This is a genomic window from Pantoea sp. MT58 (assembly GCF_014495885.1).
Lineage (GTDB): Bacteria > Pseudomonadota > Gammaproteobacteria > Enterobacterales > Enterobacteriaceae > Pantoea > Pantoea eucalypti.
The window spans coordinates 2,460,539-2,517,619 of sequence record NZ_CP061083.1 but is presented as its reverse complement, the minus strand read 5'-3'; the positions used below and the strand labels follow the sequence as shown (position 1 = coordinate 2,517,619).

Here is a 57,081-nt window from a genome sequence, read left to right as displayed (position 1 = left end):
AGATCAGCGCCCGTAAGCCGAGCCAGCAGTGGGAAGCCACCCGATTTGCCGAACTGGCTGAAAAGATTGCAACGCGGCATGCCTGTCAGATTATGCTGCTGTGGTCACCCGGCAGTCGCGATAATCCGCGTCATCCAGGTGATGACGAAAAAGCGCATGAAATTATGGCGCTCTGCCCGCACCTGCCGATCAAGGCGGTGTCAACCACCAGCCTGCCGCAGCTGATTGCAGCCATGTCGTTGTGTCAGGGGCTGGTGAGCAGTGATGGTGGGGCAATGCACATTGGTGCCGCGCTGGGATTACCGGTGGTGGCGCTGTTTGGCGACAGCGATCCGGCGTGCTGGCATCCGTGGCAGGTTAACTATCAGGTTTTGCAACCAGCGTCACGTGAGGTCAACGCGCTGAGCAGTCGCGAAGTTTATGACGCCTTCGTCCAGACCATTATTCCCTAATCATTTTCAGGCCAGTGTCCCTGTCTGGCTGCTTCACACAGCATGGCAACGGTTAATGGACAATATGTGCCTGCGCTGAACCACCGGTCAGGCAGGAAGCGCCGCGGGGCAGAGGCCGGAAAATAGCGCGCTTCATTGTAGTGCTCTGCGCTGACGCCAAAAGTGCTAAAGAAATCGCTCATCAGAAGGGCAAACTCTACCTCATTCAGCGGTAATTGCTGCAGATGAAAATTTCTCCGATCCACTTTCCGGAACCAGCCCAGCGTGGTTGGCTGATTGTGATACTCAATCAGCACAACAATGGCTTGAGAAAAATCGTTCATTAACCCACCAGCTTAGCCACGGCCTGCCCGACCTCTTCGACCCTGATATTTGCCATCGGATGCTGTGACGCCGTTTTATCCGGACGATGAATGATAATGTGGCGATCGCTGTCCTGGCATGGGCCGGTATAGCGAGGATTGGCGGTTGAGAACAGGCTAACCGTTGGCGTCTGCGCTGCTACGGCGATGTGCAGTGGACCGGTATCACCGGTGACCAGCAGGTCCAGTGTGCGAATCAGGTTAATCAACCCGCTGAGATTAGTTTTCCCTGCCATGGATGTAACATTCTTACGGTAGTCCAGCGGCAGGCTTTCGATAAATTTCCGCTCCAGCGGCTGTTCAGCGGCGGTACCCGTAATGATAATCTCAGTGTCGGGCCAGCGTTCCAGCAGGGTCATTGCCAGCTGCTGGAAAGAGGCCAGCGGCCAGCGGCGAATATCTTTCGATGCGCCCAACTGAAAACCAATACGGCGATGGTTAGCTTTAGGGGGCAGGCTGCTATTCGTCTCGGGCAGATGCATCCGGGTCTGCTCGGTCTCTGCACCCAGGGCTTCAATCAGTTTCAGCTTACGCTTGATGGTATGGTCGTCAAAATAGCCTGAATAGTGATTCAGATATTTATTTAACACAGGCGACTCGCTGCCATAATGGTCGCGCACAATGACCTTACTGCCCGTCAGTACTGAACTCATAATATCGTAGGGGAAATGGGCGTGTAATATGACTGAGAGGTCAGGTTTGTGGCGACGCAGTTTGAAAAACAGCGGCAGGAAATTCGCAATTTTGTTATCCCATATATAGATCCTGTCAAACCAATCATAACGGCTGACAAGGTCTTTATTTTTCTTGCTGGAGACCAGAACAAATTTGCTCTCAGGATAGTGCTTTTTCAGGCTACAGATAGCCGGGGTGTTCATCAGGAAATCCCCCAGCGCTGTCGTGGAGTAGATCACCACCGTATCGGGCGTCAGCGTCTTAAGGTCCTGAGGTTTTTTTCTGGTGGAAAATCGAGAATAAAGCGTTAAAAGTCGGTCTATCAGATAAATCTTTTTTTTCTTCACGTCAGAATTCTCTTGAACTTAATAATGTTATTAAAATGAAAATATTATGGAGTGTTAGAGATTGACGCTACAGATAAAGTTCATTAATACGGAATGTTTTTCTGAGCCGTTGAATTTTCGTTTGAACTTTGGCCGATTTTTTTACTTAAATAAAAATGCAATTTAATTATTTGTGATCAAATTGAAATTTTCTGGGAAGTTTTATTAATGAATTAGGCAGGTTTTAATTTCAGGCAGGACTACTAGCAGATTAATCATTAGCGAAGATATTTTATGTGACTGAGGAATAATACAACGCCATGAATGAACCCCGGCATAGGTGCCGGGGCTGGGAATTATGACTGAGGCTGCCCCACGGGTCCGGCGCCCAGCGTACCGCCCGGTGAAGACTGACCGCTTGGCGCATGAGGACGGCCATCCGCTTTAATCGCGTCGCTCCTCTGTGAGCAGCCTGCCAGAGAGGTAAACGTCGCTGCAACCAGCAGCAGAGCAGAAAGTGTTTTCATAAGGTCACCTTGATGTTGTCAGAAACAGAACGTAACTCAACGCTGAGTCTCCCGGCACGCTGACCTGAAAAGGCTTATCTTTCAGATATATCTCAGCTGGCGAGACGCGTCGGAGCAAAAAAAACGGAAGCGCGCGGCTTCCGTTCTGTTGGCGTTCAGCGGGTTTACTTGCGGCCCAGCAGGAAGCCGATAAATACGCCAACGCCTGCAGCAACGGCCAGACCGGCGACAGGATTAGACTGAACCTGATCGCGGATAGTTTCAGCAGCGTCGCGGGCAGCATAGGTTGCCTGGTTGGTGTAACGGCGTGCTGCGCCTTTAGCCTGATGCTCAGATGAACCGGTTGCTGCACCCCATTGTTCCTGAACTGCGCCAGCGGCTTCTTTTACTTTATCTTCGATTTTTCCTGACATTTATTGCTCCTTGGTTATGAGTGAGACCCTCAAAGCGTAGCAAAGATAGTGAATTCTGCTCTTCCAGCGGGAGATTTAGGGCTAAGAAATCATTTCTGGCTGTTAATGGCGTGGTGTTTGCGGGCCAGCCATTTCCTGTCTGGCCTTTGAAAAGGCGGCACAGGAAGCCACAGCCGGAGGAGAAGCGATGAAACGTGATACACTGAATGATGATGACTATGAAGAAGTCTGCCGGGTGATTGGTGATGCGGTGATTGTGCTGATGGAGCGCGGTCATGACACCCGCCGTGGCGAAATCTATGACCTGCTAAAACGTACGCGCCAGCAGCGCGCCCATAGTGAACGGGATGAACAGCGGAGGCTGGATCATGCCATCCGGCTGGTCAAACCCGACGTATAGTGGGGGAGCGCCGCGCTACTGCAGCAGCACGCCCTGAATCAGGCTGGCCTCAACAAGGGTGACCTGATCTATTTTCAGCGCCTGCATAAACCCTTCCACCAGTAACAGATTGCTGACGTCGGTGGCGCGGTAGTCACCCGACAGTTCACTGTCGCCTTTCCAGACCTGTTGCTGCGAAAGCTGCTGTAATTCCGTCAGCGTATAGCGATGGGGTTTTCCCGGTAACTGATTGCGGATCGAAAAACCGTGTACGCCTCCAATGCCAATGACCCGACGACCCGCCACATCCTGTTTAATCTGCGGGCTGACCTCATTCGTCGCGTAAAACTGCACAAAGCGCAGCACCGACGGCCGCCAGGAGCCAATTGGGTTAGGGGAGCTGACCTGCGGGCTATTCTTCAGCACCGTCAGAATAAAGTTCTTTAACGTTACCGAGGCCAGCTTACCCTGATAGATATCGGCTACCAGCTTGCCGGACTGCTGTCGCCAGGCGGTCATCTGCATCGACCCGCCGCCAATATCCCAGACCAGTAACTGCTCATCACGGATTGCCGGATAGTTAAGCGCGGCTTTAGCGGAAAGGAAACCGAGTTTCGCTTCCTGCTCTTGCGAGATGATGTTGATTTCCGCACCGGTCTGACGCTGCAACTGTTCAATGACTGCCTGACCGTTACTGGCGTTGCGGAACACCGCCGTGGCGACGCCGCTGATTCGCTGTGGATGAAAGCGCTTTGCGTGCGCAACAAGCTGCTGCAGTGCGGCTACGCCTTCCTGTGTTATCGCCGGATTGAGCTGGTTATCTGCTGAATGCGCTAATGCATCGTTCCAGGCCACGGCGCGCTGATCCTGATACAGCACTTTTTCAATGCGTAGCTGGCAGACGTTGACGCGTGCAACCGCAACTTTCGTGGTGCCAGAACCGATATCCAGGCCGGCGCGAATTTGCTGGCAACGATCGGCCTGGGCAGCGGCGGCAAAAAACAGCGAGCAGACGAATGTAAAAGCAGACAGCGCAGCAGAACGCATAGCGACTCCGGAAGCAAAGAGGATCAGCGTGAACGAGCGGCAACGCAGGCCGGATAGACGCTCACCAGAAAATGACGAAGATGATCAAAACACCATTCGGCGTCATCCGCCTGAGGACAATAGAACTGAATAGTGATTTTTTCGTAATCGCGCTGACGCTGGCGCAGCGGTGACCAGCTCCAGTCGAGTACAGAACGGGCATAATTGACCAGGCTCTCTGCGGGCATCTGATGCTGCTTCTCCTGCCCGGCCAGATAACGGTAGAAGCTCGCCTCCAGCTGCAATGCCTCCTCGTGCCCGTGTTGCGGAAGATCGGGTCGAAAGGCCACATCGATAAAACCGCAGATAGCATCAGCCTGCTGCTGCCAGTCACAAGCCAGCGTCATAAACAGCCCTTCCTGCAGATTGATCTCTTCGACCAGCCGCCGAAGATTTACTGAGCGGTTCAGCACCGCGATCTCCTCAAGCCGACCGGTTTCCAGCGTCAGATCAAAACCACACGGATTCACTGAGCCATCTGCATTGCGGGTGGCGGAGAAGGGGAAGTCAATATAACCGTTGTTATCCAGACGCTTTTCCATCGGAGGGACCTGCTGCTTGACGTTTCCTGACAATAAACGATCTGGCAGCAGGATTCATCCCTTATGGACAGGTCCAGGTGATTTGGGTGTCCTGATAAGGATTAATCAGGCGGAACTGCTTATCTGACAAGCGTTGCGCATAGTAACCTTCAGGCGTAACGGCGGAGGGAACATATTTAAATCGATCCAGCGACTGCAGCGGACCACTCTTCACGCTGACATTCTCACGGGTCACCGTGAAGCTGTTAACCAGGTCAAAAATCACGCCCTGAGTTTCCCCCATCGACTGACCATAAATTGTCGAGACCTCACCTGGGCACTCCACCCCTTTCGGGCCAGATGAACATCCAGTCATCATCGTGATGAGGATAAACATGCTTAGTCGCATCATGATTTTCTACCTGCTTCAATCCCTGGGCGTTTTATGACACCGCGTCTTTCCTGCGGCGCCACTAATGACTTAATCATAGCAGTTTCCACTACGCTTTCTGTTTGAGATTTGTTTAATCGTTAAGCAACAGGAATGTAAAAGGGTGACTTTGCTTATCAATAAACGTTATTCTTGGCTCCTTTGCGCACCACTTAGGCAAATCCAGGGATAAATGATGAAAGAAGAAGAAGCAAGTCTAATGATTATTCGCCATGCAGTTGACCAGCTTGAAGCCGATAAGAAGCAACAAGTGATCGCCTGCTCAGCGGATATTCGTGCAGCAATGCAGGCTTACGATAGCGAGAATGCGGGGCTGGCGCTGATGTTAGTGGCGGCCGAGGTGGCGGCTGAATAATCCTTATCCGGCCAGTATGGCTGCCTGTCTGACTGGCCGGATTACTTTATCTTTTCTCAACTTTCAGCTTTTTGCGCACACCGATTCCATTTTTTAATGGTCTTGGTGTCAATCCCTCATTACCCTCCTGCGATCGTTAATATGTTAAGCTAGAAATTCTTAGTAAAATCAGCGGAGACACAGCATGAAGGCAGCGTTAATTGCCCTGGGCCTGCTGGCCTGTCACATTGCACCCGCCTGGAGCGAAACCGAATTTCAGCTTAACTGCCCTGGCAGGGCGACCATGACCGTTTCACGTGCTGAATATGGTTTAACCACCCTCATGTGGCCAGAAAATCATTTCCAGATTGCGGCCGGTCAGCAGCGTACCCGTCTGGAAGCGGGCGATAAGGTGGCGATTACCCGATTTCGCAACGGCGATCAGCTGATTGTAAACCAGCGCACTCAAGCCAGTTTCTTTGTCTATCACGACAGCGATAAACTGCTGCCCTGTAGCCGCACCGAAAAACGCGATGTGGATGCGCTGAGCCTGGAGCGCTATGACGATCGTCAGCGTTCCGACAGTTAACCGCCCTGGAGCCACTATGCAACCTGAGATTACCGATAACGTCACCGCGCAGGACCTGGATGAAGTCAGACTGGGTCTGACTGCGTTCAACAGCAAATATATTAATACTGATGAGATCAGGTCGATCGGCGTGTTTATTCGTGATGACCAGGGCAGAAAGCTGGCCGGGCTGACCGGATCAACCGCCGGAAACTGGCTGCGGATTGATATGCTGTGGGTGAGTGAGGCGCTACGCGGGCAGGGGGCGGGCAGCAAGCTGATGCAGGCGGCAGAGCAGGAGGCGCGGGATCGCGGCTGTCGTTTTGCGCAGGTGGATACCGCCAGTTTTCAGGCGCGACCGTTTTATGAAAAGCTCGGCTATACGCTGCGCTTCAGTCTGGATAACTATCCACGGCATCACCAGCGCCACTATCTGACGAAAGCCCTGTAATCAAAACAAGGGTTGCTGACGCAAATCCAGCGGATTCTGTTCAGCCTCATCAATCGCCGCCAGCCAGCTCTGCAGCGTGACCTTTTTCCAGGAAAGATGTCCACGCGTAGTGCTCATCAGCACCACGTCAGGACGCAGCGATCGATAAAACTCCAGCGTTTGACTCAGCTCAGCCAGATTACTGTCCGGCACCAGCACCGTGACCCACTGATCATGAGAACGTGTCACGGTGTCGCCGACAAACAGATAGGTCAGCCCCAGCGGCGAGGTATAGAGATAACTGCAACTGCCTGGTGTGTGTCCTGGCGTTGACAGTAATTGAAAATCCCCGAAGTGCGTCTCGTGCTGTGAAAAGGTGTCGTCAGGTTCAGCAAAACGGCTTATCGCTCCCAGCGACCGGCTATGGCAGTAAAGCGCGCTACTAAAGCGTTGCTGAATCACCGCCGCGCCGGGCGCAGATTCGTGCCAGTGGGTCAGATAGTGGCGGATGACGCCGCCGCTATCGGCGATGACTTCATGATCAAGCGGGTTTTCTACACGGCCAATCAGCAGATTGCCGCGCGGGTGACGCAGCATAAAGCCATGCATCATCAGGTCGTTAACGGCATCTTCCACCGGAAATTCCGGGGTCGAGATCCACAAATCGTCATACAACGGCTTCAATGTCGATCTCCTGAAACGTACTTTATTCCCGCAGGACGGGGTGGCCGGTTGCCTGTAAATGGGCGTGGCCCTGACTGACCGCTAATCGTGCGCGGGTACCCAGCGGCAGTGTGACGGTGTCAGCAGCATGACCAAAATCTAATCCACTGATCACTGGCAAACCACTGATGTCACGCACGTGTTGCCAGACGGTCTCGAAATTAAACCCATTGTCATACTCTGACAGAGCCGTGCTGGTGAAGCTGCCTGTGACGATCGCCCGCTGGCGCGCCAGAATGCCGCTTTGCTGCAACTGAATGAGCATGCGCTCAATGCGGAACGGATGTTCATTCACATCTTCGATCACCAGAATGCCGTTCTCAATCTGTGGCATCCACGGCGTGCCAATCAGTGAGCAGATCATCGCCAGATTTCCGCCCCACAGCGTACCCTGCCATTCGCCCTGATCTGGCGTTTCACTCTGCCATTTCACCTCTACTGTAGGCGATGTTAGTGCCCGCCAGAAGTGGTGGAGGGTAAATTCAGATAAGGTCGCGGCGCCGAAATTACCCGCCAGCATGGGGGCGCTGAAGGTAATCAGGCCGACCTGCGCCAGTAACGCCAGCTGAATCACGGTGAAGTCGCTGTGGCCACACAGCGCTACTGGCTGATTCATCAGACGGCGCTGCAGGCCGATGTAGTCGATGGATTCCAGTAACCGGCTGGCCCCATAACCGCCTCGCACTGCCAGCACGATATCGGGCAGGGTGCTCAGGCTGGCAAGCTGATTGATATCCGCCAGGCGTTCTGCATCTGTTCCCGCAAAGCGCTGAAAACGGCGGGTGATCACCTGTTCGTTCTCTATCTGATGGCCCGCCGCACGCAGGCGCGCAATAGCCTGCTGCGCCGCAGGTTGGTTGTGACAGTAACCGGAGGGGGAGATAAGACGAACTGAACGTGAAATCATCATACTTTCCTGCTGTTGGCGGCTGACTAACGGCGATGATGGCGAAAAGCCTCGCTGAAGTCACGGTACGCGCCGCATTTTAGTGCATTTAGGATAAACGGTAATTTTGCTCTCAGGCTGCCTGGGTATGATAGCATTCGCCACAACAGCTAAGAGACGAAAAATTGCTGAAAATCCGACACCTTATACTCCCGGCGTTACTCCTGACCGGCTGTGCCAGCGAGCCACCGCATCAGGTCGTTAAGCAACGCAACACGCCATTAACTCAGGCACCCCCGTCCAGCGTCAATGGGACCTGGGCAATGTTTACCGAAGATGCCGCCAGTCATTATGGCGTTGATGAGAAGTTGATCAGCGCCATTATCAGTGTCGAGTCGGGAGGAAATCCGGGCGTGGTGAGCCGTTCTAATGCGGTGGGTCTCATGCAGATTAAAGCGTCAACTGCCGGGCGCGAGGTCTATCGCACACTGGGCCGTCGTGGTCAGCCATCGAATGCTGAGTTGCGCGATCCGGCCAAAAATATTGATATCGGCACCGCCTACATCCGTATTCTGCAGAATTCAGCACTGTCAGGCATTCGTGATCCGCTGACACTGCGTTATGCCACCATCGTCTCTTATGCCAACGGTGCAGGGGCGTTGCTGAGGACGTTTTCCAGCGATCGCGATCGGGCCATTGCGATGATTAATTCCATGTCCCCGGATGAGTTTTATCAGCACGTACAGAAAAAGCATCCGGCGGCGCAGGCACCGCGCTATCTCTGGAAAGTGACCACAGCCTACCGTACAATCTGATGGCGTGTGATTACTCCTGCGGCGTGAGCAGTAGTCGCGCCGTGGGATAATCGATAATCAGCACCTTAATGTAACCTCCCAGCAACGCGCCCCGAATCGCCTGCGCTTTTTCCCGTCCGCCTGCCAGCCCCACGACCTGCGGGCACTGTTTAACCTGCGCCAGTTCCATCCCAATCACCGGATCTTCCTCGGCTTTCAGCACCGGCTGACCACAGGCATCAAAGTAGTGCAGGCAGATATCGCCTACCGCGCCGCGCGCTGCCAGCGTCTGCAGCATGTTGCCATCGTAGTAGTTGCCGGAGTTGCGCAGCAGTGCTGACGGTTCCAGGTCGCCAATACCGACAATCGCCAGGTCTACCTGATCAAATTTACTCAGGACTTCGGCGACCTCTGCGTTGGCTGATAGTCGCTGACGATCGGTGACCGAATGCTCAATTGACTGCGACGGCAACAGCCAGGCGGGGCAGTTCAGCAGCGCCGCCAGATTCTGCGTCAGAATGGTGGCCTGTACGTTGCCGTTAGCCCCAACGCCGCCCAGCAGCTGAATCACCCCTTTACAGGCGCTGTTAAGCGGATGCAGCGCATCTACCATCGCCCGGATAGTGCCGCTCCATGACGAAATGCCAATCAGTTCATCATTACGCAGCCGGGTCTCCAGATAGTGAGCAGCCGCCGATCCAATCGCCTGTTTAATCTGTAGCGACGACGCCTGCTCGGGCACATCCACCACAATCGCCTGCGGCAGGTTATAGGTCTGTTCAATGGCCTTTTCCAGCTCCGGATAGACGTTGGCCGGTGGCACCACACTGATCTTGACCACACCTTCTTTCACGCTGCGATTAAGTATGCGTGAGACAAACGACTGCGATAAGGTCAGTGACTGCGCAATGTCGGACTGCTTCATCCCTTCGACATAGTAAAGCGTGGCAATCTTCACCATCAGTCGTTGTTCATCCTGTTTTGCCATCGGTTTTCCCTCTCTGAATCTGCCCGGTATTGTTAACCAGGATGATCAAAATCACAACGCAGGCTAATTTGTGATCGTTTTCGCTTTTTAAAGATCGCGCATTGGACGGCGTGTCCGCGCAGGCGCATAGTCATTATGCATATAAAATCGCATGTGAATATATATTCAAGCGGAGAATAATAATGACTCGTCCTCTGATTAAACTGACCCTGCTGGCTTCAATGATCGCTTTTTCTGCAACGGCGCTGGCGGCGGAGCAAGGCCTGCTGGCGATTATCACCCCATCCCATGACAACCCTTTCTTTAAAGCCGAGGCGGAAGGCGCTCTGGCCAAAGCCAAAGAGCTGGGTTACGCCACGCTGGTGGCGTCGCATGACGATGATGTTAATAAGCAAAACCAGCTGATTGAGACCGCAATTGCACGAAAAGCCAAAGCGATCATTCTGGACAACGCCGGTGCGGACGCCACCGTCGGACCGGTGCAGAAAGCCAAAGATGCCGGCATCCCGGTTTTCCTGATTGACCGTGAAATTAATAAAACCGGCATCGCCGTGGCGCAGATCGTCTCCAATAACTATCAGGGCGCGCAGCTGGGTGCAGAGAAATTTGCCAAATTGCTGGGCGGCAAAGGGGACTACATTGAACTGCTCGGCAAGGAGTCTGATACCAATGCGGGCGTGCGGTCGCAGGGTTATCACGATGTACTGGATGATTATACCGACATGAAAATGGTGGCGCAGCAGAGCGCCAACTGGAGTCAGACCGAAGCCTTCAGCCGCATGGAAACCCTGCTGCAAAAACACCCCAACATCGTGGGTGTGATCTCTGGCAACGACACCATGGCACTGGGCGCAGAAGCGGCGCTGAAAGCCGCGGGAAAAACATCGGTGATCGTGGTGGGCTTCGACGGCAGTGACTACACCCGCGATTCCATCCTCAACAAAGGCAATATCAAAGCGACGGTGCTGCAGCCGGGCTGGGATCAGGCGCAGATGGCGGTCTCGCAGGCGGATTACTACCTGAAGAACGGCAAAGCACAGAAGCAGGAGAAGCAGCTGATGGACTGCGTGCTGATTGACGAAAGCAACGCCGCGAAGCTGAAAAACTTCAACCTGGCGAAATAACCATGAAACGTATACTGGCGGTATTGATCGGGATGGCGCTGCTCAGCGCCTGTACCGTGGTGGATCTGGATGCGGACGGTAACCCGATCATGCCGAAAGATCCGCACGCGAAGCCCAGCTATACCACCCAGACGCCGCAGCAGATTGCGGAGGAAACCTGGCAGCCGCGTGTTATGGCCACTGCGAACAGCCACGCGCTGAGCTGGGCCGACATGGAAGCGAAAAGTCAGACGGTGAAATCTGGCGGCCGCGAAAGTGTCTTTGTGCGGGCCAGCGGGACGGCCAGCGCTTTTGATGAGAGTAACCCGCGTGAACGCACGCTGACGCTGATGATTAATGGTAAGCCGGTGGCGATCAGCGTTGGCCCGGTACTGCGCAGCAACGCTATCCGCGATGCCGCCGGTTTCCGTTTCGAAGAATTTACTAATCAGGTGCAGTACGCCCAGCTCACCCGGGCACTCAACCGTCATGCAGTGAAGCAGTTGCCGCCACTGGATGCCAGTTGGGTCAACCAGCCAGTGCAGGCGCTGCTGGCCGTAAGCATCGGGCAGAACAGCGTTGAAGAGGTGGTGGCGATTGAGCTGAAGCGGGGGACGCCCTGATGGAAGATGAAATTATTCTGCGGGCCGAACAGATCTCCATGCTGTTTCCCGGCACGCTGGCGCTGGATCGCGTCGATTACCGGGTCTGGCGCGGCAAAGTGAATGTGATTATCGGTGAAAACGGCGCGGGCAAATCGACGCTGATGAAGATTCTGGCGGGCGTGCAGCAGCCTACCGCCGGGTCGCTGTTTCTGAATGGTGAGCCGCTGACGCTGAGCAGCACCCGCGATGCCGCCCGGCACGGCATCGGCATGGTGCATCAGGAGCTGAATCTGTTTGAAAACCTTACCGTGGCGGAGAACCTGTTTCTGGGCCGGGAGATCCAGCGTGGCCTGGCGCCGATCAATGAGGCGGAGCAGGCACGACGCACCGCCGCACTGATGGCGCGTCTTGACCAGCCTATCCCGCCCGGTGAGCGGGTCGGCAATCTCAAAGTGGGTCAGCAGCAACTGGTGGAGATCGCTAAAGCGCTGGCGGAAGACGCGGACATTCTGATTCTTGACGAGCCCACCTCGGCGCTGAGTAAAACCGAAGTTGAGATCCTCTTCCGGGTCATCCGCGACCTGACGCAGCAGGGCGTTACCCTCATTTATATTTCTCATCGGCTGGAAGAGCTGATGGCAATTGGCGACGTGATTACGATTCTGCGCGACGGACGCTTTCAGGCAGAAGCGCCGGTCAGCACCATCGATGTGCCGTGGATCGTTCGCGAGATGCTCGGCAGTGAGCCGGTGACCACCTTCCTGCCGGACGAGCGTGAGTTTGGCGCGCCGGTTCTTGAGGCGCAGCACATCACCTGCGTCAGCCCCAACGGCAATACCCTGGTTGATGACGTCAGTTTTCAGGTGCGGGCCGGGGAGATTGTCGGGATCTACGGCCTGATGGGGGCGGGTCGCACGGAGCTGTTTGAGTGTCTGCTTGGCAGCCAGCGTCACTATCTGGGCAAGCTGTGGCTCGACAGTAAACCGCTGCCTACGCGCCTGCCCACTGCCGATCGCATCCGCATGGGGATGAGTCTGGTGCCGGAGGATCGCAAACGCGCCGGGATTTTCCCGGTCTCGTCAGTTGCCAGTAATCTCACCATCGCCAGCCTGTGGCGGCGATTGTCGCACCGCTTTGCCATTGCGCACTGGGCGGAGCAGCAGGCAGTGACTCAGACGGTCGGTAATCTGGCGATCAAAATCTCCTCGCCGGACGTTGCTATCAGCGCACTGAGTGGTGGCAACCAGCAGAAAGTGGTGATTGGCCGCGCGCTGCTGACGAATCCGCGTCTGCTGCTGCTGGATGAGCCGAGTCGCGGCATTGACGTCGGGGCTAAAGCGGAAGTGTTTCGCATGATGGTGGCGCTGTCGCAGCAGGGTATTGCGGTGCTGTTCTCCACTTCAGACCTGAAAGAGATTATGGCGGTAGCCGATCGCATCCTGGTGATGTCGGGCGGCAAACTTACGGCTGACCTTCCGCGAGACCAGGCGGAAGAGGCAGCGCTGGTGAAAGCAAGTGCGCAGGGGTTCTGAGCATGAAAAGCAATAACAGCGTCGCGCTGAACACACTTCCGGCGAAAGCGTTTAGTTCACGCGAAAGCATTCTGCTGCTGCTTCTGAAGCTGCGTACTTTTATTGCGCTGATTCTGATTGTCGGCTTCTTCGCCATCACCGTGCCGGACTTTCTCGCCACCGGCAGTCTGGTGATCATGGTGAAACACATCGCCATCAACGCCTTTCTGGCGCTGGGTATCACCTTTGTCATTATCACTGCCGGCATTGACCTGTCGATTGGGGCGACGCTGGGGCTGTGCGGCATGATCGCGGGCTGGCTGATCACCAAAGGGATTGTGCTGCCGATGTTTGGCATCGCCATCTTCCCCAGCGTCTGGGTAATCGTGCCGATCGTGCTGTTGATCGGTGCGCTTATTGGCGCCGGCAACGGCTGGATCATTACCCGCTACAATGTCGCACCTTTCATCTGCACCCTTGGCACCATGTACATCCTGCGCGGTGCGGCGATGCTGACCTCCGGTGGCGAAACCTTTCCCGGTTTGCAGGGTAATCCGCTATTGGGTAATACCGGCTTCGATCGAATCGGGGCCGGCACCTTTCTCGGACTGCCTTATGCCATCTGGATGATGGTGGTGCTGGCGCTGGTGATCGCCTATATCGCTCGTCGCCTGCCGTTTGGCCGTCAAGTTTATGCCATCGGTGACAACGAGCGCGCCGCTGAACTCTCAGGCGTGAAAACCCGACAGGTGAAGATTCTGGTTTATACCCTGTCGGGATTCTGCGCAGCGATTGCCGGCATTGTGGTCTCATCACAACTGGTCGCCAGCCATCCGGCAAACGGCACAGCGTTTGAGATGAACGCCATTGCGGCTGTGGTTCTGGGCGGCACCTCACTGGCAGGCGGACGCGGCACGATTGTCGGGACGCTGATCGGTGCGTTCGTCATCGGCTTTCTGGCGGATGGTCTGATCATGATGGGCGTCAGCGAATTCTGGCAGATGGTGATCAAAGGCATCGTCATCATCATCGCGGTCATCATCGACCAGACTCAGAGCCGGATGCAGCAGAAGGCGGCGGTCGTGGCGCAGAAAGCATTAATTGAGGAGGGGGAACCGGCTAAATCCTGACTGATTTATCGCCGTCCGGGCAGGATGCAGCGCTAAGCGATTCAGCATAAGCGGCAGCAGTCAGCCCGGAGTGACGGGCAGTGTGGTGAACAGAGGACAATACCTTTATCAGCCACACTTTTTTAAGCACAAAATTTTTTAACTGGCGTGAATATATATTCATAACCGATTTAAAATTCAGAGGTAGTGTATGAATCCTTTCAATCTTCCGGTCGAAGACCTTGAGCGCCGGGCGCGGGCTATCCGCCGCCGCATCATCCAGCTTAACGCAGGCAGCCCGGCAGGCGGTCATACCGGCGCTGACCTGTCGCAGGTGGAGATCCTCACTGCGCTCTACTTTCGCATTCTGAACTGCGCACCGGATCGCACAGATGACAATCAGCGTGACATCTACATCCAGTCGAAAGGGCACGCGGTGGGCGGCTACTACTGCGTGCTGGCGGAAGCGGGCTACTTCCCGACCGACTGGCTGGCGACCTATCAGCACGCGGACTCGCATCTGCCCGGCCATCCAGTCCGGCAGAAAACGCCGGGCGTCGAGCTCAATACCGGCGCGCTGGGCCATGGCCTGCCTGTGGCGGTCGGCATCGCTATCGCGGCGAAAAAAGACAACAGTTCGCGCCGCATCTTTGTGGTGACCGGCGATGGTGAGCTGGCGGAAGGCAGTAACTGGGAAGCGGCACTGGTGGCGGCGCATTACGGCCTTGATAACCTGATCATCATCAATGACAAGAACAAGCTGCAACTGGCGGGTGCGACCCGCGACATCATGAACACCGATCCGCTGCCGGAAAAATGGCGCGCCTTTGGGCTGGAGGTCACCGAATGCAACGGCAATGCGATGGCATCAGTGGTCGACACCATTGAAAACCTGCCGAAGAACGGCAAACCGCAGGTGATTGTGGCGCATACCGAAAAAGGCTTTGGCATCTCCTTTATCCAGAGCAAGGCGGAATGGCATCACCGGGTGCCGAAAGGCGAAGAGATCGCGCAGGCGCTGGAGGAACTGAAAGATGAGTAATGCACAACATTTAGCAAGCGTCATGGTGACGGCCTTTATCGACGCGGTGAATCGCGGCGTGGATCTGGTTCCTGTGGTGGCCGACTCAACCTCAACCGCCAAAATTGCCCCCTTTATTAAGGCATTTCCCGACCGGCTGATTAATGTGGGTATCGCCGAGCAGACGCTGGTGGGAACAGCGGCAGGTCTGGCACTGGGCGGCAAAGTCGCGGTGACCTGTAACGCCGCGCCGTTTCTGGTGTCACGTGCCAATGAGCAGGTGAAAGTCGACGTCTGCTACAACAACACCAACGTCAAACTGTTCGGGCTGAATGCCGGGGCCAGTTATGGCCCGTTAGCCAGTACCCATCACAGCATTGATGACATCGCGGTGATGCGCGGATTCGGCAACATCGAGATCTATGCGCCTTCCTGCCCACTGGAGTGCCGCCAGATCATCGACTATGCCCTTGAGCATGTCGGGCCGGTCTATATCCGTCTGGATGGCAAAGATCTGCCGCAGCTGCACGATGAAAATTATCAGTTCAGACCAGGCGCGATCGATGTGCTGCGTGAAGGCAGTGACATCGCGCTGGTGGCGATGGGCTCAACGGTTCACGAGGTGGTTCACGCCGCCGAGCAACTGGCTGAACAGGGCATTTCAGCCGGTGTGATCGCGGTTCCATCGATTCGACCCTGTGATACCCAACAGCTGCGCAACCTGTTAAATCACTATCCAGCGGTGATTACCGTGGAAGAGCACAACGTCAATGGCGGCGTCGGCAGCCTTGTGGCTGAGGTGCTGGCGGAAGGCGGTTGTGGCATCCCGCTGTTGCGGCTTGGCATTGCGGATGGGGAATATGCGATTGCAGGCGATCGCGCCTCCACCCGCGCCCGTCATGGCATTGATGCCCGCAGCGTGGTCAACAGTGCAGCGCGCATCTGCGCAGGAGCATAAACATGGTGGGACCTCTGATTCTGGCGATTGACGAAGGCACCACCAATGCCAAGGCGATTGCGGTTGATCGCGACGGCCGTGTGGTGGCACGCGGTAGCCAGAGTTTAACCCTGCAACACCCGCAGCCCGGTCTGGCTGAGCAGGATCCTGAGGCAATCTGGCAGGCGGTAAAACAGGCCATCGCCCATTGTCTGGCGTCGTGTGCAGGTGCGCCTGTCGCGGCGGTGGCGATCAGTAATCAGCGTGAGTCGGTGATGATCTGGCAGCGGCGTGATGGTCAGCCGCTGACACCGCTGGTGAGCTGGCAGGATCGACGCTCCGAGTCATTCTGTCGCGACCTTCGGCAGGCGGGTAAAGCGCCTCGCATCACCGGCCTGACCGGGCTGGCCGTTGATCCGATGTTTCCGGCCGCCAAGCTTACCGGGATGCTGGCCACCATTCCCGACGGCGCGGCGCGGGCGGCTGCCGGCGAACTTTGCATCGGCACGGTCGACAGCTGGCTCACCTGGCAGCTCAGCGCGGGCGAAGTCTTTATCACCGATCACGCTAACGCCTCCCGCACGCAGCTCTACAGTCTGCACCTCAACGACTGGGATGACGAGCTGCTGGCGCTGTTTCAGTTGCCGCGCGCCGCACTGCCGCGCATCACCTCTTCAGCCAGTGAACAGGGCGTGGTGGCGGTAGATGACATTCCCGGTCTGGCGCCAGGTACGCCGATTCTGGCGCGTATTGGCGATTCCCATGCCGCGCTGCAGGCGCAACGCCGCGGTGAGTCTGAAGTGGTGAAAGCCACCTATGGCACCGGCTCTTCATTGATGATGTCCATGGCGACGCCGCTGCTGACGGAAAACGGCCTCAGCACCACGTTGGCCTGGCATGACGGCACGCTGCGTTATGCGTTTGAAGGCAACATCACCCACACCGGTTCCGGTGCCGCCTGGCTGGGTAAACTGCTTGGCGTACAGGATCCACGTGAGCTGACCGCGATGGCGCAACGCTGCGATGACAATCAGGGCATCTATTTTGTCCCTGCGCTCTCGGGTCTGGGCGCACCCTGGTGGGATCTTCAGGCACGCGGCATGGTGTGCGGACTGACGGATGCCGCGACACCCGACGTGCTGGCGCGGGTGGCACTGGAGTCGATCGTCTGGCAAATGGCCGATGTCTTTTTCGCGATGGAGCAGGCCAGCGGACAGCAGCTTCCGGCGCTCTGTGTCGATGGCAGCGCCACTGAAAATAGCTGGCTGATGCAGTTACAGGCCGATGTGTTGCAGCGGCCGCTGCAGCGGGTCCCGACCGCTGAGGTCTCCGCGCTGGGCGCGGCACTGCTGGCAGGCAAAGTGCTGGGGTGGTGGCAGCAGGGCAGTGATATGCAGGCTTTACAGGGCGGCAGCGTCATCCTGCCGCGTGAAGAGAACGCGCAGCGTATGCAGGAAAATTATAAAGGCTGGATCGACGCCGTTGCACGCTGTCGTTATCAGCCACATTAATCCTTATCCGGAGCAGAGCCATGTCAACACTTCCTCAGCAGTTAACCTTCGGTGTCGTTATTGGCAACCGGGGTTTTTTTCCCAGCTATCTGGTGGGCGAGGCGCGCCAGCAGGCGGTCGCGCTGTTTGAAAAAATGAACATCAATACCGTCATGCTGGACGAAACCCAGACCAACCTGGGCGGCGTAGAGACGCGGCAGGAGGCAAAAATCTGCGCTGCACTGTTTCGCGAGCACCGCGAAAAAATTCACGGCATTGTGGTGCTGCTGCCTAACTTTGGTGATGAAAAAGCGATTGCAGAAGCACTGCGTCTGGCCGGCCTGAATGTGCCAGTGCTGGTGCAGGCGGAAGAGGATAATCTCGATAAAATGGGGCTGGCGACCCGTCGCGACAGCTTCTGCGGCAAAATTTCGCTCTGCAATAACCTGCGGCAATATGGTATTCCGTTTACCCTGACCCGCCAGCACGTCTGCGCCCTGAGCGGTGAGGTCTTCAGGCAGGATCTGCAGCGGTTTAGCCAGCTCTGTCGTGTCGTGAATGCCATGCGTCGGGTGCGCGTCGGGGCGATTGGTGCGCGGCCCGCCGGATTTAACACCGTGCGTTATAGCGAAAAGCTGCTGGAGAAGATGGGCATCGCGGTGGAAACCCTGGATTTATCGGAGATTTTTACGCGTACCAACCGGCTGCGCGATGATGATATCCGCGTAGCAGAGAAGCGTGAAATCCTGGAGGCTAACGCTGATGCGCGCGGCATTCCGGGTGACAAACTGGTGACCATGGCCAAACTATTTGTGGTGATCAGCGAATGGATCAGTGACAACGATATTGATACCACCGCTATTCAGTGCTGGACCTCACTGCAGGAGAATCTGGGGATTAACGTCTGCTCAATCATGAGCGTGATGTCGGGCCAGCTGATGCCCAGCGCCTGCGAAGTGGATGTGATGGGCGCGCTGTCGATGTACGCGCTCGCCAGCTGTTCGCTGAGTCCTGCCTCACTGGCGGACTGGAACAACAACTTTGGCGATGAACGGGACAAATGCGTGCTGTTTCACTGTGGTAACTTCGCCAGTGCCAGCCTGGAGTCACCGACGATGGGCACGGCCGATATCATCGGCACCACGGTGGGCAAAGAGAACACCTGCGGTGCAGTGCATGGCCGGATGAAGCAGGGTGATCTGACCTACTTCCGTCTTTCAACCGACGATTTTAGCGGCGAAATCAAAGCCTATGTCGGTGAGGGAATGTCGGTCACCGATCCGCTGGACACGGTGGGCTGTCGTGCGGTGATTCAGGTGCCGCAGCTGGAAACATTGCTGGCGTGGATCTGCCGTAATGGCTTTGAGCATCACGTGGCGATGAATCACTCAGCGACGGCAGATGTGCTGCAGGAAGCGTTTAGTGAGTATCTCGGTGTAAGTTGTTACCGGCATGAGTAAACGGTGAGACTGAATTGCAGAACGCCATAGGGGAAGGTGGGACAGCCGATGCGCTTACGGTTCTGGCCGCACCGGTATCCCTGCCCGCCATCCCAATACAGGAGGGCGGGCCTGGGTTTAGCGCGCCATCCTGCGCACCTCGCCATCTTCATTTTCCACCGCAACCAGATCCACCGGAGGCAGATTGCCGCCGCTGAACTCCACCTGACGAATCGGGAAGGCGAAGCGGATGTTACGCGCTTCAAGAGCCGCCATCAGCTGCAGGTTAATTTCCTGCTGAATATCCATGTATTTGTTGTAATCCGCATCCAGCACAAAATAGACCACTTCAAAGGTCAGCTTTGAGTCTTCAAAGGCCAGGAAGTGGGCGCGGTCAAAACGGGTCGTCTCAATGTCCTGGATGATCTCTTTAACCAGCGGGCTGATCGCCCGAACCTGATCAGAGGGCGTGGCATAGCTGATACCAAACTTAAAGACGATGCGGCGCTGCTGCATGCGTTTGTAGTTATGGATGGTCTGCTGCAACAGAATAGTGTTTGAGCAAACAATCTGCTCACCGCTCAGGCTGCGCAGACGCGTGGTTTTCAGGCCAATATGTTCAATAGTGCCCGCAATATCACCAAACACAATAAAGTCGCCGTGCTCAAACGGCTTGTCAAAGCCTATCGCCAGCGACGCAAACACATCACTCAGCACGGTCTGAATTGCCAGCGCAATCGCGATACCGCCAACGCCAAGGCTGGCAACCAGTGCTGTAATGTTGATGCCGATGTTCGACAGAATGGCAAGGAACATCATGATCCAGACCACCACCCGCAGCAGAATGCCCAGGATCACCGTCGTCACCGGATTACGCACATGAATCGGATCGCGCAGCAGGCTTTTCAGCCACAGCCGGATGCCGCAGTCTATCCATAGCGCGAGCTGCACAATCAGCGCCAGGAACCAGCCGTGCGCAATGGTCACGCTCCATGAAGCAGGCAGGTCGACAAACTTCAGGGCAATCAGCAGCGAAAAGATCAGCAGCAGTGTCTGGCTGGTGCTGCGCAATATCTCCACCAGAATCGCAGTGGCGCGGACGTGACGATGTTCGCTATAGAGGGCAATCCGGTTGGAGATAAAGCGAATCAGGGTACGTAATACCCAGTAAATCACCAGGGTAGAGACGATAACGATAGCGCTGTTGAGCCAGAGTTCCTGATTAAAAAAGAGGGCGTGAAAACGACGTGAAGAGAGCCAGTTTTCCATTGGGGAGGGTCTCCTTGCTGGGTTCCGGTTTAAAAGAAAACAAGCAAGAAGCATAGCCTGGATGCGGCCCACCTGCGTGGCGCATCCATAAAGCAGTTACTGGAATCGGGTCGATTTATCGCGCGCCAGGCGCTCAAGGGCAAAGATAATCTGCTGAAGCTGTCGCTCCTGTGCCGGATTCAGCGTGGCAAAACGAAAGCTCAGGCGGGGTGTAATCAGGGTTTCATTTTTGCGGTTCACGACACAGCGTTCGCCAATACTCAACAGCTTCACCGGCACTTCAAAAATGCCATATTCGCCCAGCTCAACCCGGAACTGATTGAAGCTGTCGCCATTCTGCAAGCCTTCCGGCAGCGGTTCATCCACCAGCACACCGATACCGCCCAGAGAGAGATCCTGTAATCGCAGACGCGTTTTACTGCCATCCGGCCACAGGGTGTGGCACCAGAACTGCGGCTCCATCGGTGCGCAGACCCGAAAAAATTCCCGTCGCTGAATCTGCCACAGCAGGTCCGGCAGCGGTGAGCTGAAAGCGGGTAAGCCTTCAAACTCAATTTTTTCCAGTGAGGTGAGGCTGAACTCCACTTTTGCACCAAAGGTTTCAGCGGTGATACTGAGATCATCGCTGGTTAGTGCGTACTCGTTATCCAGGTTATTACTGCCGAGGTCAAACACCACGCGATCTTTATCGGCAGTCAGCATCCGGCTGATAAACTGCCCGCGCGGGAAGCGCACCAGTAAGGGCGTCTGCAATCGCAGCAAATCTTTCATAACGCCCAGAACCGCCAGCGTGCCACGTTTTAAATATTGTTCCTGGTCGGCTTCTTTCACGTCCTGCTCCACAAGGGGTTACTGTATTTACACTCTTTTTTTGCCTCGTCACGGTTATCGGCGCGGCTGGAAAAAGCTTTAATTTGCTCGTCATCAATAATAACTGTGAGCGGACGAGCAATTTTCAAAATGCTGGCTATACTTATCGCGGTAAACCGCTTGATAAATCAGGCGTTCACGATTTAATCATAAAAAGGAAGGAGCAACAGATGGGTATTATTTCCTGGATCGTCTTTGGCTTGATCGCGGGTATTCTGGCGAAGTGGATTATGCCAGGTAAAGACGGTGGCGGTTTCATTCTGACTGTTGTACTGGGTATTATCGGTGCAGTAGTGGGTGGCTGGATCAGTACGCTGTTTGGCTTCGGCCGCGTCGATGGGTTTAACTTCGGCAGTTTTGTGGTCGCAGTGATCGGTGCCATCGTGGTGCTGTTCGTGTACCGCAAAGTACGCAGTTAACCGTAACAGTTTTAACAGAAAAGGGGACGAAGCGATTCGTCCCCTTTTTTTATCTTTTACTCTGCTATCAGAAGTCGTAACCGACAGTCGCCATCACGCTGCGCTCCGCGCCCCAGTAGCAATAGCCGGTGCCGTAACAGCCCGCTACATAGGTGCGGTCGGTCAGGTTATTGGCATTGACCTGAACCCATGCGCCTTTCAGGCTGCTGTTCCAGACACCCAGATCGGCCCGCACTGATGCATCAAACAGCGTCACCGACGGCACGCGCGTGGTATTTTCATTGTCCGCCCACTGTTTGCCGATGTAACGCACGCCCGCGCCCGCACTCAGACCGTAATCAAACTGATAGTGACCCCAGAGTGCAGCCATGCTGTTAGGGGTGACATACGGCGTATGGCCGCTGTTGCCATCCACCGAATCTTTGAAGCGCAGATGGTTCAGCGTATAGCTCGCCACGGTGCTCAGACGCGGGGTTAACTGATTACGTGCTTCCAGCTCAATACCCTGTGAATGGACTTTGCCCGATGGCGTAAAGGTGCCGTCTTTAACATTACGGTTTGCCACATCCTTCTGCGTCAGGTCATAAACCGCCATGCTGTAAAGATCGCGGGTGCCCACCGGCTGATATTTCACCCCGGCTTCATACTGCTCTGAGGTGGTCGGCTTCAGCAGGTTATTGTTGGGATCGGTAAGCGCAGTCGGGGTAATCGCCTGGCTCCAGCTGACATAAGGCGAAATGCCGTTGTCGAAGGCATAGAGCAGCGCGGCGCGTCCGCTAATGTGATCATCCTGACGACGATCGCTGCCGCTGTTTTGTGCGACGATTCGATCGTAACGGCCGGAGAGATCGAGATGCCAGCGATCCAGCTTCATCTCATCCTGCAGATAGAGGCCGGTCTGGTAATAACGGCGGGTGCTATCTGCCCAGGTCTGCTCAGGCATATCGCCCACCTGATCGCCGGTCACGGCATTCAGCTGGTTAGCCGGACCGCCAGCCTCACTGATCTCATTTTTGTAACGATGATACTCGGCACCCAGCGTCACGCGGTGCTCCAGTTCGCCGGTGTTGAACTCCGCCTGTAAGCGGTTATCCGTGGACCAGGCGGAGAGTGACGAGCGCTCGCCAGAGTAGTAGCGATTCAGCAGATCGGGATTATTTTCATCCCAGCCAATCTGATAAACCTGATCGAGATCGACATTCGAGTGGCTGTAACTACCGGTTGATGAGAACGACCAGACGTCGTTAAAGCGATGGGCGAAATCGAAGCTGTAGATCTGCTCGTGGCGTTTGAACTGATCAAGATCGCTGTTGCCCTCATAGAAGCCGTTGCTCAACTTATAGCCGTTGTGTTCGGTAAGGCTGCCGTCACCCGGCACTGAACCGTGATAACCGCCTGACGGATCTTTTTGCAGGTAGGCTTTCAGAATCAGATGGGTATCTTCATCAGGTTGCCACATCAGCTGCGGCATCAGCGCATATTTCTCTTCACGAGTATGATCGTACTGGGTATCGCTGTTGTGGGTTACGCCGGTCAGGCGAAACGCCCACTGGTCATTAATGGCATTGGTGTAGTCAAACATCGTGCCGGTGGTCGCGTTGCTGCCCGCCTGCACTTGAATGTGACCCTCTTCCGCGAACTGAGGACGTTTAGTCACCATGTTCACCAGTCCGCCCGGCACTGTCTGGCCATAGAGCGCGGAAGAGGGGCCTTTGATCACGTCGATGCGTTCCAGGAAAGCATTATCCACCTGCAAGATGTTGAAACTGCCGCCGTCACTCATCAGCCGCATCCCGTCGAGGAAGGTGTTATCGACATCGCCACCGTGGAAGCCGCGCAGGGCAATGGTGTCGTAACGGGTAGCGGCCCCGCCGAAGTTAGTAAAGACGCCTGAGCTGTAACCCAGCGCCTGATTCAGGGTCAGTGCGCCCTGATCCTGCATCTGCTGGCGGGTGACTACGGATATCGATTGCGGCGTGGTGATCAACGGACGATCGCTCTTGGTTGCGCCCTGGCTGGTGGTCGCCAGATAGCCCTGGGTGGGCGTGGTCGAATCCTCCAGCGGTTGGGCAGTCACGACCATATCAGCAGCAAAACTCAGAGCAGGCGCAGTCAGCGCCAGGGTGCAGAGGTGAACATAACCTTTCAGCGACAATGACAGTTTCATCAAAATTCCTTTCTTGGCAAAGGGTCAGGCGGGTGAATAAAATTATTGATAGGCAATCTCATTATCATAATGAGAACTATTACCTTTTGTAAATTGGCTGCAATTTTGCCTGTAGATGAAAGAAGGTCAAGTAAAATTCGCTGAAAGGGAGTGCGGATACCTCCGGCGGGGCCAGAGGTATCCAGAGTGACTTAGTTTTGTGAGGCAGACGCCTGAGGAATATCGTGGGCGCTGTTACAGGTTTTATCTTTCGGGCAATACTTATCGAGCAGTTTCAGCGTGACGCCGTTTGTCCAGCCGAAGCCGTCCTGCAGCGGATATTCACCGCCACCGCCGCCGCCAAGATTTTTGCCGTCAACGACATATTTCTCTACCAGTTTATGCTCACGGTCATAGGTGTTCTGGACGTTTTGCAGGAAGCGTAAGCCGACCTCTTTTGCGAGTTTCGGCTGGTTATAGTGCTCAAGACCTTCCACAGCAACCCACTGCAGCGGAGCCCAGCCATTCGGTGCGTCCCACTGCTGACCGTTGTTTACGGTGGTTGTTACCAGACCACCCGGCTTCAGCAGCTGTTTTTCTACCGCGCTGGCGGTGCTTTCAGCCTGCCTGTCACTGGCTACCTGAAGATAGAGCGGGAACAGGGCAGCAGCCGTTAACTGCGGATGGACCTGTTTTTTCTGCCAGTCATAGTCGGCGTACCAGTTCTGTTTGCTGTCCCACAGATAGCGGTTGATTGCTGCCTGACGCTTCTCTGCGCGATCGGCAAACTGCTTTGCCAGATCGCTCTGCTTATTCATCTGGTAGCCTTTTGACAGCGTCTGCTCCAGGTGGAACATCAGGCTGTTAAGGTCAACGGGCGCCAGCTGTGTGGTGCGGATTGTCGACAGATTATGCGCATCGGTGAACCAGCGGGAACTGAAATCCCAGCCCGACGCGGCACCGGAACGCAGCTCGCGGTAGAGCTCGGCTTTATTGCGCTGCGGCGCTTTCTGCGCGGTGGCAATATCATCCATCCAGGATTCAGTACGTGGCACGTCGCGCGCATCCCAGTAGCGATTGAGCAACGTACCATCCGCCAGTTTAATCACCCGCTTGCTGGCGGCACCGGCCGCGACTTTATCGCTGTCGGCCATCCAGTAGTCATACTCTTTCTGCAATTGCGGCAGGTAGCGGGTATAGGCTTTGCCGTCATCATGCGTGGCCAGCAACTCGACCATCATGCTGAAGAACGGTGGCTGTGAACGGCTAAGGTAGTAGCTGCGGTTGCCGTTGGGAATGTGGCCATAGCGGTCAAGCAGCGAGGCGAAGTTATCCGTCATATCCTGGACTTTATCCCAGTGTCCGCTCTCGGCCAGCCCCAGCATGGTGAAGTAGCTGTCCCAGTAATAAACTTCGCGGAAACGCCCGCCAGGCACCACGTAGGGTTTTGGCAATGGCAGCAGCGAGTCGTACTGACCCACGCTGCTGGTGGTGCCGGTCAGTACTGGCCACAGGCCATCAATGTGCTCACGCAGGTTTTGTCCCGCGGGCGGGACATATTTGTCGCCCGCAGCGGGCAACGTAAAGTTGGTATCCACAAAACGTTTCAGGTCGAAATTGCGCTGTTTCTTCTGCATCTGCCAGTCGGCAAGAATCGAGGCGGGATCGAATTTCGGCACGGCATCAGCAAAGGTCTTTTGATCGGGATAGAACTTCGCCTGTTGCACGGCGTTAAACAGCGGCCCTAAACGAACGTCCGGCGGCTGCGGCTGATTGTTCAGCATGCGGCTGTTATCGTCGGCATGGGTGGTGAAAGCGGGAACGCTCAGCAGCAACGTGAGCAGAAAGGGCGCATAACGCTGACGCCGTGGGTTGGCGTTTACCTCAATTTTTGTCATCGGTTTTTCTCCTTGTCCGAAATGCGGCCGCGCGTAACGCATTGACCACAGGACCAACTTTAGACCTTATCTGTCTATTTAACCCTGACGCGAGCCGGAAATGTGAAGCCACGGGAATTATTTTTATGGAAAAAACCGCTTTTTCACGCCGGTTTTTTCTTGCTCTCACCCCACTTTTCCCCGACGCTGAAAGAAAAAAGGAGAGCAGGATGGAGATCATCTGGTATCACCCGTCGCAGTCTGCAGCGGCCTGGATTAACGGTTTACAACAACGCCTGCCTCAGGCGCGGGTTCGCGCCTGGCAGCCAGGCGACAACGGTCCGGCTGATTATGCGCTGGTCCGCTCCCCGCCCGCAGAGATGCTGCAGGGACGCACCACACTGCGCGGCGTTTTTGCACTGGGCGCAGGTGTTGACGAAATTCTTAAGCAGCTGCAGCAGCATCCTGAGATGCTGCCCGACAGCGTGCCGCTGTACCGGCTGGAAGATACCGGGATGGCGCGTCAGATGCAGGAGTACGCGGTGCATAGCGTGCTGAGCTGGTTCCGTCGTTTTGACGACTACCGTCTTCAGCAGCAGCAACAGTGCTGGCAGCCGCTGCCCGCTTACACGCGTGAAGCGTTTACCATCGGCATCCTGGGCGCCGGCGTACTGGGACAAAGCGTGGCGGAGAGCCTGAAACCCTGGGGATTTCCGCTGCGTGTCTGGAGCCGCTCACCGAAAAAAATTGATGGCGTAACCAGCTTTGCCGGACGCGATGCGTTGCCTGCGTTTCTGCAGGAGACGCGGGTGATCATCAACCTGCTGCCGAGCACACACGAGACAATCAATCTCATCGATCAGCACTTTTTACAGCAGCTGCCGCACGGCGCGTTCTTCCTTAACATCGCACGCGGCGCGCAGGTGGTGGAAGAGGATCTGCTGGCTGCGCTCAACAGCGGTCAGCTGAAAGCGGCAGCACTGGATGTCTTTCAGGTGGAACCGCTGCCCGAAGCACATCCGCTATGGTCCCATCCGCGTGTCACGATCACACCCCATAATGCGGCGGTAACCTTAATCGACGAAGCTATCGACTACATCGCCCGTGCCATCAATCAGGATCAGGCAGGCGAGCCGCCGCAGGGCAGGGTGGATCGTCAGCGCGGCTATTAATGAAACGGCCCCGTCAGGGGCATTCAGCAGGAGAAGAGGATGTATCCGGTAGATCTGCATATGCACACCATCGCCAGCACGCATGCTTACAGCACGCTGCATGACTACGTGACTCAGGCGAAGCAAACCGGCCTGAAACTGTTTGCCATCACCGATCACGGCCCTGACATGGCCGACGCGCCGCACTACTGGCACTTTATTAATATGCGCGTCTGGCCGCGCGTGATCGATGGCGTAGGGATTCTGCGCGGTATCGAAGCCAATATTAAAAATCAGCAGGGCGAGATCGATTGTTCAGGTCCGATGCTTGATGCGCTGGATTTAATCGTCGCCGGTTTTCACGAGCCGGTTTATGCGCCGCGCGACAGAAAGCATCACACTGACGCGATGATTGCCGCCATGGCAGGCGGACTGGTTCATATCATCAGCCATCCGGGCAACCCGAAATTCCCTGTCGATATCCCGGCGATTGCCGAGGCCGCAGCGCATTACAATGTGGCGCTGGAGCTGAACAACTCCTCCTTTACCCACTCGCGTCCGGGCAGTGAACCTAACTGCCGGGCTATCGCCGCCGCCGTTCGCGATGCAGGTGGACGACTGGCATTTGGCTCCGACTCCCATACGGCTTTCACGCTCGGCCATTTCGAGCACTGCCTGCGCATTGCCCGCGAGGTGGATTTTCCCGAGGATCGGGTGTTAAATGTCACGCCGCGTCGCCTGCTCGACTTTCTGGAAATGCGTAGCGGCAAATCTATTGCTGAACTGGCTGACTTTTAATTTATTACTTCGGGGACTTACATGCCGTCAGACCTCCTGCACCAGGTGTAAGCGGTGGGTCTGAAATATCTTATTTGCGGTTGAGTTCCCGAGTTGAACCGACTGTTATAGCTGTACAGACGATAGTGATGATCGGGATATCAGAACATCGCTTCTTTATGGGGATGTCCTCACGAGGCTATGTAGGCATGACTAACACTGGGATGTATTAATCCACGGGGAGCAGGTCAACTATTCTGATAGTTATCAGGTTGAATCAAAGAGTGGAAACCCTGCGCTTACTGACTCGCTTTATTAGTTTTACCGTTAACAACGATAGCACTAAGGATGAAATTATTATTGCTATGAACAATGCATTTACTGTCGATGGGAAAATCTGAAGGGGATTTACGATTTCCCCGAGTTTCATGTAAGCTTCTTCCGAAAGGGTTCTGAAGATGATTTCCGGGATAACTATAAGATAAAATAGAGTGAATCCGGTGTATATAGCCAGACACTTGATCCTTTTCATAAGCCATTCTCCTTGCATACCTTTCACTTCAGTATACAATCGTTGCATAAGGAATTCTACACAAAGGGATGAGTATGAGCATGTCTTATCTGAAGCTTAAACTTCAGGCAGAGAGAACCATGGCGCTTAACTTTGAGAAGGTGCTTACTGAGTTACATCAAACGATGCTTGACACAGGAAGGAGTGTTTTATCTGGCGCTCAACGTGCAAGCGGTTATGGTTCATGCTTTTTTGATGACTATAAGGATGTTTGTAATCAACTCAGGCAGGAAGATTTGCGATACCTGAAGCAACTCAGAATGCTGTTCACCCGGCAGGACATTGTTTTAGAAATGGTAGAAATATACTTCAGAAAAAAACTGAGCCGGATTGGTGATTCAGGTATCCAGAACATACAAAGATTGTTAGCTGAAAAAGCGTCAGACTTTGCTTCTGGTAAATTCTCTAAACTTGCGATAGCACAGATAATTGCTCTCGTTATTACTCAATCCCGGGATTTCAGACAGTCACATATTAAAGTAATTAACGCTACAAGTTCGTATGCCGTAACTGCTTTTAAATTTTATGGTAAGTTTGAGATTGCCACAAAAGCAGCAAGAAAATTACGCTTCGATGATGCGGAGTATTATTTCGACTTATACAACTCTAATTTAGAAATGTTCTATTATTTGATTGAGCCAGAAATGTCGAAAATAATTTTTTTGAAAAACTCAGGTTCAACTAGTGAAGATCAGATTTTAAATCTAATAAATAAAATTTTAACAAAATGAAAACGATCATTCGCTGGTTTTACGCCTGGGTGAGTCAATCTTTCTTTGGGCTGATACCACCAGTTGTGGGTGTGGTTGGCGCTATTTTATTTATAAACGTTTTTCCTGACTATGGTTTGCTGTTCGCTTTACTGTGGTTTGTCTTAATCATCTATATTAGCGTAAAATATTTTCGTTTTTATTAGTAAGAAATTTTCTCTGCTGAACTGGCCGTTTTTTAAGATATTTTAGACATTTTGACTTTTTGCCTGGCTGAGATTGTTGAGTTTAAGATTGGGTTTCTGAAACAATAGACCAGCGACGTTGTTAAGACCATTGAAGTCGATGGACGGCTGGCATTTGGCTCTGGTTTCCCTACTGTTTCCAGGGCTCGGTCCTCTCTACAAGCACCTGCGCATTGCCCGCGAGGTGGATTTTCCTGAGGATCGGGTGTTAAATGTCACGCCGCGTCGCCTGCCCGACTTTCTGGAAATGCGTAGCGGCAAATCTATTGCTGAACTGGCTGACTTTTAATTTATTTTGCCTCAAGGAAATCTGACTCATGAATGAGTTTTCCATTCTGTGCCGTGTGATTGGCTCACTGTTTAATCGTCAGCCGCAGGACCCGCTGCTGGTGCCGCTGTTCACACTGCTGCGTGAAGGCAAACTGCAGTCGCAGTGGCCGCTGGAGCAGGATGAGCTGCTGACGCGTCTGCAACAGAACAGCGATCCGCAGGCGCTGGCTGCAGATTACAATGCGCTGTTCGTTGGTAGCGACTGTAATGTGCCGCCTTACGCGTCACAGTGGCCGGAAGGCAAAGCTGAAGCGGACGTGCGTGCATTTCTGACCTCACGCGGAATGCCGCTGAGCGATGCGCCTGCTGACCATTTTGGTGTGCTGCTGCTGGCCGCATCATGGCTGGAAGATCAGTCCGCGGAAGATGAGAGCGCAGCGCAACTGGCGCTGTTTGAAGAGTATCTGCTGCCGTGGTGCGGTACGTTCCTGGGTAAAGTGGAAGCGCACGCGACCACTGCGTTCTACCGCACCCTCGCGATGCTGAGCCGCGAAGCGATTCAGGCGATGTACAACGAATTGCTGGATAGCAGCGAAGAGACGCCCGACGCCTGATTCACCAGGTCGCCGGGTGCGTACCCGGCGCGGAGCCAGATGTCGCGAACATCTGCGGGGTGCCGGGGAGCCAGGCTGCTGCCCGCAGCCTTACCCCCAATCCCCACGGCGTTAATTCGTAACAGGGCAGGTTATCTTTAACCTGTGGCTCAATGCCAGCGCCTGCGCACTGCCCGAGTGGGTGCTGCTGCAATAGCCATGCGGTACGCGCCAGTGACAGCCGAACCTGGCTGCCGTGACCATCTGTAACGCGTCGCCTCAATCCCTCCAGCACCGCCGCCGCCAGCAGATAGCCAGTGGCATGATCCAGTGCCTGAACTGGCAGCGGAACCGGTTTGTCGCTCTGCTGCCACTGCATACCCCGTTCAGCAATGCCACATCCCATCTGCACCAGACTGTCAAACCCCCGGCGGTTGCGCCACGGTCCCTGCCAGCCCCACGCATTAAGCCCGGCAAGGACAAGGCCAGGTGAGAGCGCCTGAAGGGTCTCTGCATCAAACCCAAGCCGTTCCAGCGCATCCGCCCGATAGCCATGCACCAGCACGTCTGCCTCGCGCAGCAGGCGGATAAACTGCTCGCGATCGGCAGTCTGAGTCAGGTCGAGCACCGCACGGCGCTTGCCGCAGCTCAGCTCCTCATCCAGTGTCGGCTCCTGCCAGCCCGGCGGATCGATGCGCAGCACGCGGGCCCCCAGGCTGGCAAGAATCCGGGTAGCGACCGGCCCGGCAATAATCCGCGTCAGATCCAGAACTTTTATACCCATTAACGGACGCGCCTCGGCCAGCGGCCAGTCGGGCAGAGGAGCTGGCTGGGTGATCTGCCAGCTAAACAGCGGTTCGCGCTGCACTGCCTGACCCTGCGGATGCTGCTGCCAGGCAGCGGCGCTTCGCATCTCTGCGGCACAGCCACCGGCATCAATAATCGCCTGCTCCAGTTCGCTGGCCTGCCACTGCTGGACCTGCATCGCCAGCGCCGCGCGATCGGCGTGCGCGCCCAGCACCTGCTCCATCGCCAGCCGGTGATGTGCGGCATTGGTATGCAGGCGGATCCAGCCATCGCGGCTGCGATAGTCACCGGCAAACGCATCCCACATCGCGGGTGCAGCACGGTTCAGCGGATAAAAACTCTGCTGAAACCAGCGCGATGCCAGGCGTACATTAACGGCGACGGGCGGAGAGCAATAGTCAGGGCGGGAGGCGGCGATGAGCGCGGCGGTGGCCTGAGTTGCCAGACCAATGCTGGTGGCCGCCAGTTCACTGACGGCAAAAGCAGAAGAGAAGGTGGCGCGATCAACGAAAGCGGGAAGAGGCAAGGCGTCGGCGTCGCCCCGCAATCCCTGCTGCATCTGCTGCCACAAAGAAGCGGCAAGCTTTAAGTCCATGTTGTGCTCCCTGAGAAAGGTCATTTCTCAAGCATAGCACGCCGGATTAACGCCGCCGCAGGCGCGGGAAGCGGGCATGCATCCGCAGGTTACGCAGGTTAATCACCGCGATGGCCGTGCCGAGGATCACCAGTGAAGCACCGATAATCTTAAAGCTGTTCAGGCTGTCACCGAGTACCACAATCCCCATCAGCACGGATAAAACCGGCGTCAGCAGCGAGTAGGGCATGATCAGATTGACGTTATATTTCTTTAGCAGCATATACCACAGCGTATACGCCACAATCGATGAGGCGATGGCGCTGTAGAGAATTGCGAACCAGCCGTGCCAGCCTGCATGCTGCAGGGCATAGAGCTGGTTCGACTCCATCACAAAGCTGGACGCGCCTGTGATTGGAATCGCCAGGAACGCAATCCATCCGGTCATGGTTAAGGGCTTTATCGGCGGTGACTTCTTCACAATCAGATTACTGACGGCCCAGCCGGTGGCGCTGCACAGCAGCAGACAAAGCACCCACCAGGACGGAATCGTCGGGCTGCCGGAGAGCACGACCACGCCGCTCAGCGAGATCATAATGCCCAGCAACTGCACCAGCTTCAGCTTCTCTTTCAACACCACCATCGCCAGCAGCATCGCAATCGGCGTTCCCAGCTGCACCACAATGGCGCCAGTGCCGGCATCGGTGTAGCGCAGGCCGACAAACAGTAGCGAGAAGTGCATAAAACCGAACGTAAACGCCAGCAGCAGCAGCCAGCGTAACTGCTGACGGTTAATCCGACAAAACGGCACCAGCACGATGGCCACGACCACAAATCTCATAAACGTCAGAAACAGAGGCGGCAGCTCCAGCAGGCCCCATTTCACGGCAACGTTGTTGAAGGCCCAGATTGAAACCACCATCAGAATCAGAAAAAAATGCCGCACAGCCACGATAATATCCTTTTGATGATTTTTGCTTAGCCCGCTAATGATGGCACGAACTGCGGCATTCCAGCCAATCGCAGCAACAAATTTTCTGCAATTGCCGCGCAGCCGCTGAGACTTTTGCGTGCGATGCTGGCAGACTGATTTGAAACGACTTCTTAAGGAACCGATTCGGTATGACACCTGTGTCCGCGTTACCCCTTGCGTTAATTCAGCTTGAAGTCCCACCCGCAAACGTCGTCTCAGAGATTGGTGAACAGCCACGCTGGTTTATTGATGCGCTGGATTTGCAACCTGATGCGTACCTGATTGTCCGGCCCCATCTGGGCGAGGCATTACCCGATTTCGATCAGATATCCGGGGCGATCCTCAGCGGTTCCTGGGCGATGGTCACCGATCACGCTGAGTGGAGCGAACGCAGTGCCGCATGGATTCGGGCAGCGATTGATCATGATCTGCCGCTGCTGGGCGTCTGCTATGGTCATCAGCTGATGGCCTATGCGCTGGGCGGCGAAGTGGCAGATAACCCCAATGGATGGGAGCGTGGTCTGTTACCGATTCGCTGCTCAGCTCAGGCGCAGCGCGATCCGCTGCTGCAAAACCTGCCACAGGATTTCAGCGTCTGGCTATCGCATCGTCAGTCGGTTATCAGCGCGCCGCCTCAGGCGCAGGTGCTGGCCGCGTCTGCACGCGATGGCTGTCAGATTGTGCGCTATACGCCGCAGGCGATCTCGGTGCAGTTTCATCCCGAATTTACACGGCACATCATGAACGCATGCCTGCCTGAGGGCTGTAAAGAGGATGGGGCAAACGACATTGAAGGAAAAGACTGGGCGCGTGCGTTGCTGGTGGCATTCTGGCAACAGACGCGCCCGGCAATGGGGCGTGCTCAGGGCGCGTAGTGACGCGTGCAGCGATAAACCCAGGCGGGTGGCACATTTTTCAGCACCCGCTGGCGCTCCCAGGTGAAGTAGCGCGACAAGTCAGGCTGGGTCAGCGAGGTGTACTGGAACTGCACAAACACGCCCTTCGGGCCGAGGGCGTTATAAACCGCGCGCAGAATGGCTTCACGCAGCTCAGGCGGAAGTGACAGCAGCGGCAGGCCAGAGAAAATCACGTCATATTCCCCGCTCAGGTACTCCGCAGAACAGGTCCGTACTGTCATGCGTGGATCATCCATCGCAACAAGTTTGTCTGCCAGCGTGTTACTGATCTCAAAAGCATCCAGCGTGGCATCAGGTGACATCTGATCCAGTATCCAGCGCGTCAGCACCCCATCACCCGCGCCGAGTTCGGCAACACGTAATGTTTCAGGCCATTCGACTGATGCGATCATGGCGCGGCACAACGCCTCAGATGAGGGCGTAATGCTGCCCATCTTGCGTGGGTTGCGGATAAACTGATGCACGAAATTGGCTTTAGCGCGCATCAGGGTAATAGCTGAAGCCAGCATGTTCATCTCCAGAATGAATTTATCCTCAGGTTGACCCTCTTTGTGCCGCAGAAGTTTCTCTTTGAACAGCCGTTTGGGTAAAAGTCGGAATTATCTAAAGACGAAGCGGAAACGCCTATTCCTTCGGGGCGGTCACAGTTTCCGGATAACAGACCTGACAGGCTCTCAATGATGCTTCATGTTGATAATAAGTTTCATCATTGTTACATCAGTCACCTGTCAGGAGAATGACCATGCGTTACGCCGCCCCCGGAGAACAGGGTTCTCTGATCACATTACAAAAGAATTATGGCAACTTCATTAATGGTGAATTCGTCGCGCCGGTGAACGGCAACTACTTCACCAATACTTCGCCAGTGAACGGCTCTGCGGCCGGTGAGTTTCCCCGCTCAGATGCCGCCGATGTTGATAACGCCGTCGCCGCTGCGGCTGCGGCGGCTGACGCCTGGGGAAAGACATCGCCACAACAACGTTCTCTGCTGTTACTGAAGATCGCCGATCGGCTGGAACAGCATCTGGAGATCATGGCGGTCTATGAAACCTGGGACAACGGGAAACCGGTACGCGAAACGCTGGCGGCGGATATGCCGCTGGCGGTCGATCACTTCCGCTACTTTGCCGGTTGTGTGCGGGCGCAGGAAGGCAGTGCGGCAGAGATTGATGAGTTCACCGCTGCCTACCATTTCCATGAGCCGCTGGGCGTGGTGGCGCAAATTATCCCCTGGAACTTCCCGCTATTAATGGCGGCCTGGAAACTGGCGCCGGCGCTGGGCGCAGGTAACTGCGTTGTACTTAAACCGGCAGAACAGACGCCGCTGTCGATCACCGTTTTTGTCGATCTGATTAAAGACCTGCTGCCGCCAGGCGTGCTGAACGTGGTGCACGGCTTTGGTAAAGAGGCAGGCGAAGCGCTGGCTTCTCACTCCGGCATTGCTAAGGTGGCCTTTACCGGCTCTACCGCCACCGGGGGTCACATTCTGGAACTGGCAGCGAAAAGCCTGATTCCCTCAACGGTCGAACTGGGGGGCAAATCACCCAACATCTTCTTTGAAGACATCATGCAGGCGGAAGAGAGCTTTATTGAGAAAGCCGCTGAAGGCGTGGTGCTGGGCTTCCTGAATCAGGGCGAAATCTGTACCTGTCCGTCACGTGCACTGGTGCAGGAGTCTATCTACGAGCCGTTCATGGCGGCCGTGATGAAGCGGGTTAAAACCATTAAACGGGGCGATCCGCTGGACACCGAGACCATGGTGGGCGCGCAGGCGTCACAGCAGCAGTTTGATAAAATTCTCTCTTATCTTGAGGTTGCCCGACAGGAGGGGGCTGAAGTGCTGGTGGGTGGGGGTGTTGAGAAGCTGGATGATGAACTTAATAGCGGCTACTACATTCAGCCAACCCTGCTGAAAGGCAACAACAGCATGCGGGTTTTCCAGGAGGAGATCTTTGGACCGGTGATTGGCATTACCACTTTTAAGGATGAGGCGGAAGCGGTCAGCATTGCTAACGACTCTATTTATGGGCTGGGTGCGGGTGTCTGGACACGAGATATCAACCGTGCTTATCGGGTGGGCAGGGCGATTAAAGCCGGTCGCGTCTGGACTAACTGCTACCACCTCTATCCGGCACACGCCGCGTTTGGTGGGTATAAAAAATCGGGTATTGGTCGCGAGACGCACAAAATGATGCTGGACCACTATCAGCAGACCAAAAACCTGCTGGTCAGTTACAGCATCGAGCCGCTGGGCTTCTTCTGATCGACCTGACCAAATAATTTTTCCGTTTGTTACCGTTAAACCACGCTGAGGCGTGGTTTTTTTATGTCCCGACTTTGTAACCTGCTGACACACTTAAACTTATCAGCGGTCAGATTTTTGTAAAGAACGCTTAATCAGTCCTGGCTGCGCACAGAGTGTGGCCGTGTAGCGTTTCGCTTATCTGCCTTAATTCCTTTCCCTTCTTCACACACGGCAACGCTGTCATTCAATCCATTAACTCATTGATAAATTGTCTCTTTACAGATAAATCCTGCCGCTTTAACGGCACTTTACGGAAGGAGGCCGTTTCTCACCACGCTTCCGTCACCCGCAATCAGCGCCACTTTTTACATGAGTTACTTTAATGATGCTTCAGGGGTGAAAACACTAATTTGTAAAAATACTTTATATTTTTGCATGTTGTTAAGATTTGTCCTAAGTGGGTGCTTAAAAGCTCGACATATTTGGCTTAACTTATTTAGTTAATTATTTCTTAAGTAAATTCTAATGAAATAGGCCCGTTGAAATTTTGTCAATCTTCTGTAAACTCGCAGCTTATATTTACACATGGATCGTAATTTCAGACCCACGGGCAGGGACTACCTGGCTCGTGCGGTAGCTATGAAATTTTATAATGATAATAAATACATGAAAATTAAGCATTTAATTCATGTGTTAACAGGTGTGTTAAGTCATTTTATTTCGTAAGCGAATAGCGTTGTGTATGTAAATTGTATTCAGTTTGTCGGTTTTACGACCAGGGATGGCATTAGTAAAACTTGGGTTTTGCCTGCCTGCTCAAATTTGCCGGGAAAAAATTGATCATGTTTCTGATCGTTTATTGCCAGGTCAGATTCTTCTTCATTCCCGCTCATACCTTCGCTGATGGTTTTTCATACTTAACTTTAACTGATCGTTTTTTGTAAGGTTACGCAACAGTTTTGCGCCGTTCGTTTAAGAATGATCATTCTGAATGGCCCTGATTGCGCTTCTTTCAAGCCCTGTTTCTAAATTTTCAACACTCACAACCGGCCTTTGGCCTCTCTCCAGGATATGAATGGAACACAACATGAAAAAAATGGCGAAGCTCCACATTGCACTAGGCCTGATGTTTGTTTTCTCTCTCGCGGGTTGTAAAACACCGCCAAAAATGACCGATGACACACTGGTCACCAGCACGGTGGACGGCGTAGCGCTCAGCCACCGTTATGCCGTAAAACCCCCCGCGCAGTTCAGCCCGATTAACGAGACTTACCGCGCGCTCTATCCTGGCTCGGTGATGAGCCAGCCAGGCTACGGTGGCAAGGTGGTGGAGACGCTGAAAACCGGTGAAAGCTATACCGTGATTGGTCAGGTGGAGAACAACTGGCTGGCGCTGGGTGAACCGGCCCAGGCTGCAGAAGCGAAACCGGATAGCGGCACGGCTACCGTGAAAGATGCACCGCAATCTGCCACGCCGCAGGCGACAGTTACGTTGACGGGCTATGTGCCGTTTCGCGCCGTGGTGAAAAGCGATCTCTACGATCAGACAGTTAAAGCCGATCAGCCTAAACGTCGTGCGCGCAGTAGCAGCAAGAAGAAAACCTGTGTCGCGGTGAATGGTGACAGCACTGCCTGTCAGAACAGCACCAACGGAACCTGGATCATTAACTAATCGCAAAAAGCAGGGAGGGCTTGATGATGAGAACAACTCAACTGCGTGGTGGGCTGATAGTGCTGCTGGCGTTGCTGCTGGCGGCCTGTAGCAGCAGTAAGCAGCCTGTGGCTTATTACAACCTGGACGTGCAAGGACAGAATCAGCTCAATGGCGGTGCGCCGCTGAAAGTCCGGGTGTTGTTACTGAGCTCCGATGCGGAGTTCATGTCAGCAGACTTCTTCTCCCTGCAAAACCAGTCCGCCACCGTACTGGGCAGCGCACAACTCAATACCCAGCAGTTCTTCCTGACACCCGAGCAGCGCAGTAAAACGCTGCGCATCAAGAGCCTGCCGGAGACACGCTTCATCGGCATCATGGCGGAATATCAGGCGCTGGACGGCAAAGTCTGGCGCCTGTCGCTGCCGGTGCCTGAAGATGCGTCGCCCTCATTCTGGGCGTTCTGGAAACGTAACGATGGCGAGCTGAATGCGCGCATTGTGGCGGGGATTAATGGCCTTCGCGTGGAAAAACAGTGATGCCTATGAACAGAGCCGAAAAAGTGGTCTGGACCGAGGGGATGTTCCTGCGTCCCCATCATTTCCAGCAGTCAGAAAATTATCTTCTCAGCACCCTGCGTGAGTGGGGCCAGTCACAGCGCGCTTATACCTGGGGCTTTTACGATCTGGAGTTTGATGAAGCGTTGCTGCGTCAGGGAAAACTGGCGCTGAGCGCCGCCAGCGGCTGCCTGCCGGATGGCACATTTTTCTCCTTCAGCCAGCCACAGCATGGCCCGGCACCGCTGGATCTTCCGGCCTCTGTTGACCGCAGCAAGGTCGTGCTGGCGATACCGGCCCGACGCAATGGCCGCGAAGCCGTCGCTTTTCAGGAGTCGCAGGACTCTCTGGCGCGCTACCTGGCCTGGGAAGCGGACGTGGAAGATGACAACGCACAGGCCGTGGGCAGCGCCACAGTGCAATTCGGCAAGCTGCGCCTGCGTCTGATGCTGGAGCAGGATCTTACCGCCGAGTGGACTGCGATGGGCGTGGCGCAGGTGATTGAAAAACGCAGCGACAATCACATCCGGCTCGACAGCGACTACATCCCGCCGATGCTGGGCCTGAACAGCAGTCGTCCACTGCAAAACATGTTTAACGACCTGCACGGGCTGATCCAGCAGCGCAGTCAGCAACTGAGTCAGCGAGCGCCGGGCACCGGCCGCTTCAACAGCGCTGATATGGTCGATTTTATGCTGCTGGCGCTGCTCAATCGTCAGCTTGGCCTGCACAGCCATCTGCAACATCTGCCGTTACTGCATCCTGAAACGCTCTATAGCCACTGGCTGCAACTGGCGGCGGAACTCAGCACCTGGACGCCCGCCCGCGCACCTGAAGCGCTGCCGCTTTATGACCATGACGATCTCCACAGCTGCTTTAGCCGTCTGTCGCTGCTGTTGCGCCAGGGACTGTCGCAGGTCATGGAAGAGAGCGCGATTCAGCTGCCGCTGACCCAGCGCTCGCACGGCCTGAACGTCGCCACTGTACCGGAAAGCAGCATGGTGCATGAGTTTGGCTTTGTGCTGGCAGTAAAAGCCAGCGTGCCGGCTGATACCCTAAAAACCCATTTCCCGGCGCAGATGAAAGTCGCGCCGGTCAGTAAAATCCGCGATCTGGTGCAGCTGCAACTACCGGGCCTGGCACTTCGGGCGATGCCTGGCGCGCCGCCGCAGATCCCGTGGCATGCCGGATACAGCTATTTCGAACTGGATAAGAACAGCGAGCTATGGAAAGAGATGGAGCGCTCGGGCGCTTTTGCGCTGCATCTTGCCGGTGAGTTTCCGGGCCTGAACATGGAGTTCTGGGCCATCCGCAGTCAGTCAGAATAATAAACTGAGCACGCAGCATGATGCAGGAACAACAAAAATCACACAGCGATCTTGCGCCCGATGCCAGCCACCAGAATGTGCTGGTCGCGGCGGCTAACCCCCTGATTAACGCGATTCCACAGATCCGCCATTCGGTATCGCATGACGATCCGGCGCAACTGCGCCAGCAACTGATTGACCAGATTCGCCGCTTCGAGCTGAGCTGCCAGCAGTCCGGTCTCGGCTACGAAGTGATCATCGGCGCGCGTTACTGCCTTTGTACCGCGCTGGATGAGGCGGCGGCGCTGACCCCGTGGGGCAGTCGCGGCGTCTGGACCAGCAACGGCTTACTGGTGACGTTTCACAACGAAACCTGGGGTGGCGAGAAGTTTTTCCAGCTACTGGCCAAGCTGTCGCAGAACCCAAGACGCCACATTCTGATGCTGGAGCTGATCTACTTCTGCCTGCTGCTGGGGTTCGAAGGCCGCTACCGGGTGCTGGACAATGGCCGTTCGCAGCTGGAGACCATCAAACAGCGTCTGCTGCAGATGATCAGAAGCGTGCGCGGCAATTACGCGACGGCGCTGTCACCGCATCCCACCGATCAGCCGGTGCTGCGCAAGCTGTGGCGACCGATGATCCCGCTCTGGGCCTGCGCCGCAGTCGCCGGGCTGGCGGCCTGTCTGTTCTATATCGTGCTCAACTGGCGTCTGGGCGATTACACCTCGCCGGTTCTGGCCCGCATCTATCAGACGGCGCTACCGGAAGTGAAGATCGGCAACCCTGCGCCGCCACCGCCCGCCACGCTCGACCTGCGCGGTTTCCTGAAACCGGAAATTGATGCCGGGCTGGTGGCGGTACGTGATGAAGCGGACCGTAGCGTAGTGACTCTGAAAGGGGATGGGTTGTTTGCTTCGGCGGCCACCGACGTGCGCGGACGCTATGTCGACGTGATCCAGCGCATTGCCGCCGCCATGAACAACGTCAGTGGCCAGATTCAGGTGATTGGTTACAGCGATAACGTACCGATCCGCAGTGCGCGCTTCGGCTCCAACTTTGAGCTTTCGCTGGCACGCGCGCGGTCGGTGCAGTCCCTGCTGCAACAGCAACTGGCAGATCCATCACGGGTGAAAGCGGAAGGGCGCGGCGAAAGCAATCCGCTGGTGCCAAACAACAGCGCAGAAAATCGCGCACGTAACCGTCGCGTTGAAATCACACTGCTGGTGGCGCCGGATGCGACGCATGCCGAACTTAACGGCCTGGCGAGAGGGAACTGATCCATGCTGAATATTCTGTTTGCGGTGCTGACCAGCCGCCTCGCGTGGGGCTTTGTCGGCATCACCGCGCTCTCATTCATTATCTGGGTCATTGGCCCGGTCTTCTCTATCGTTGATTCGCGGCCGCTTGAACCAGAGCAGAACCGGATGATCAGTATCGCACTGCTCTATCTGGTCTGGGGTCTGGGGCAGGCGATCCCACGGCTTTACAATTACTGGCTCAACCGCAAGCTGATGTCGAGTCTGGAAACCGGCAAAAGCGATGCGCCGGAAGCAGATCGTCAGCGTCTGACAAGTGAAGAGCAGGTGCTGGCAGGGCGCTTCTCTGAAGCCACAGAGATGCTGAGAAAGGCGCATTTTCAGCGCCACAGCAGCAAGGGCACGCCGTTCTGGGCGCAGCGCTTTGGCCGCCAGTATCTCTATCAGCTGCCGTGGTACATGATCATCGGCGCACCCGGTGCCGGTAAAACCACCGCGCTGGTCAACTCCGGCCTGCAGTTTCCGCTGGCGGACAAGTTCGGCAAGTCGGCGCTGCGCGGCATCGGCGGCACCCGCAACTGCGACTGGTGGTTCACCAATGATGCAGTCCTTCTCGATACCGCCGGGCGCTATAGCACCCAGGAGAGTCAGCAGGATAGCGATGCCAGCGAATGGCATCATTTCCTCGACCTGCTGCGTAAATATCGCGGACGTCAGCCAATTAACGGTGTCATCGTCACCCTGAGCGTCTCCGATCTGCTGAGCCAGTCGCCCGAGGCACTGCGCAACCAGGCGCTGGCGCTGCGTCAGCGTCTGATGGAGCTGCACGATCGTCTCGGCATCCGTTTCCCGGTCTATGTGCTGGTCACCAAAGCTGACCTGCTTAAAGGCTTCCGCAGCTACTTCGGCTCACTGGACAAAGCCCAGCGCGAACAAATCTGGGGGTTCACTTTTCCGTGGGCGAAGGCATCTGCCGCCGATTTTGAGCTGAACAGCCAGTTCCAGCAGGAGTATTCACTGCTGCAACAGCGACTTGATGCCGGACTGGCCGACCGTCTGCTGATGGAGAGTGACGCCCAGGCGCGGGCGGAAAGTTATCTCTTCCCGCAGGAGTTTGCGGCGTTACGTCCATTACTGGCAGACGCACTTGATACGCTGTTTGCCCGCTCCGATTTTGAAACCCAGTTCGCGCCACGCGGCATCTATTTTGCCAGCGGCACCCAGGAAGGACTGCCGTTTGACCGGGTGATGGGCGAGCTGAACCGCGCGCTGAATCTGCCAGGTCAGCAGGCGGGCGAATCAGGCAGATGGGATCAGGTTGATAAAGACGCGCCAATTCCACAGAACAAAGGCCAGAGCTTCTTCCTGAAAGGAGTGCTGGAAAATGTGATTTTCCAGGAGTCGGGCCTGGCGGGCAGTAATCGCTGGTGGGAACTGCGCAACCGCGCCGGATTGTGGTCGGGGTATCTGGCGCTGCTGGTGCTGCTACTGGTGGCGGGCGGACTGTGGCTTACCAGTTACAGCAAGAACAAAACTTACCTGCAGGAGATGGCTGCTAAAGGGCCACAGGTTGAGCAACTGGGCAATCAGCTTCAGCAGCAGGTCAACGGCGATCTCTTTGCGCTGGTGCCCTATCTCAACACCCTGTTGCACCTGCCAGAAAGCGCCGACTTCTCGCTGGAGTCTCCACCGCTGACGCGCCGCATGGGGCTTTATCGCGGCACCGAGGTCAGCGATGCAACCCGCGCGCTTTACGACAAAGCACTGAAACAGCTGCTGTTGCCGCAGGTGGCACAGAACATCACCCGCTGGCTGCGTAATGACACTGGCAGCGATGCGGACTACAGCTATGAAGCGCTGAAGGCGTATCAGATGCTCTATCAGCCGAAGCACTACGATGGCAAATTCCTGCAGGCCTGGCTGATGCTGAATCTCTCACGTGAGCTGCCGCAGAACGTCACGCAGCAGCAGGTAAAACAGCTGGCGTGGCATCTGCAACAGCTGCTGGAAACGCAGATCCACTCGTCGCCCTACGCGAAGGATGACGCACTGGTAAAGCGCGAGCAGGAAATGATTAATCAGATGCCGCTGTCACAGCGGGTTTATGGACGACTGAAGCGCCTGCTGCAACGGGATGACAGCCTGCAACCGGTCACGCTGGCGTCGCTGGGCGGGCCTCAGAGCGAGCTGGTGTTTTCCCGCAAAAGCGGTAAATCGGTGAATGACGGGGTGTCCGGTCTCTATACACCGGACGGTTACTGGCAGCATGTCGATAAGCAGATTGCCCCGGTAACGCAGGCACTTTATCAGGACGATCTCTGGGTACTGGGCGGTGCTGCGCCGCAACAGAAAAGTGAGCAGACCGATCTCGCGGTTCGCCAGCTCTATGTGCAGGACTATATCCGCCAGTGGGAGCAGTTTCTGAGTGATATCCAGCTCAACAGCAGCGCCGACCTTTCGCAACGTATCAACACCGCGCGTCTGCTGTCAGGCAATCACTCGCCGCTGCGCCAGCTGGTCATCAATCTCAGCAATCTGCTGACGCTGAACCGGGCGCAACCCGATGAGAAAACCGCGCAGGCAGCAAAACCGTCGGATAACAGCGCCACCCGTACTCTGGAAGCGCTGTTTACGTCACCTGAAGCGAGCGCTGCGCGTGGACAGGCGGCAACGCAGGTCTCTCCGGAACAGGCCGTTGCTGTGCACTTTGCGCCGATCCTTGAGCTGGCACAGCCGCTGCAGCAGGGCAGCAAGGTGCTGGCGGTGGATGACTTCCTGCACCAGATTGACGACCTTTATCGCTACCTCACGGCGGTGCAGGATGCCGCCAACAGCGGAATGCCGCCACCGGCCAGCGATGCGATCAGTCGTCTTCAGGCCAGTGCCGGAAGACTTCCCGGTTCGCTACAGAATATGGTCTCCAGCATGGCGGTCGGCGCCAGCAGTGATGCACAGCGCCGCGACATGGATAACGTCCGTAAACGTATCACGATGGAGGTGGGCAGTTTCTGTCGTCAGGCGATCGCCGGTCGTTATCCGCTGGTGCGCTCCGCGCGCAGTGAAGTGACACCTGACGACCTGGCCCGGATGTTTGCGCCTGGCAGCGGCATGATGGACAGCTTCTTCCGCGACAACCTGGCCAGCAAAGTCGACACCACCAACGCATCGTGGCGCTTTACGCCAGGTATTGACGGCAAAACGCTGCCGGGTGGCGAAGCGCTGCTTCGTCCTTTCCAGCAGGCGCAGTCAATTCGTGATGCGTTCTTTGCCAACGGCGCAACCACGCCAGGCTTCCGCGTCACGCTACGCACCGTAAAAATGGACAATGACATCCTCAACCTGACGCTGGATGTGGATGGTCAGCAATTGCGTTACAGCCACGGGCCGCAGGCCGTGCAGATGGTCAGCTGGCCCGGCCCTGGCGGCACCAGCCAGGTGCGGATGCAGCTGGGCCTGACCAACGGCACCACGTCGACGCTGGTCACCAGCGGCCCCTGGGCGCTCAATCGTTTCTTTGACCGCGCCCGGGTTACTGCTGCAGGCGGCCTGACCCGTGAAGCCACGTTCAGCGTGGAGGGCCATCAGGTCACGCTGTCGTTCACCCCTGGCAGCATTCGTAACCCGTTCCAGCTTCCCGGCTTTAGCTGCCCCTGAAACAGGACCCGACAATGACTCATTACGCTGCACCCTGCTGGTACGGCAAATTGCCCAGCGCAGGTGACTTTGTGAAGCGCCGCTTTCCTGACGTGCTCTATCGCCAATGGTCCAGCTGGTTTCAGGTGGGCCTGCATCACTGGCAGAGCAGCCAGGAGAGTGAAAACGCCCCGTCGCGCCCGTTCCTTAACGCGCCGGTCTGGAATTTTGTGGTGCCGCCGATGCTGGGCAGTCAGCTGATCCAGATGGGCTGCCTGATCGCCGCACGGGACAGCGTAGGGCGTAACTATCCGCTCTGCGCGCTGCGCCACTTCACCCCCGCCGAGTGGTCTCCCGCGCTGCTGGCCCGCTCCGGCGAGTGGTATCAGCAGGTGGGCAATACGCTGCTGCGGGTGGTGCAGGGTGGCGGATCGCCGGAACAACTGGATCAGGCGCTGATCAGCATTCCGCAGCCGCAACCGCCGCAGGAAGCGGGCGAGTCATCAGATATTCTCAACGTCATCGGGCATGGCGACACGCCCTCGACGCTGAACTGGGCGCTGCCGGGCGAGAACTTCGACCCGCAGTTTTACACCAGTTTCTGGTGGACCAATCAAAGCGACGGCTTCCCGCTTTATACCCAGGTCCACAGCGGTAACTTCACCGCTCAGCTCTTTTCATTGCTGTTTGATCCGGCCGGTGGGGCAAAGCCGGGACGAAACGGACTTTATCCCCCGATGTTTGAATCCTGAGGCGACACGCATGACGATGAATACAGAGGCCTTGCTGGCTCCGGTCAGTGAAGAGAATCCCGGCGGCGATAACCTGGAGTACGACGCCGATTTTCAGGCGATGGAGCAGGCCAGTGCCGGCAAAGCGGAACAGCAGTTCGGCGATACCATCATTCCCGCGGAACCCGCCGACTGGAACAAAGTTGAGAAGCTGGCAATAGCCTTACTGGGCCGCAGCAAAGATTTGCGGGTGATGCTGGCGCTGACGCATGCCTGGACGGAGCTGAAAGGGTTGCCGGGCTATGCGCAGGGTCTGAAGCTGATTGAACAGGCGCTGCTGCTTTACTGGGAGCCGCTGTGGCCTCGTCTGGAAGAGTACGGCGAACAGGATCCCTTCTACCGTATCAATGCTCTGGCGTTGCTGGGTGACAAGACCTCCCTGAGCGGCGCGGTGCGTCAGTGCTGGCTGCTGCGCTATCCGTCCGACGGCATCTCGCTGCGCGATGCTGCCGCCCTGTGTGACGGCAGCAAAACCGAAGTGGCGGATTATCCCGGCGGCCTGCCGCGTCTGATCGACGAACTGGCACGCGGCGACCAGCCCGGCATTGAGGCGGTACTGCAGATTCATGAGCGGCTGCAGACCATCTGCGAAACCATCGCCGAACGGCTGGGCGAGGCGGCAGTGCCTGAGCTGATACAGATGCGCCGACAGATTGCACTGATCGCCGAACGCTGCCAGGCCACGGACCTCAGCCAGCTGATTCCCACCGCAGCGGCGGAACAGACCGCAGAAGCCGCTGCACCGGCGGCTGTCGCAGCGGCCCCGCGCGCTGCAGCGGACTGGCGCACGGTACAGATCAGTTCCCGCGCCGACGCGCAGCTGATGCTGGAGAAAGTGAAACTGTACTTCACCCAGCATGAGCCGAGTCATCCGGCCCCGCTGATGATTGATCGGGTACAGCGCTTAATCGAGCGCGACTTTCTGGAGATCATCCGCGAACTGGCACCCGATGGCGTTCATCAGCTGGAAACCATTTTCGGACGTCGCGACTAAGCAGGCGTGACCCACTCACACAGCGGGACCTGCGCGCCTGCTGTGACACATTATCCGCGCATCATTGATGGAGAAAACCATGGCAACAAGCAAATCCAGTGGGCAGAAGTTCATTGCCCGCAATCGCGCGCCTCGCGTCCAGATTGAATATGACGTGGAAATTTATGGCGCGGAACGCAAAATCCAGCTGCCGTTTGTGATGGGCGTGCTGGCGGATCTGGTGGGTAAACCGCTGGAGCCGCAGCCGGGCATCGACGAACGGAAATTCCTGGAGATCGACATCGACAACTTCGATGAGCGCATGAAAGCGCTGAAGCCGCGCGCCGCGTTCCAGGTGGACAACACCCTGAATGGCGAAGGCAAGCTGAACATCGATCTCACCTTTGACAGCATGGATGACTTTTCGCCGGATGCGGTGGCCCGTAACGTCGAGCCACTGAGCAAGCTGCTGGAAGCGCGTACCCAGCTGGCGAACCTGCTGACCTATATGGACGGCAAAAACGGTGCGGAAGAGCTGATTGGTAAGGTGCTGCAGGATCCTACGCTGTTGCAGGCCCTGACCCATCTGCCAAAGCAGGATGAGGCCACTGAAGGTAAGGAGCCGCAGGCATGACGCAGACTTCACAACAACCGCAGTCGCAGGGCGCAGCCAGTTTCAGTCAGGATGAGTTCAGTGCGCTGCTGAATAAAGAGTTCCGGCCAAAAAGCGATCAGGCGCGCGCGGCGGTCGAAAGCGCGGTGAAAACTCTGGCGCAGCAGGCACTGGAAAACACCGTCACCGTCTCCAGCGATGCGTATCGGACCATTCAGGCGCTGATTGCGGAGATCGACGAAAAGCTGTCGCAGCAGGTAAACCAGATTATTCACCACCCGGAGTTTCAGTCGCTGGAAAGCGCCTGGCGCGGCCTGAGCTATCTGGTGAACAATACCGAAACTGACGAGATGCTGAAAATCCGCTTTATGAGCATCTCCAAGCAGGAGCTGGGTCGTACTCTGAAGCGTTACAAGGGTGCCGGCTGGGATCAAAGCCCGCTGTTCAAGAAGATTTATGAGCAGGAGTATGGTCAGTTCGGCGGCGAGCCGTTTGGCTGCCTGGTGGGTGACTACTACTTCGATCATAGCCCGCAGGACGTTGAGCTGCTGGGTGAGATGGCACGTATCGGTTCGGCCGCGCACTGTCCGTTCATTACCGGTACCGCGCCGGAAGTGATGCAGATGGAGTCCTGGCAGGAGCTGGCGAATCCACGCGATCTGACCAAGATCTTCCAGAACACTGAATATGCTGCCTGGCGCAGCCTGCGTGAATCGGAAGATGCACGCTATCTGGGTCTGGTGATGCCGCGTTTCCTGGCGCGTCTGCCTTATGGCATTCGTACCAACCCGGTCGACAGCTTCGACTTCGAAGAGCAGACCGACGGTTCCGATCATGGCAACTACACCTGGAGCAATGCTGCCTACGCCATGGCCGCCAACATCAACCGCTCATTTAAAGAGTATGGCTGGTGTACGGCGATCCGCGGCGTGGAGTCGGGCGGTGCAGTGGAAAACCTGCCGTGCCACACCTTCCCGAGCGATGACGGCGGCGTGGACATGAAGTGCCCGACCGAAATCGCCATCAGCGATCGTCGCGAAGCCGAACTGGCGAAAAACGGCTTTATGCCGCTGGTGCATCGCAAAAACTCTGACTTCGCCGCCTTTATCGGTGCCCAGTCACTGCAGAAGCCGATGGAGTATCACGATGCCGATGCCACCGCCAATGCCCGTCTGGCGGCGCGTCTGCCTTACCTGTTCGCCTGCTGTCGCTTCGCGCATTACCTGAAGTGCATTGTGCGTGACAAGATCGGCTCTTTCCGCGAGCGCGACGAGATGGAACGCTGGCTAAACGACTGGGTGATGAACTACGTCGATGGCGATCCGGCTAACTCCTCGCAGGAGACCAAGTCCCGCAAGCCGCTGGCCGCTGCCGAGGTGAATGTGGAAGAGCAGGAAGACAACCCAGGCTATTACGCCGCGAAATTCTTCCTGCGTCCGCACTACCAGCTGGAAGGTCTGACCGTTTCGCTGCGTCTGGTCTCTAAGCTGCCGTCACTGAAAAATGATAATGCTTAAACGTTGAGTCGCAAGGTTTTCAGGCGCGAAAGGGGTTTGCGCCTGATGCCTGACAGAAAGTTTGCTGAAATGAGTGTCAGGGAGGATGACAGCATGGTTAAAAAGCTAGTCCTGTATTTATTACATCTCCTGCTGAAATTTATTTCTGGCCTGATTTTATTCAGCTGTACAGGTTATTTCATTTTCTTCTGTGACTGGAATGTCACGATAATGATGAAAATAATTAACGGTATTCTGATTGCTCTTTCAGTCACTGTTTCGTTAGGTTTTTACTGGGCAGGAGATAAGCTAAGAAGAATTTATTAAGTGCTTCTCTGCTTTCTGAATACAAGGTGAAAACCTCGATTCCGCATTATGAAAAGATGAATATATATTGCCCGGCTTAATGTCTGGTAATTCGGTATCTGAAATATCGTTTATGACGATATTTCAGAAGCAAGGCAAAGGTAAAATATGGACTGTTTTATTCAGCCCCATGCTTTTCTTTTTGCCATATCCTTGCTTTTTTGAAAGCAATAATCTCAACCAATAAAGAGTGAAAGATAATGGCTATTGATATGTTTATGAAGGTTGACGGTGTTACTGGCGAGTCGAAAGACTCAAACCACACTGGCTGGACCGATATTACCTCTTTCTCATGGGGTGCCTCTCAGCCAGGCAACATGTCTGTTGGCGGCGGCGGCGGTGCCGGTAAGGTTAACTTTAACGACCTGCACGTTAATGCATTAATCGACAAGTCAACTACGGCGCTGCTGAAGAACTGCGCAAGCGGTAAGCATCTCGCTAAAGTTGAACTCTCTATCTGTAAAGCGGGCGGCTCTCAGGTTGAGTATGCACGCATCACCCTGGAAGACGTTCTGGTGACCGCTGTGAATTACAATGGCTCCGACAACGGCGATACACTGGGAATGACTTACTCCTTCCAGGCATCCAAAGTGAAGCAGCAGTACTGGGAGCAGAGCGCTTCCGGCGGCAAAGGCGCAGAGAGCAGCGCAGGCTGGGACATCAAAGGCAACAAAGAAGCGTAATAAACGACGCCTCCGAAAAGGGGGCGTATCTTCATTAAAATTAATGAATTAATGCAGTGGTTATACGTTTAGCTCATTTAATTGCAAAAGGAGGTTGTTTATGGCTGAAAAAATTCAATTGAGCCGGGATTTTGTGTTGTTCAGCGTCCGGGAAGACTGACTGAGCAGGCAATGTGGCTTTATGGCACGCGCAATATGTCTGCCGCGAACTATTTTTTGCAATTAAATGCTGATGTTGCATGGGCTAAACCAGGCCAGATTTTAATCGTTGCTGACCCTGACGGTAACAATCATCCTGCAGCCATGCGCACTCTGGAAGAGGCTAAATCCAGAACCAATAATAGTGTCACTCATCTGACGGTTGATGAGGCTGATTTCTTTAACCGCCATTATGTCTCTATTGCTGCAATTACCAACTTTATGGATAAAGCCTCAGGTATCATAGGTGACGCAGGCGAGAAGTGTTTTAATGAAATTGGCAATAAACTTACCGCCATTGAAAATGCCTATCGTAATCAATATCTGACATCTGGAACATTGTTCGGTCAGCAGTTTTTTGTTGAGCGGAAGCGGTTGTTTGGTGAGCTTGAAGTGTTACTGAATCGTTTATCCCGATTTGTGCTGAATTTGCGCCCCTACGAGAAGATAAAACATGCATTAAACCTTTCCAGTTCCTCTATCATCCATGATTGGCAAACGGCAGGCACAACAGCAATACGTGGTTATTCGACCTATGTAGATAGTGCAGCCAAAGCAGCAAAATTCATGAAAATGGGTGGGTTTCGATAGGATTTAGTGCTGTAAATACGACTAATGAGGTTTATCACAGTTGTACCAAAGAAAGAGAAAATGAATGCTCTAAAGTGGCGGTGAAAGAGTATTCTAAGTTTGCAGCAAGCACGACTGCAGCTATCTTAGCTGGTGCGGCGTCTGCAACACTTGCAACATCTGCCTGTGTGGCACTGGGTGTTGCAACCGGAGGCATTGGTGCATTAGCTTGTGGAATAGTTGGTTCCACAGTGGGTGGTTATGGCTCTGCTAAGCTGGGTGAAAAAGGGGCGGGTATTTTGATGGATAAGATTTTATGATTTGGTATGATTTTTTTATGTATGGCTGCTTAATTTTATCTGTTTTAGTTATTTCGCTGCATGTTTATACTGCGTGGTTCTTTAGAGTTAATCAAAAAGCTTATCAGGATTTTATCAATCTTTATCAAAGTACAGGGTTGCAACTAGACTTGACCACTAAAGTTGCAAACCATTTGGGATTCTATGCTAATTATCAGAAAGTAGCATTTTTCATGAATCTCAGAAAGGGGCGGAAAATGCGTTTTTCTAAGTCTGAAAATGTCAGTATTCAGGCCTATGAATTTGTGCAGCAACAACCCAGAGAGAAAATGGTGTGGATGGAAAAAACGCTCCACCTTTACCAGTTTACATTTTTCCTGACCGTTGGCTGGGCTGTTTTTATGGCAGTTTTCGTTTATGTATTTAACTGAGGTTAGGGATAAGACTGCAGCAATGCCCGAGGGCGTGTGACACTCTGACGGCAATATCTGCTCTGATACCTGTCACTTCCTGGGTGGTGCAGAAAATGGTAGTTTTGTTCCTGATGTTGCCTCCCTGTGGATACTGAAATTAAAAAGTTACTGATTTTACTGGCTCTGACGTCATCTCCTGCGGCGCTGGCGATAACGCCTCCTGCTCCTGACTCGTTTAAACAACCGCAGATTTTCAGCAACTGGCTTCTCAACCGTTGCGCAGGTAAAGCAACCACTGACAAGGCTTTTACTGATGATGCCTTTAAAAGCGCGTCAGCCTGGTTAGAGATAAGCCATCTTCCCGTTGAAGCATTCAGCGAGGGCGATAAGTTAATCAATGACTATCTGAAGATGAACCTTACAGGCTCGGTTTCAGGAAATTTCAATATGATGAAATGCACGCTACTTGCGCAAAGCCCGGATGCTGAATCTCTCTATAATAAATATAAAAATTAATTTCTTTTTTGTGGAAAGCTCCAGGGATACGGTAACGCTAAATATCATAAATGAATTTTCATAGAAGATGTTTTTAGTTAAATGTAATCGCGTATTACAGCTGAAGCTCAGCATGATAGTGACTCGTAAATGGAATCAACATATGATAAAGAAAATAATCCATATTATTATCATGGTGCTTATTGGTTTGCCTTCATTGTCTTTAGCAAAATCAGTTTCACACTTTGAAGGAAAAATATTCAAGGCGGATATCACCTATAGTTGTGAGGAAGGTAATCTTACCTGTGATAACGTTTCGCTCAAGTCCAGAAAAGTAAAAGATAATTCTTCAATTGTCCTTAAAGGCGAGACCATCAATACAAATTGCCCTGATGTCTGCGACTTCAGGGGATATCGCTTTACGAATGGAAAGTACGACTATTCTTTTTATCCCAGTCAGAAGGGCGATAACCTCTGGGATTATATCGTGACATTCAAGGGGGATGTTATTGCTCAGGATGTTGGCGTGATGAAATAAACCGCTTATAAAGTGCTGCATAATGAGCCTGCCCATTTGCTCAGGCATGGGTAAGTTATTACAGGTAAAGATTTTAATGAGAACATGTTTTTCTATATTGCTGTCTATCACGGTTATGTATGTTTCGCCCGTCCACGCAATGAGTGATTGTTCAAAAGGGAATAACGACCAGGAAGTTTACAATTGCGCCCGGAAAAACAGAAGCCAGACTGAGATTGATTTAAATAAAGAATATAAACTGGCTAAAGCCAGAGTTGAAACTCTTTTTGAAGGTGATAATAAAGCGCTTAGTCAATATATGAGTACATTAACTGACGCTCAACGAGCGTGGCTACAGTACCGGGATAATGACTGTAAACTGGCTTCTTATCTTGCAGATAAAGGAAGTCATTTAAGTAACGCTAATTTTAATATGTGCACTTCTGAGCTTAACGAGCAAAGAATCATAAAGCTTAAGTTGATTCCCTATCATTGATCGTTAAGAGTGCTGAGATAATTATGAAAAGAATAAGTAAACTGGTTTTGATCGGTGTGTCCCTTTCCGTAAGTGCTTCAGCGATCGCTGATGAGACCTGTGCAAAACAGCCTTCAGACGGCACGCTGTTTCAGTGTACTGTTCAGCAGAAGACGCTGGCGGAAGATGACCTGAACAAAGCGTACCAGACGGCTAAAAAGCGGATTGTACAGATGTACGGCACACAGAAAAAACTGGCTGATGACTATGTCGCAACGCTGGTAGATACCCAGCGCAACTGGCTGAAGTATCGTGATGGACAGTGCAGGCTGGAGGCCTTTGCGGCTGAAGAAGGCAGCAATGCGAGTGCGGTGGCGACTAATCTCTGTGTTATCCGCATCGATAAAGAGCGTATTGCTCTTCTGAAACAACTGCCTTACTGATGATTTTCCTTGCTCAGGCTTTACAAGTCGGGCACGACATTCTCTTTAACTATCGCGCATGGCGTTACGCTTTAATCCCGTTTTTTCAATGCCTGTAAATGATTCTGAATAAATGCTATTTAAGCAAGAGAGTCTCTGGTGCTCATAATAAGATTATCTTTGAATTTATTTTAATTATTACCCTGTTCGTTAGTTAAAAATAAACCTTTAACGCAATGTTATCGGCTTAACTAAATATGATGGCTTTTCTGTTTATAAGTCTTAATTAACCGCCAGCTATTTAAGAAAACCAATTCTAAAATCTCCCGCTCCCTATACCCCGCGCCTTTCCCTGAGAGGTGCGCGGTATAGATGCCGAACCGCTAACCGCAGGAATCCGTTATGCGCTTTACGATAATAACGACTAAACCGGGCCAACAGCCGCCTCAGACTCATTGTGATTTCTTCCCGCCCGGCGGCACCATTGGTCGCGGCGTGGATAACAATCTGGTGCTGCCAGATGATGACCGGACGCTCTCCCGCCTGCAGGCGATTGTGCACATCACCGCGAACGGCGAATGTCGCCTGACCAACCGTGGCAATGTGACACGTGTGCTGCTCAACGATATTCCGCTGGAGCGCGGTCGGCAGGTTGAACTGCAGGATGGAGACATTCTCGGCATTGATGATTATCAGCTGCTGGTCAGCGACCTCAACGGTGATCATCAGCCGCAGATGGAAAGGGCCGCTCCTCGTCCTGAACCCGTGCAGCCCGCTGCACCTGTTCGCGAACCTGCAGCCGAAAAAGCCAGCACCACCGCTGCCATTCCCAGCGAAATCTGGGACAGCCTGGCGAAAGAGTTTTCGATTTCAGACGATCTCTCTAAACGCAAAGCGGTGCCGGAGATGCCGGATGCCCATCCGCTCACCACACCTGCTGCTGCTGACCGGAATCCGGAAGATCCGCTGGCGCAACTGATCAACGATGCGCCGCTGGATTATGGTCAGAAGCCCAAAAGCAGCAGCCTGTTTGATGACGGCGATGCGCTCTTCGCACAGCAGAGCATTTTTGACGATCGGACGCCGAGCACGCTGTCGGCTCAGCAGCATAACGCGCCAAAGCAGGCTGAAGCGCCCGCCGCTGAACTGGACCCGCTTAGTCTGTTTGACGGCGAGAGCCAGACTGATGTGCGCAACCATGACGATCCATTAGGACTGATGATGGGCAATGCGGTGCCGCTGGCACAGCCGGAGCTGCCGACAGCGAAACCGTCCACGTCGCCGGTATCGCCTCAGCAAGAGGCAAAGCCTGAGCCGGTTACTGCACACGAACCCGAGCAGGTCTCCGTCAGCCTGAACGAAATGGAAAACTCACCGCTGTTCAGCGGTATCGACTTACCGGTTGATGACCAGCCTCAGAGCCAGGTGCACAGCGAAGCCCCACGCCAGGCGGATGAAGCGGAGTCCAGCCAGCCTGACGCGGTGAATCCGCAGAACGACTACGGCGGGATCACGCTGCCCACGCCCCAGACAGTGCAGCGCACGCCATCGCCGACGCCCAAAGGGCGCCTGCGCATCGATCCGGTTGCTTCCGGTCATCATCATGCCGCTGCAGTTCCTCCCTCAACACCGAGCCAGAGCAGCGGCGACGCCCTCAAGGGCGAACTGCTGGATGCGCTGCTGGAAGGCATGGGCCTGCGTGACCTGCAGCCGACGCCACAGTTTGATCGCGAACAGATGCTGCAGTTTGGTCAGATGCTCAGCATGTTCTCACAGGGCACGGTGGCACTGCTGTCGTCGCGTTCGATCCTCAAGCGCGGCGTCAAAGCCGACATGACGGTGATCCTTGATGATGCCAACAACCCCTTCAAGCTGCTGCCGTCGGGTAAAACCGTATTAATGCAGATGTTCGGCAGCCGGATGCCGGGCTTTATGCCGCCGCGTCAGGCGGTGCGTGATGCGCTGATCGATCTGCAGGCGCACCAGCTGGGCATGATCGCCGGTATCCGCGCCATTATCGCCTCAATGCTGCAATCCTTTAACCCGGAGCAGCTGGAAGAAGAGGCGCGTCAGGCAGGTTCAGTGTCACGTATTGGTCTGCCGGGCAGCCGCAAAGCAGCACTGTGGGAGCATTTTGTTGAGCGCTACGGCGAGACCGCGGGCGAGATCGAAGACGACTTTCATACCCTGTTTGGCGAAGCGTTTCTGCACGCCTATGACCTGGAAGTCAATCAGTACAAAGACTCACAAACCCACACGGATGACGCATGAATATCACTATTGCCTCGACGTCCAATCAGGGCGATCGCGCCAGTAATCAGGATCAGATCGGTGATGTCATCGGTACGCGTTCAGCCTGCTTTGTCGTCTGCGACGGTGTAGCCGGGTTTCCCGGCGGTGACAGGGCGGCCGCCATCGCCCGCAGCAGCCTGCTGCAGGCCTTTGATGGCGATGCGCACCTCAATGCGCAGTCGATTCGCAACTACGTTAATCACGCGAACCACGCCATCCGGCAGCAGCAGAAAGCCAGCAGCGAACACAGCCGGATGGGGACCACGCTGGTCAGCCTGTTCATTGACCGCGACTACCATCTTGCCTGCTGGGCCCATGCAGGTGATAGCCGCCTCTATCTGTTTCGTCGCGGCTATCTCTATCTTGTCACCACCGACCACAGCCTGGTGCAGCAGATGAAAGATGCCGGACATCGCACCGAAGGCATTAACAGCAACCTGCTCTATTTTGCGCTGGGGATGGGTGATGAGCAGCGTGACGCCAGCTACAGCGACGTGGTCGAAATCGAAGATGGCGATGCCTTTTTACTCTGCACCGATGGTTTCTGGCATGGCGTTTCGCTGGAGCAGATGCAGCAGTCACTGCACATGGTGAACACACCGGAAGAGTGGCTGACGCTGATGCAGCAAATCATCAAAAACGATCAGTCGGATCAGGGGCAGCAGGATAATTTCAGCGCGCTGGCCGTCTGGATTGGATCGCCCCAGGACACCACCTTGCTGCACTCGCTCTCTGAAGCGGCGCAGTTCTTCCCTCTGCGAGATTGAGAACGCCAACATGAAATATGGATTACTGGGTCTGGCTGCGCTGGTGCTCAGCACGCAGGCTTATGCTGAAAACTATCGCATCGTACAGTCCCCGGCACAGAAACTGGATGTCTGGATTGATGACGTCAAAAACAATCAGCTGTCGAGCTGGTGTAACAGCACCATTAACCTGCGCATCGTCACGATGGGTGAGAAAAACCCGACTGTTTTAAAAGAGTTCTTGCCACGGGTAGCCGGACTGATGGCCACGCAGTGTAAACCGCTGCAGCAACTGCACTGGCAGCTGACCGATCCAGAGGGCAGTGAAATCGCCACCGGCAGTGCCGCTCGTGCGCAGCAGTGGAAAACCGTGGTGACGCCAGCGGCACCGCAGCAGCAACAGCAACAGCCAACCACGGCGGCCGTGCCTGTTGACGCTCTGCGCAATGCCGCCCAGGCGGATACCTCGCCGTGGCTGCAATTCAGTCTGCTGGATGGCTGCCATTTCCGCACCTGGTGGCAGCATCCGGCGCAGGGTAGCGCGCTGTTTGTTCCCGCAAAACAGGGGCTGGTCTGCGGTTCTGACGGCTGGCTCAGCGGGCAAAGCCGCCTGACTCAGCAAGGTAACGGTGCATCTGCGGCAATCGGCGTGACCTTCCTGCAGGGTTTCCCGGTGACGGGCCTGAGCAATCAGTCATCCACGGCCGAACTCCACATCACCACGGTCAATAGCGAGCGTATGGTGCTGAGCAACGAAAAATCCCCTGACAGCTGGCTGGTTCTTCCGTTCAGTAACCGTTTTAACGGCTGGCAGGCGGTGCGTCAGGTGGTGGTGCAGATGCCCGCCAGCGAAGCGGCTGATGAGAGTGCGGTTCAGGCGCGTCTGCAGGAAGTTCGCAAAGTCTGGTCACCGTGGGTCAGTGGGGATGGCACGCTCAGCGTGCAGCTGGTGGAAAAACTCCATCCTGAACTGAAAAATCCCGCCGCTGCGGTCTATCGCACCCTTAACTGACGCAAAAGGAGTTTGCATGGAATCCTTACAACACCTTCTGGCTAAAGCCACGCTCGGCGAAACACTGGCTGACGTCACCCGCCAGATTCAGGCGAATCCGGCAAATGCCGATCTGCGGGCTGCCTTTGTGCAATTGCTTTGCCTGTCAGGTAACTGGTCGCGCGCGCAGACGCAGCTGCAATCCTGGCTGGCGTTAAGTCCGCAGGCGCAACCAACCGTCAATCTGTTGCAGCAGGCAATCGCCGGTGAACTGCAGCGTGACGCGGTACTGCGCGGTGAGGCCGATCCGGTACTGCCGGGCAGCGCCTGGCACTGGTGCGACACACTGCTGGCCGCCTTACAGGCCGACACCGCGGGCGATGTCGCGCGCGGCACTGCACTGCGGGCTGAGGCACTCGACCTCGCCGACGCCAATCCCGGCACCGCCACCCAACAGGATCAGCCAACCGCATTCAGCTGGCTGATGGATGGCGACAGCCGTTTCGGTCCGGTGTGTGAAGTGATCAATCAGGGGCGTTACTACTGGATCCCGTTTGCCGCTATTCGTGAGATGCAGTTCCAGGCGCCTGCCAGCGTCACCGATCTGGTGTGGCGTCACACACGCGTGCAGCTGGTGGATGGCAGCGAGCAGGTGTGTCAGATTCCGGCGCGCTATCCGCTGCTGGCGGGTGCAGACGAGCGTTTTCTGCGTGCCAGCGTCACCGAATGGCAGACACTTGGCGATGATACGGATCAGTTCATTGGCCAGGGACAAAAAATGTGGCTCAGCGAC

At 55.1% G+C, this 57,081-nt stretch carries 58 protein-coding genes and 2 pseudogenes (2 of these 60 only partly in view); 43 read left to right on the top strand and 17 right to left on the bottom strand.

The window, feature by feature from the left end; translation table 11 throughout:
• Positions 1-452 carry the final stretch of a glycosyltransferase family 9 protein gene (locus tag IAI47_RS11895; protein WP_008925948.1) on the top strand. It extends 559 nt beyond the left edge of the window, so only the last 452 of its 1,011 coding nucleotides appear in the window; the start codon falls outside the window, past its left edge; it ends in the stop codon at positions 450-452.
• Here the strand turns inward: IAI47_RS11895 and IAI47_RS11890 are convergent.
• The 4 genes from IAI47_RS11890 to IAI47_RS11875 form a co-directional block, all read right to left on the bottom strand.
• Positions 449-775 carry a DUF1493 family protein gene (locus IAI47_RS11890; RefSeq protein ID WP_008925949.1) on the bottom strand — a complete coding sequence of 109 codons (327 nt, stop codon included), beginning with the start codon at positions 773-775 and terminating at the stop codon, positions 449-451. The two genes, IAI47_RS11895 and IAI47_RS11890, sit on opposite strands and share 4 nt — an antisense overlap.
• On the bottom strand, positions 775-1,836 hold the full coding sequence (locus IAI47_RS11885) for a glycosyltransferase family 9 protein (RefSeq protein ID WP_003851422.1): 1,062 nt from the start codon (positions 1,834-1,836) through the stop codon (positions 775-777). Before IAI47_RS11885 ends, IAI47_RS11890 begins: the two co-directional genes overlap by 1 nt.
• 335 nt (positions 1,837-2,171) lie before the next feature.
• Complete coding sequence (locus IAI47_RS11880) at positions 2,172-2,342, bottom strand: hypothetical protein (RefSeq protein WP_003851420.1); 171 nt, start codon at positions 2,340-2,342, stop codon at positions 2,172-2,174.
• A 164-nt stretch (positions 2,343-2,506) separates the two neighbouring features.
• On the bottom strand, positions 2,507-2,755 hold the full coding sequence (locus tag IAI47_RS11875; protein ID WP_003851418.1) for a YqjD family protein: 249 nt from the start codon (positions 2,753-2,755) through the stop codon (positions 2,507-2,509).
• Between the two features lie 187 nt (positions 2,756-2,942).
• Between IAI47_RS11875 and IAI47_RS11870 the strand changes: the two genes are divergently transcribed.
• A complete protein-coding gene (locus tag IAI47_RS11870; protein WP_008925950.1) occupies positions 2,943-3,155 on the top strand; it encodes a DUF2767 family protein in 213 nt (70 codons plus the stop codon).
• A gap of 15 nt (positions 3,156-3,170) precedes the next feature.
• On the opposite strand, the gene IAI47_RS11865 is transcribed toward IAI47_RS11870, so the two are convergent.
• The 3 genes from IAI47_RS11865 to IAI47_RS11855 all read right to left on the bottom strand — a co-directional run bounded on the left by IAI47_RS11865 (position 3,171) and on the right by IAI47_RS11855 (position 5,153).
• Positions 3,171-4,181 (bottom strand): Ppx/GppA phosphatase family protein, encoded by a 1,011-nt coding sequence (locus tag IAI47_RS11865; protein WP_008925951.1) that lies wholly within the window; start codon positions 4,179-4,181, stop codon positions 3,171-3,173.
• A gap of 23 nt (positions 4,182-4,204) precedes the next feature.
• Positions 4,205-4,762 carry a hypothetical protein gene (locus IAI47_RS11860; protein WP_008925952.1) on the bottom strand — a complete coding sequence of 186 codons (558 nt, stop codon included), beginning with the start codon at positions 4,760-4,762 and terminating at the stop codon, positions 4,205-4,207.
• A gap of 61 nt (positions 4,763-4,823) precedes the next feature.
• Positions 4,824-5,153 (bottom strand): hypothetical protein, encoded by a 330-nt coding sequence (locus IAI47_RS11855; protein ID WP_008925953.1) that lies wholly within the window; start codon positions 5,151-5,153, stop codon positions 4,824-4,826.
• A gap of 214 nt (positions 5,154-5,367) precedes the next feature.
• Between IAI47_RS11855 and IAI47_RS11850 the strand changes: the two genes are divergently transcribed.
• From IAI47_RS11850 to IAI47_RS11840, 3 genes are all read left to right on the top strand, one after another.
• Positions 5,368-5,547 carry a hypothetical protein gene (locus IAI47_RS11850; protein ID WP_003851407.1) on the top strand — a complete coding sequence of 60 codons (180 nt, stop codon included), beginning with the start codon at positions 5,368-5,370 and terminating at the stop codon, positions 5,545-5,547.
• A 184-nt stretch (positions 5,548-5,731) separates the two neighbouring features.
• Positions 5,732-6,115 carry a hypothetical protein gene (locus IAI47_RS11845; RefSeq protein ID WP_003851405.1) on the top strand — a complete coding sequence of 128 codons (384 nt, stop codon included), beginning with the start codon at positions 5,732-5,734 and terminating at the stop codon, positions 6,113-6,115.
• A 16-nt stretch (positions 6,116-6,131) separates the two neighbouring features.
• Positions 6,132-6,545, top strand: a complete 414-nt coding sequence (locus IAI47_RS11840; protein WP_003851403.1) for an N-acetyltransferase — start codon at positions 6,132-6,134, stop codon at positions 6,543-6,545.
• On the opposite strand, the gene IAI47_RS11835 is transcribed toward IAI47_RS11840, so the two are convergent.
• The gene (locus tag IAI47_RS11835; RefSeq protein WP_008925955.1) at positions 6,546-7,208 is read right to left on the bottom strand and encodes an MBL fold metallo-hydrolase; all 663 of its coding nucleotides are present in this window, start codon (positions 7,206-7,208) and stop codon (positions 6,546-6,548) included. It lies immediately after the preceding gene.
• A 22-nt stretch (positions 7,209-7,230) separates the two neighbouring features.
• Complete coding sequence (gene ldcA, locus IAI47_RS11830; RefSeq protein WP_008925956.1) at positions 7,231-8,154, bottom strand: muramoyltetrapeptide carboxypeptidase; 924 nt, start codon at positions 8,152-8,154, stop codon at positions 7,231-7,233.
• Between the two features lie 164 nt (positions 8,155-8,318).
• On the opposite strand from ldcA, the gene emtA reads away from it, so the two are divergent.
• Entirely contained in the window at positions 8,319-8,948 is a 630-nt protein-coding gene (gene emtA / locus IAI47_RS11825) for a membrane-bound lytic murein transglycosylase EmtA (RefSeq protein ID WP_003851398.1), read from the top strand.
• Between the two features lie 10 nt (positions 8,949-8,958).
• Here emtA and IAI47_RS11820 read toward each other — a convergent pair whose 3' ends face one another.
• Positions 8,959-9,915: a sugar-binding transcriptional regulator gene (locus tag IAI47_RS11820; protein WP_003851396.1), complete on the bottom strand. Its 957-nt coding sequence runs from the start codon at positions 9,913-9,915 to the stop codon at positions 8,959-8,961.
• Between the two features lie 182 nt (positions 9,916-10,097).
• Here IAI47_RS11820 and IAI47_RS11815 point away from each other — a divergent pair, with 182 nt between their 5' ends.
• The 8 genes from IAI47_RS11815 (at position 10,098) to IAI47_RS11780 (ending at position 19,151) form a co-directional block, all read left to right on the top strand.
• Positions 10,098-11,039, top strand: coding sequence for a D-ribose ABC transporter substrate-binding protein (locus tag IAI47_RS11815; protein ID WP_003851394.1), 942 nt, complete (start codon positions 10,098-10,100; stop codon positions 11,037-11,039).
• A gap of 2 nt (positions 11,040-11,041) precedes the next feature.
• Positions 11,042-11,641 (top strand): DUF2291 family protein, encoded by a 600-nt coding sequence (locus tag IAI47_RS11810; RefSeq protein WP_003851391.1) that lies wholly within the window; start codon positions 11,042-11,044, stop codon positions 11,639-11,641.
• Positions 11,641-13,155: a sugar ABC transporter ATP-binding protein gene (locus tag IAI47_RS11805; protein ID WP_008925958.1), complete on the top strand. Its 1,515-nt coding sequence runs from the start codon at positions 11,641-11,643 to the stop codon at positions 13,153-13,155. Before IAI47_RS11810 ends, IAI47_RS11805 begins: the two co-directional genes overlap by 1 nt.
• 2 nt (positions 13,156-13,157) lie before the next feature.
• On the top strand, positions 13,158-14,264 hold the full coding sequence (locus tag IAI47_RS11800; protein WP_187961137.1) for an ABC transporter permease: 1,107 nt from the start codon (positions 13,158-13,160) through the stop codon (positions 14,262-14,264).
• Between the two features lie 190 nt (positions 14,265-14,454).
• Entirely contained in the window at positions 14,455-15,285 is an 831-nt protein-coding gene (locus IAI47_RS11795) for a transketolase (protein ID WP_008925960.1), read from the top strand.
• On the top strand, positions 15,278-16,222 hold the full coding sequence (locus tag IAI47_RS11790; protein WP_008925961.1) for a transketolase family protein: 945 nt from the start codon (positions 15,278-15,280) through the stop codon (positions 16,220-16,222). The genes IAI47_RS11795 and IAI47_RS11790 overlap by 8 nt, the downstream gene beginning before the upstream one ends.
• A gap of 2 nt (positions 16,223-16,224) precedes the next feature.
• Entirely contained in the window at positions 16,225-17,712 is a 1,488-nt protein-coding gene (locus IAI47_RS11785) for an FGGY family carbohydrate kinase (protein WP_187961136.1), read from the top strand.
• Positions 17,713-17,732: 20 nt separating this feature from the next.
• Complete coding sequence (locus IAI47_RS11780) at positions 17,733-19,151, top strand: L-fucose/L-arabinose isomerase family protein (protein WP_008925963.1); 1,419 nt, start codon at positions 17,733-17,735, stop codon at positions 19,149-19,151.
• A 117-nt stretch (positions 19,152-19,268) separates the two neighbouring features.
• Here IAI47_RS11780 and IAI47_RS11775 read toward each other — a convergent pair whose 3' ends face one another.
• Both IAI47_RS11775 and IAI47_RS11770 read right to left on the bottom strand, forming a co-directional pair.
• The gene (locus IAI47_RS11775) at positions 19,269-20,399 is read right to left on the bottom strand and encodes a mechanosensitive ion channel family protein (protein WP_008925964.1); all 1,131 of its coding nucleotides are present in this window, start codon (positions 20,397-20,399) and stop codon (positions 19,269-19,271) included.
• A 96-nt stretch (positions 20,400-20,495) separates the two neighbouring features.
• Positions 20,496-21,230 (bottom strand): flagellar brake protein, encoded by a 735-nt coding sequence (locus tag IAI47_RS11770; RefSeq protein ID WP_008925965.1) that lies wholly within the window; start codon positions 21,228-21,230, stop codon positions 20,496-20,498.
• Between the two features lie 209 nt (positions 21,231-21,439).
• On the opposite strand from IAI47_RS11770, the gene IAI47_RS11765 reads away from it, so the two are divergent.
• Complete coding sequence (locus IAI47_RS11765; protein WP_003851381.1) at positions 21,440-21,688, top strand: GlsB/YeaQ/YmgE family stress response membrane protein; 249 nt, start codon at positions 21,440-21,442, stop codon at positions 21,686-21,688.
• A 67-nt stretch (positions 21,689-21,755) separates the two neighbouring features.
• Here the strand turns inward: IAI47_RS11765 and IAI47_RS11760 are convergent, their stop codons facing one another.
• Both IAI47_RS11760 and treA read right to left on the bottom strand, forming a co-directional pair.
• Positions 21,756-23,855, bottom strand: coding sequence for a TonB-dependent siderophore receptor (locus IAI47_RS11760; protein WP_008925966.1), 2,100 nt, complete (start codon positions 23,853-23,855; stop codon positions 21,756-21,758).
• A 191-nt stretch (positions 23,856-24,046) separates the two neighbouring features.
• On the bottom strand, positions 24,047-25,732 hold the full coding sequence (gene treA / locus IAI47_RS11755) for an alpha,alpha-trehalase TreA (RefSeq protein WP_008925967.1): 1,686 nt from the start codon (positions 25,730-25,732) through the stop codon (positions 24,047-24,049).
• Between the two features lie 209 nt (positions 25,733-25,941).
• On the opposite strand from treA, the gene ghrA reads away from it, so the two are divergent.
• From ghrA to IAI47_RS11730, 5 genes and pseudogenes are all read left to right on the top strand, one after another.
• Complete coding sequence (gene ghrA / locus IAI47_RS11750; protein ID WP_008925968.1) at positions 25,942-26,883, top strand: glyoxylate/hydroxypyruvate reductase GhrA; 942 nt, start codon at positions 25,942-25,944, stop codon at positions 26,881-26,883.
• 39 nt (positions 26,884-26,922) lie between these two features.
• Entirely contained in the window at positions 26,923-27,660 is a 738-nt protein-coding gene (locus tag IAI47_RS11745; RefSeq protein ID WP_008925969.1) for a phosphatase, read from the top strand.
• A gap of 591 nt (positions 27,661-28,251) precedes the next feature.
• Positions 28,252-28,941: a hypothetical protein gene (locus IAI47_RS11740; protein ID WP_223296445.1), complete on the top strand. Its 690-nt coding sequence runs from the start codon at positions 28,252-28,254 to the stop codon at positions 28,939-28,941.
• 326 nt (positions 28,942-29,267) lie between these two features.
• Positions 29,268-29,454, top strand: a pseudogene (locus IAI47_RS11735) (phosphatase); the annotation flags it as partial.
• Between the two features lie 28 nt (positions 29,455-29,482).
• Positions 29,483-30,049, top strand: a complete 567-nt coding sequence (locus IAI47_RS11730; RefSeq protein ID WP_003853337.1) for a molecular chaperone — start codon at positions 29,483-29,485, stop codon at positions 30,047-30,049.
• Between the two features lies 1 nt (position 30,050).
• On the opposite strand, the gene IAI47_RS11725 is transcribed toward IAI47_RS11730, so the two are convergent.
• Both IAI47_RS11725 and IAI47_RS11720 read right to left on the bottom strand, forming a co-directional pair.
• Positions 30,051-31,430 carry a CoA transferase gene (locus tag IAI47_RS11725; protein WP_008925974.1) on the bottom strand — a complete coding sequence of 460 codons (1,380 nt, stop codon included), beginning with the start codon at positions 31,428-31,430 and terminating at the stop codon, positions 30,051-30,053.
• A 46-nt stretch (positions 31,431-31,476) separates the two neighbouring features.
• On the bottom strand, positions 31,477-32,361 hold the full coding sequence (locus IAI47_RS11720; RefSeq protein ID WP_008925975.1) for a DMT family transporter: 885 nt from the start codon (positions 32,359-32,361) through the stop codon (positions 31,477-31,479).
• Positions 32,362-32,531: 170 nt separating this feature from the next.
• On the opposite strand from IAI47_RS11720, the gene IAI47_RS11715 reads away from it, so the two are divergent.
• Positions 32,532-33,257: a glutamine amidotransferase gene (locus IAI47_RS11715; RefSeq protein WP_003853332.1), complete on the top strand. Its 726-nt coding sequence runs from the start codon at positions 32,532-32,534 to the stop codon at positions 33,255-33,257.
• On the opposite strand, the gene IAI47_RS11710 is transcribed toward IAI47_RS11715, so the two are convergent.
• The gene (locus IAI47_RS11710) at positions 33,245-33,808 is read right to left on the bottom strand and encodes a class I SAM-dependent methyltransferase (RefSeq protein WP_003853330.1); all 564 of its coding nucleotides are present in this window, start codon (positions 33,806-33,808) and stop codon (positions 33,245-33,247) included. The genes IAI47_RS11715 and IAI47_RS11710 overlap by 13 nt on opposite strands.
• 233 nt (positions 33,809-34,041) lie before the next feature.
• Here IAI47_RS11710 and IAI47_RS11705 point away from each other — a divergent pair, with 233 nt between their 5' ends.
• From IAI47_RS11705 to IAI47_RS11600, 22 genes and pseudogenes are all read left to right on the top strand, one after another.
• A complete protein-coding gene (locus IAI47_RS11705; RefSeq protein WP_008925976.1) occupies positions 34,042-35,562 on the top strand; it encodes an aldehyde dehydrogenase family protein in 1,521 nt (506 codons plus the stop codon).
• Between the two features lie 1,057 nt (positions 35,563-36,619).
• Positions 36,620-37,216 (top strand): hypothetical protein, encoded by a 597-nt coding sequence (locus IAI47_RS11700; RefSeq protein WP_003853326.1) that lies wholly within the window; start codon positions 36,620-36,622, stop codon positions 37,214-37,216.
• Positions 37,217-37,239: 23 nt separating this feature from the next.
• Positions 37,240-37,734: a type VI secretion system lipoprotein TssJ gene (gene tssJ / locus IAI47_RS11695; RefSeq protein WP_003853323.1), complete on the top strand. Its 495-nt coding sequence runs from the start codon at positions 37,240-37,242 to the stop codon at positions 37,732-37,734.
• 5 nt (positions 37,735-37,739) lie between these two features.
• Entirely contained in the window at positions 37,740-39,080 is a 1,341-nt protein-coding gene (gene tssK, locus IAI47_RS11690; RefSeq protein WP_033743186.1) for a type VI secretion system baseplate subunit TssK, read from the top strand.
• A 17-nt stretch (positions 39,081-39,097) separates the two neighbouring features.
• Entirely contained in the window at positions 39,098-40,336 is a 1,239-nt protein-coding gene (locus tag IAI47_RS11685; RefSeq protein ID WP_003853319.1) for a DotU family type VI secretion system protein, read from the top strand.
• A gap of 3 nt (positions 40,337-40,339) precedes the next feature.
• Entirely contained in the window at positions 40,340-43,969 is a 3,630-nt protein-coding gene (gene tssM, locus IAI47_RS11680; protein WP_003853316.1) for a type VI secretion system membrane subunit TssM, read from the top strand.
• A 14-nt stretch (positions 43,970-43,983) separates the two neighbouring features.
• Positions 43,984-44,700 (top strand): type VI secretion system-associated protein TagF, encoded by a 717-nt coding sequence (gene tagF, locus IAI47_RS11675; protein ID WP_003853313.1) that lies wholly within the window; start codon positions 43,984-43,986, stop codon positions 44,698-44,700.
• A gap of 16 nt (positions 44,701-44,716) precedes the next feature.
• Positions 44,717-45,733: a type VI secretion system protein TssA gene (gene tssA, locus IAI47_RS11670; protein WP_033743189.1), complete on the top strand. Its 1,017-nt coding sequence runs from the start codon at positions 44,717-44,719 to the stop codon at positions 45,731-45,733.
• A gap of 79 nt (positions 45,734-45,812) precedes the next feature.
• The gene (gene tssB / locus IAI47_RS11665; protein ID WP_008925979.1) at positions 45,813-46,346 is read left to right on the top strand and encodes a type VI secretion system contractile sheath small subunit; all 534 of its coding nucleotides are present in this window, start codon (positions 45,813-45,815) and stop codon (positions 46,344-46,346) included.
• Positions 46,343-47,842, top strand: a complete 1,500-nt coding sequence (gene tssC / locus IAI47_RS11660; RefSeq protein ID WP_003853307.1) for a type VI secretion system contractile sheath large subunit — start codon at positions 46,343-46,345, stop codon at positions 47,840-47,842. Before tssB ends, tssC begins: the two co-directional genes overlap by 4 nt.
• 45 nt (positions 47,843-47,887) lie before the next feature.
• Positions 47,888-48,148, top strand: a complete 261-nt coding sequence (locus IAI47_RS11655; protein WP_255527121.1) for a hypothetical protein — start codon at positions 47,888-47,890, stop codon at positions 48,146-48,148.
• Between the two features lie 239 nt (positions 48,149-48,387).
• Entirely contained in the window at positions 48,388-48,870 is a 483-nt protein-coding gene (locus IAI47_RS11650; RefSeq protein WP_003853303.1) for a type VI secretion system tube protein Hcp, read from the top strand.
• A 171-nt stretch (positions 48,871-49,041) separates the two neighbouring features.
• Positions 49,042-49,958 (top strand): annotated as a pseudogene (locus IAI47_RS11645) (hypothetical protein).
• Positions 49,955-50,368, top strand: coding sequence for a hypothetical protein (locus IAI47_RS11640; protein ID WP_008925982.1), 414 nt, complete (start codon positions 49,955-49,957; stop codon positions 50,366-50,368). The pseudogene IAI47_RS11645 and the gene IAI47_RS11640 overlap by 4 nt, the downstream one beginning before the upstream one ends.
• Before the next feature lie 126 nt (positions 50,369-50,494).
• Positions 50,495-50,866, top strand: a complete 372-nt coding sequence (locus IAI47_RS11635; protein WP_223296446.1) for a T6SS amidase immunity protein Tai4 family protein — start codon at positions 50,495-50,497, stop codon at positions 50,864-50,866.
• Between the two features lie 112 nt (positions 50,867-50,978).
• Complete coding sequence (locus IAI47_RS11630; protein WP_223296447.1) at positions 50,979-51,383, top strand: hypothetical protein; 405 nt, start codon at positions 50,979-50,981, stop codon at positions 51,381-51,383.
• A 22-nt stretch (positions 51,384-51,405) separates the two neighbouring features.
• On the top strand, positions 51,406-51,858 hold the full coding sequence (locus IAI47_RS11625; protein ID WP_223296448.1) for a lysozyme inhibitor LprI family protein: 453 nt from the start codon (positions 51,406-51,408) through the stop codon (positions 51,856-51,858).
• 23 nt (positions 51,859-51,881) lie between these two features.
• The gene (locus tag IAI47_RS11620) at positions 51,882-52,280 is read left to right on the top strand and encodes a lysozyme inhibitor LprI family protein (protein WP_003853295.1); all 399 of its coding nucleotides are present in this window, start codon (positions 51,882-51,884) and stop codon (positions 52,278-52,280) included.
• A gap of 381 nt (positions 52,281-52,661) precedes the next feature.
• Positions 52,662-54,530: a type VI secretion system-associated FHA domain protein TagH gene (gene tagH / locus IAI47_RS11615; RefSeq protein ID WP_187961135.1), complete on the top strand. Its 1,869-nt coding sequence runs from the start codon at positions 52,662-52,664 to the stop codon at positions 54,528-54,530.
• Positions 54,527-55,318, top strand: coding sequence for a PP2C family serine/threonine-protein phosphatase (locus IAI47_RS11610; protein ID WP_003853291.1), 792 nt, complete (start codon positions 54,527-54,529; stop codon positions 55,316-55,318). The genes tagH and IAI47_RS11610 overlap by 4 nt, the downstream gene beginning before the upstream one ends.
• A gap of 10 nt (positions 55,319-55,328) precedes the next feature.
• Entirely contained in the window at positions 55,329-56,309 is a 981-nt protein-coding gene (locus IAI47_RS11605) for a hypothetical protein (protein WP_003853289.1), read from the top strand.
• 16 nt (positions 56,310-56,325) lie between these two features.
• Positions 56,326-57,081 carry the 5' portion of a type VI secretion system accessory protein TagJ gene (locus IAI47_RS11600; RefSeq protein WP_003853287.1) on the top strand. Its footprint extends 72 nt past the window's final position, so 756 of the gene's 828 nt are visible here — the first part of the coding sequence; it begins with the start codon at positions 56,326-56,328; its stop codon lies beyond the right edge, outside the window.

Coding starts and splice junctions, on each gene's coding strand:
- IAI47_RS11890 (WP_008925949.1), bottom strand. CDS start 775: ATGAACGATTTTTCTCAAGCCATTGTTGTGCTGATTGAGTATCACAAT.
- IAI47_RS11880 (WP_003851420.1), bottom strand. CDS start 2,342: ATGAAAACACTTTCTGCTCTGCTGCTGGTTGCAGCGACGTTTACCTCT.
- IAI47_RS11875 (WP_003851418.1), bottom strand. CDS start 2,755: ATGTCAGGAAAAATCGAAGATAAAGTAAAAGAAGCCGCTGGCGCAGTT.
- IAI47_RS11870 (WP_008925950.1), top strand. CDS start 2,943: ATGAAACGTGATACACTGAATGATGATGACTATGAAGAAGTCTGCCGG.
- IAI47_RS11865 (WP_008925951.1), bottom strand. CDS start 4,181: ATGCGTTCTGCTGCGCTGTCTGCTTTTACATTCGTCTGCTCGCTGTTT.
- IAI47_RS11860 (WP_008925952.1), bottom strand. CDS start 4,762: ATGGAAAAGCGTCTGGATAACAACGGTTATATTGACTTCCCCTTCTCC.
- IAI47_RS11855 (WP_008925953.1), bottom strand. CDS start 5,153: ATGATGCGACTAAGCATGTTTATCCTCATCACGATGATGACTGGATGT.
- IAI47_RS11850 (WP_003851407.1), top strand. CDS start 5,368: ATGAAAGAAGAAGAAGCAAGTCTAATGATTATTCGCCATGCAGTTGAC.
- IAI47_RS11845 (WP_003851405.1), top strand. CDS start 5,732: ATGAAGGCAGCGTTAATTGCCCTGGGCCTGCTGGCCTGTCACATTGCA.
- IAI47_RS11840 (WP_003851403.1), top strand. CDS start 6,132: ATGCAACCTGAGATTACCGATAACGTCACCGCGCAGGACCTGGATGAA.
- ldcA (WP_008925956.1), bottom strand. CDS start 8,154: ATGATTTCACGTTCAGTTCGTCTTATCTCCCCCTCCGGTTACTGTCAC.
- IAI47_RS11820 (WP_003851396.1), bottom strand. CDS start 9,915: ATGGCAAAACAGGATGAACAACGACTGATGGTGAAGATTGCCACGCTT.
- IAI47_RS11815 (WP_003851394.1), top strand. CDS start 10,098: ATGACTCGTCCTCTGATTAAACTGACCCTGCTGGCTTCAATGATCGCT.
- IAI47_RS11810 (WP_003851391.1), top strand. CDS start 11,042: ATGAAACGTATACTGGCGGTATTGATCGGGATGGCGCTGCTCAGCGCC.
- IAI47_RS11805 (WP_008925958.1), top strand. CDS start 11,641: ATGGAAGATGAAATTATTCTGCGGGCCGAACAGATCTCCATGCTGTTT.
- IAI47_RS11800 (WP_187961137.1), top strand. CDS start 13,158: ATGAAAAGCAATAACAGCGTCGCGCTGAACACACTTCCGGCGAAAGCG.
- IAI47_RS11795 (WP_008925960.1), top strand. CDS start 14,455: ATGAATCCTTTCAATCTTCCGGTCGAAGACCTTGAGCGCCGGGCGCGG.
- IAI47_RS11790 (WP_008925961.1), top strand. CDS start 15,278: ATGAGTAATGCACAACATTTAGCAAGCGTCATGGTGACGGCCTTTATC.
- IAI47_RS11785 (WP_187961136.1), top strand. CDS start 16,225: ATGGTGGGACCTCTGATTCTGGCGATTGACGAAGGCACCACCAATGCC.
- IAI47_RS11780 (WP_008925963.1), top strand. CDS start 17,733: ATGTCAACACTTCCTCAGCAGTTAACCTTCGGTGTCGTTATTGGCAAC.
- IAI47_RS11775 (WP_008925964.1), bottom strand. CDS start 20,399: ATGGAAAACTGGCTCTCTTCACGTCGTTTTCACGCCCTCTTTTTTAAT.
- IAI47_RS11765 (WP_003851381.1), top strand. CDS start 21,440: ATGGGTATTATTTCCTGGATCGTCTTTGGCTTGATCGCGGGTATTCTG.
- IAI47_RS11760 (WP_008925966.1), bottom strand. CDS start 23,855: ATGAAACTGTCATTGTCGCTGAAAGGTTATGTTCACCTCTGCACCCTG.
- treA (WP_008925967.1), bottom strand. CDS start 25,732: ATGACAAAAATTGAGGTAAACGCCAACCCACGGCGTCAGCGTTATGCG.
- ghrA (WP_008925968.1), top strand. CDS start 25,942: ATGGAGATCATCTGGTATCACCCGTCGCAGTCTGCAGCGGCCTGGATT.
- IAI47_RS11745 (WP_008925969.1), top strand. CDS start 26,923: ATGTATCCGGTAGATCTGCATATGCACACCATCGCCAGCACGCATGCT.
- IAI47_RS11740 (WP_223296445.1), top strand. CDS start 28,252: ATGTCTTATCTGAAGCTTAAACTTCAGGCAGAGAGAACCATGGCGCTT.
- IAI47_RS11730 (WP_003853337.1), top strand. CDS start 29,483: ATGAATGAGTTTTCCATTCTGTGCCGTGTGATTGGCTCACTGTTTAAT.
- IAI47_RS11725 (WP_008925974.1), bottom strand. CDS start 31,430: ATGGACTTAAAGCTTGCCGCTTCTTTGTGGCAGCAGATGCAGCAGGGA.
- IAI47_RS11715 (WP_003853332.1), top strand. CDS start 32,532: ATGACACCTGTGTCCGCGTTACCCCTTGCGTTAATTCAGCTTGAAGTC.
- IAI47_RS11710 (WP_003853330.1), bottom strand. CDS start 33,808: ATGCTGGCTTCAGCTATTACCCTGATGCGCGCTAAAGCCAATTTCGTG.
- IAI47_RS11705 (WP_008925976.1), top strand. CDS start 34,042: ATGCGTTACGCCGCCCCCGGAGAACAGGGTTCTCTGATCACATTACAA.
- IAI47_RS11700 (WP_003853326.1), top strand. CDS start 36,620: ATGGAACACAACATGAAAAAAATGGCGAAGCTCCACATTGCACTAGGC.
- tssJ (WP_003853323.1), top strand. CDS start 37,240: ATGATGAGAACAACTCAACTGCGTGGTGGGCTGATAGTGCTGCTGGCG.
- tssK (WP_033743186.1), top strand. CDS start 37,740: ATGAACAGAGCCGAAAAAGTGGTCTGGACCGAGGGGATGTTCCTGCGT.
- IAI47_RS11685 (WP_003853319.1), top strand. CDS start 39,098: ATGATGCAGGAACAACAAAAATCACACAGCGATCTTGCGCCCGATGCC.
- tssM (WP_003853316.1), top strand. CDS start 40,340: ATGCTGAATATTCTGTTTGCGGTGCTGACCAGCCGCCTCGCGTGGGGC.
- tagF (WP_003853313.1), top strand. CDS start 43,984: ATGACTCATTACGCTGCACCCTGCTGGTACGGCAAATTGCCCAGCGCA.
- tssA (WP_033743189.1), top strand. CDS start 44,717: ATGAATACAGAGGCCTTGCTGGCTCCGGTCAGTGAAGAGAATCCCGGC.
- tssB (WP_008925979.1), top strand. CDS start 45,813: ATGGCAACAAGCAAATCCAGTGGGCAGAAGTTCATTGCCCGCAATCGC.
- tssC (WP_003853307.1), top strand. CDS start 46,343: ATGACGCAGACTTCACAACAACCGCAGTCGCAGGGCGCAGCCAGTTTC.
- IAI47_RS11655 (WP_255527121.1), top strand. CDS start 47,888: ATGCCTGACAGAAAGTTTGCTGAAATGAGTGTCAGGGAGGATGACAGC.
- IAI47_RS11650 (WP_003853303.1), top strand. CDS start 48,388: ATGGCTATTGATATGTTTATGAAGGTTGACGGTGTTACTGGCGAGTCG.
- IAI47_RS11640 (WP_008925982.1), top strand. CDS start 49,955: ATGATTTGGTATGATTTTTTTATGTATGGCTGCTTAATTTTATCTGTT.
- IAI47_RS11630 (WP_223296447.1), top strand. CDS start 50,979: ATGATAGTGACTCGTAAATGGAATCAACATATGATAAAGAAAATAATC.
- IAI47_RS11625 (WP_223296448.1), top strand. CDS start 51,406: ATGAGCCTGCCCATTTGCTCAGGCATGGGTAAGTTATTACAGGTAAAG.
- IAI47_RS11620 (WP_003853295.1), top strand. CDS start 51,882: ATGAAAAGAATAAGTAAACTGGTTTTGATCGGTGTGTCCCTTTCCGTA.
- tagH (WP_187961135.1), top strand. CDS start 52,662: ATGCGCTTTACGATAATAACGACTAAACCGGGCCAACAGCCGCCTCAG.
- IAI47_RS11610 (WP_003853291.1), top strand. CDS start 54,527: ATGAATATCACTATTGCCTCGACGTCCAATCAGGGCGATCGCGCCAGT.
- IAI47_RS11605 (WP_003853289.1), top strand. CDS start 55,329: ATGAAATATGGATTACTGGGTCTGGCTGCGCTGGTGCTCAGCACGCAG.